Raw genomic sequence first — 57671 nt, 5'->3', positions numbered from 1 at the left:
GGTTGCGCCGGCCGGCGCCGGCGCGCGCCGCTATTATATCCAGGCCTCGCCGCACCATCTCGACAGCCCCGACCGGATTCGCGCGAAGCTGCGCGCCGAAGACGCGCGACTGATCTGCCTGGTGCATGACTTGATCCCTATCGAGTTTCCCGAATATGCCCGGCCCGATGGCGCCGCCACCCACGAGCGGCGGATCAGGGCGATGGCCGAACTCGCCGCCGGCCTGATCGCCAACAGCCAGGCGACGGCGCATTCGATGCAGCGCTTCCTGAATCGCAGCGGCACCGCTCCCGCCATCAGCATCGCCCATCTGGGCAGCGACCCGCTGCCCGCCGCAGACGATAGCCCGCCGCCCATCCTCCAGCCTTATTTCGTGGTGCTGAGCACGATCGAGCCGCGCAAGAACCACCTGCTGCTGCTCAACATCTGGCGGCGGATGGTCGAAACGCTCGGCCCCGAGCGGACGCCGCATCTGGCGATCGTCGGGCGACGTGGATGGGAGAATGAGAATGTGGTCGACATGCTCGACCGCTGCACCGCGATCCAGGGCCACATCCACGAATATTCCGGCCTTTCCGACCGCTCGGTGAGCACGCTCTTGCGGCACGCCCGCGCGCTGCTATGCCCTTCCTTCGCGGAGGGATTCGGAATGCCGGTGACTGAGGCACTGCTCTGCGGAACGCCGGTGATCTGCAGTGATCTGCCGGCGTTGCGCGAAGCCGGCGGCGTGGTTCCCGACTTCCTAGACCCCCTCGACGGGCCGGAGTGGATCAGGACGATCATGAACTATAGCGCGGATCGAGGCGACGCACGCACCGCCCAGCTGACGCGGCTCCACGGCTGGAGCCCGCCGAGCTGGCGCGCACATATCGAGGTGCTGCTCGGGCTGGTGGGTGAGATCGACGCGCGCGCAGAGGTGCGGGCATGACGGCCGCCCGGTCGAGCTTCTACGACGAGCTGACCCTGCAGCTCAACGTGATCGGGGCGCTGGTGCTGCGCGAGTTGCATACCCGTTTCGGTCGCAACAATATCGGCTATCTCTGGCTGATCGGCGAGCCGCTGATGCTGGCGACGGTGATCGGCGCACTGCACGCCTTCCAGCCCGGACACCTCGGCACGAACATGCCGCCGGTCGCGATGTCGCTGATCGGCTACTGCGTCTTCATCATCTTCCGCGGTATCTTCAACCGCGCGGAGAGCATCCTCGAGAGCAGCTTGCCGCTGATGTATCACCGGATGATTTCGGTGCTGAATCTCTCGATCGCACGCGTGGTGATCGAGGCGGCGGGCTGCTTCTGCACGCTGGTTATCCTGATCGGGCTCGCGATTCCACTCGGCTATGCCGATCCGCCCGCGCGGCCGCTCTACCTGCTGGCCGGGATCGGCTGGATGATCTGGCTGTCCTTCGCGCTGGGCCTGAACGTCACCGCGATCACCTTCGACAAGCCGACGCTGCAGCGCCTGGTCCACCCGATCTCCTATTTCATGATGCCGCTGTCGGGAGCGTTCGTCGCGACCGAATGGCTACCTTATAATCTGCAGCAGATCATGGACTGGAACCCGATGGCCGACCTGTTCGAATATGCCCGCTACGGCATGTTCGAAGGCGCATCGGACAAGCATCTGTTCGCCGGCTATATCACGGCCTGCTGCACCGCTTTGACCTATAGCGGCCTGATCGGCATAAGGCGGGTTCGCAGCCGCGTTCACCTACAGTAATAGACCCCAGCCCGACTTTATTTGGACGATCGATGCACGGAATCATCAAGCCGCAATCTTCCCACGACAGCGTCGGCCAGCCGGATCGGCTCGCTGCCGCGTCGGACTGGGCGCGCCGCAACAAATGGTTTCTCATCATCGTGATGCTGCCGACGCTGCTGGTAGCTATCTATTATTATTTGATAGCCGCCGATCAGTATCAGTCCGAAGCGCATTTCGTGGTCAAGACCTCGGACAGCTCGCCCCTCCCGTCGAGCGGCCTCGGGCAGTTCCTCGGGCTTTCGGCGGGGCTCTCGCAGGCGAGGGCCGATGCGATCAGCGTCAACGATTATCTGGATTCGCAACAGGCGGCACTGCGGCTCAACGCGGCCGTCGGACTGGTCGACCGCTTCCGCAGGCCGGAAGCCGATATCGCTACCCGGCTGTGGTTCTCCGATCCGACGCCAGAGATGCTGCTGCGCTATTACCGCAAGCAGGTGAACGTGAAGTTCAACCAGGAAACCGGGATCACCACGCTGCAGGTGCGCTCCTTCCGTCCCACCGATTCCTACGCGATCATCGATCAGCTGCTGCAGATGGGCGAGCAGCGGGTCAACCTGATCAACCGCCGCAGCCAGAATGACTCGCTGTCCACCGCCCGGCGCCAGCTTGCCGAGGCCGAGGATGCGCTCGCGGCGGTACAATCCCACCTCACCGTCTTCCGCCAGCAGCGCGGCGACCTCGATCCGGAAGGTTCGGGCAAGGCGCAGCTCACCCTCGTCACCACGCTGCAGGGCCAGCTGACCACATCGCGGGCGCAGCTCAATGCGATGCGCGGCATCATCTCGCCCAACAGCCCACAATATGTCGCCACCGCCGCGCGCGTCCGTGCACTCGAGGCGCAGGTGGCGGGCCAGACCGGCAAGCTCACCGGCGGCGGCGGCGCGATCGCAGCGCGGCTGGGCAACTACCAGGATCTCCAGGTCCGCCAGGACTTCGCGATGAAACGCTACGAGGTTGCCGCCGCGAACCTGGAGAAGGCGCGCGACGCGGCGATGAAGCAGCAGCTCTACATCGTCCGGGTCGTCGATCCCAACATGCCGGTAAAATCGGAATTCCCGGAGCGCGGCAAGATCGTGCTCACCGTCTTCCTGTCGCTGATGATCGCCTATGGCATCGGCTGGCTGCTGGTGGCGGGCGTCCGCGAGCATTCGCTGTAGGGCGGCCAGACCTTGGTCGAGCTAACGATCCTCCAGACGTCGGACGCGTTCAAATATAGCCGGATGCTGCGCGCGACATCGCGCACCGCGATCGAATATTGCCGCCGCCATGGCTTCGCCTATGAAAGCTTCATCGGCATCAAGCGCGGTTTCCACGGCGCCCAGGCAGCGTTCAACCGCATCTTCCTGCTCGAAGAGCTGGCTCACCGGGGATATCAAGGCTGGGCGCTGTACATGGATGCAGACGCCTATATCTACGATCTCGATTTCGATCTGCGCGCCTACCTTGCCGACAAGCAAGACCGCTCCGCCATCATGGCCACCATCCCCGGCGAAACCATTCCCTGGCACATCAATTCAGGGGTCCTGTTCTTCAACCTTGGCCATCCACAATCGCTCGCGCTGATCGCCGAGTGGAAGCGACGTTTCATGGCCTTGCCTGAAGAAAGGCTCCGCAATCTGCTGTCGGTGTGGGATCATGAGAATGATCAAACCATGCTGTACGAGGCGCTGGACCAGTATCCAACGCTGCGCGAGCCCGTCGCCTTCGTTGACGCGCTGCTGTTCAACCACAATCTGGGGCAGTTCATTCGGCAATTTCTGAACTCGTTAGACGGAAATATCGATAGTCGCACTGCGACGATCGAGGGCGCCGTTGCCGAGGTTCTGCAAGGTATCTCGAGCGCCGAGGAAGACGTGGAAGAACGGCTTGTCGGCGACTTCTACAGGATCGTATTCGGCAGGGACCCCGACCCGGCAAGCAAAGGTTATGTGGACCTAATCCGAACCGAAGGCTTGATCCGGGCCACACCCGTGATCATCAGTTCGCTGCTTAACAGTGAGGAATATCGTCGCAAGATCGGCGGCTGATCATCGGCGCGCGGCCTTACCTTCGCAGATCAACCAATGCATCTGACTCCCACGGCGCTCCCAGACAGAACGCCACCGATCCCAATCGTTCAGTTCGGCCAGGAACGGAAATACGTTGGGATTACGGCCGCACGCAAGCGCCTCGCTAATATCGTGTGTCTCGGAAAGTGCGTTGCGGATCGTTGGAGTAATCTCGGCGTCCCAGAGATCGTGGCATTCAATGATGATGTCCGATGACGCCAAGGAAGAGTTAGTCAGCGAATTCGAGAAGAGCGTCTTCTCGTAGCCTTCGCAATCCACGACGATCAGTGATCGGGGATATCGCTCCACAACGCTGCGCAGTGTGTCGGGATCGCAAAATTCTCCAGCGATGATCTGCTGCGCGCAACCATTCTCATTGGCAAATGCACGAAGGATATCGAGCGCTCCCTTGTCGACATCGTACGCCAGCACCGGTGTACCAGGAAACATGAGAGCTGCTCCCACGCTATAATAACCCTCGGCACAGCCTACGTCGACAACGGCATCATAGCGCCGATCACGAAAGCGCTCGAACCATGGGTGGAGCTCTGCCTCATATGTTCCGAGCAACTTTGGTGCGATATCGCCGTCACCCCGCGTCGAAAGATCAACCATCCGCATTCCCGCGAACGGACCGGATTGTACGACCAGCCCGGTACTCCGAATAACGAGATCATTGATGTTTTTCCGTTCTTCGACTGCACGTGAGGACCTGCCCTGCCAAAACTCGGCGCTGGAAAGGAGGATGTCGCGCAAGCCCCCGCTGTCGATCTCGCCGGTTTTTATCAGCCGAACATAGTCTGCCAATCCATGCTCATCGGGGTCCCGGCCTAAGATCCAACGATATGCGGCTCTGACATCACTCTCAATCATATCCATTGGAAAGCCCTAACAACAAAGTGTTGATCTGCATCGCCGTAGACCGAACGCCTTAGCTAACGCGCTGAACCGCGAAGGTATGGCTCAGCCCTATGTCGCCGGCCGCGCCGTCTTCGCGTACCTCAAGAGGACGGCAACCCATCTGCTCTATGATCTCGAAAATTAGCTTCTGCGGAATGGCGTTCATCTCCATCGAAGGTTGCTCCATAGCTAGATAGCGATCTGTAGAGAACGATTGCCCGCTGAGAAAAGTCGGAATCTGTACCACTGCAACGCCGCCTGGCGCCAATGCTTGCAATAGGCTGCGGTAAAGGGCGGCCATCACCGGCGGCGGATTATGCTGCAAGACGATCCTGCTAATGATGAAATCGAAGTCCCGATGGGAGCCGAGCTCATTGACGGAGTTGATCACCTCAAATTCGACGTTTGAGATAGACTGCTCGCCTGCCCGTTCCGCGGCCAGCCTGAGATGTGGAGGCGAAATATCGATTCCCAGCACATGTTGAGCATGAGGAGCGAGCGCAAGTGTCAAACGGCCCACGCCACAGCCGAAGTCCAGCGCCCTTTTGAAGGATACGGGCAGTCCCGCCCTGCGAAGAAAATTCAGATGAACCTTGATGTCTCCGTGCCCGCTCGCATAGAAACGATCGATGTTAGCCGAGAGGTTTTCCTGCCGATAGTCATCGCTTACCAAAACCGACCAGTGCGGCTCTGTCTCGCCGAAGGATCGCCAAGCCTTGGCGATACGGTCGAACATCTCCTGCAGCTGCTCTTTATTACACTGAATGTCTACATTGATGTGATCAACTTCGAAAAGGCGTCCGACTGCTAGCGGACGTCCAGCGCTTCTCTCATATTTTGTCACGAACTCGGGACTGCCCATGAATGCTGCCCGCAGATGCCCAATATCGTTCGCCAGCATAGCTTGCTCGATCACGAACTCACTTTCAGGCTCTCGACCCAAAATGAGACGATAGGCGGAGACAACATCTTCGCGAGTGACGGCCATAAGATTTCCCTGTCTAGATAGAGTTAGACGCCATCGAAACTGTGAGGCCGCCCGCTCATCGCTCCTTGAATGGAGCGAGCTTCGCTCGTCACATAATGCTCCTCGGCATAGCCAGCGCGTAGCCAGTGACGATTCCGTGCAACAAGCCGATAGCCGCCCGCCGCCCGCATCAGTTCGGCGACGGATGGCTGGTCGGTCAGCCCCGCCTCCTGGTTGATGCTCAGGATATGCTGCACGCCGATCCGCCGCGCATCTGCGAGATAGCCCAGCGCCGCGCCGCGCTCGATCTCCGGCAGCGAGTCCGCGTTGAAGAGGATGTCGATCGAGCCCGGCTCGGCGGTGGCAAAGGCGCTGCCGGGGAGGATTGCCACTGGCTTAGGCGGCTCGCCCGCCAGCGAGACGTCATGCCCTGCCCCCGCCAGCACATAGGCCTGGACGGCGTTCATCGTCGGCAGATCGAACAGGTGCCAGCTCTTCTGCCCCAGTTTCAGCGCGTAATAAGCGGTGAGCGCTGCCCCCGGGCCGATCTCGGCGATACGCGCCTCCACGCCGAACCCCAGCGCGTCCGCGAGCTGGCGCAGCCGCCAGGCGGCGTGGATCGAATCGAGCATCCGCATGTGCAGCACCACGCCATTGTCGACCGCAATGCCGAGGTGGCCGCCGATATGCGGCGGCGGCGAGAGATCGACGCCGAGCGCGGCCTGGATGTCGCGGAAGAGCTCGGCCGGCTCGATCATCGCATTGACGGCCCATCGGCCATTTTCGGGATTTTCCAGCGGCAGAACGCCCGTCGCCTCGGCCAGCGACACCAGCTTGTCATAGGTCCACAGCGCGAGACGATCCGCGAATTGCTGGCTGCGCGCCCGTTCGTGCTGGCGCGTGCCGCCCAGAAAGCCTTGTGCCACAGGCGACCGGCCAATGCCCGCGAGCTCCTGCGCAAGCACGGCAACATCGCCTCGGCTCAGGGTCGCCGCGAAATGCTGCTGGAACGCCGGCACTGCTCCGGCGCCGCTCGTCGCCACAGCCTTGCGCCAAGCGGCGATGATCGGTGGCAACAGGTCCGGCCGGGGCGCGGGCACCGGTGCTTCGACCAATATGGGCTGCACCCCGACCGGATGCGCGAGCCGGGCGTACCAGCGATCGTCGCCGGCGCGGGCCTCCGCAGGAGCTGCGAGGCCGCTAGCGCGCGACACGCCCTCGACCGCCGCGGCAAGCGCCCGGAGCCGGGCTTCGAACGTGGGCGAGAGCGTGCGGAGATGCTGGCGAATGAAGCTGGCGTGCGGGCCATTGAGGAAAGCCATCTGCTCGACCAGCACGGCATCCGCGATGGCGCGATCGTGCCGCAGGATTCCCTGCAGGATGTCCTGGTCGTTGCCTGCGCCGAACCATTCGCTGCCGGCGCGCAGGTCTTCGTCACTGTGCGCCGCGAAGCCGGCGGCCCATTGCTCGATCAGCGCGCGGCCGAGCGGGTGACCGAGGTTGACCAGCGCGACGCCGGCATTGACGTCCCAATGCTCGCCGGTGACGCCCGAGGTCGCGAAGATCGCCGCCCGGTCCTGCTTGTCGGCCAGATAGGTGGCCAGGTCGAAGTCGAGATCCTGGATATAGGCGTCGGCGTCGAGATAGAGTGCCCAGCCGGCGAAGCCGCGCGCCAGCAGTTCGGCGAGCATCGGAATGCGATTGAAGGTCGCCTGCCACGGGTGGAAGCCGCGCTTGACGCCCATAAAGCTCTCATAGCCCAGCGCATGGCGGCGGCAATATTCGCGGACATTGGTCGCGGTGATTGCCAGCATCCGCGCATAGCGCTCCGCGTCCGCGGTCTGCAGCACGATGATGTCGTCGCCATCGGGCTTATCGCGCGCCCGATCGCGCGCCGCAGCGCAGAGCCGGAGGACCGCGCAGAACTCGTTACGGCCATGCGCGGTGTCGTAGACCTCCGCCACCTCCAGCCCGGTCAGGCCGATCGCGCCCAGCGTCTCGATGATATTGCGAAAGCTGTCCGGCGTGAAATACCAGGCATGGACATCGATATAGCCGCCGGCGCTCATGTCATGCGCTTCCGCCGCGCGCTGCAGCCGGGCCGGTTGATCGGACGGGATGGCGGGGCCGTGATCGCCGGCCCAGTGCCGTGCCGGATCATTGTGGGTGGTGAGGGCGATATGCTCGATCACGCTCGCAACGCTATGGACGCGGCGTTGCTCGCGATGCGCCTGCATCACGCCGGCGATCGTGCTTTCGGCGATATAATGATCGAAGCAGTAGCGCTTGTCGGGAATGATCAGGCAGAACAGGCCGTCGGGCTCAAGGATCCGTTCGATCTGCTCGAGGTGGCGAACCAGATCGGGCTGATGCTCGATCGCATGGCTGCTGACGATCGCGTCGAAGCGGCGGCGGACCTGTTCGATGCCGCCGACATAGTCGATCCAGTCGGGACAGCCCGCCGGGTTCACCCCGATCTTGACGGCGCGGGCGCGCAGCTGCTCGGCGTCGAGGACGTCGAGATAGGCGATGTTGGGCCCGCGCAGCAGCGGCCGGCAGAAGGGCCCGATCTCGAGCACCGAGCGGCCGTCGTCGATCAGCCCGATCAGATTTTCGCGCAACGCCAGCGGCGATGCGACCCGGCCCTGGGCGCGGCCGATGCGGACATAATGATCGGCAGCCTCATGCGGCGCGAGATCGAGATCGGGGTTGGCGGCGAGATAATGCGCGGCGTCGAAGGCCGCGGGCAGCGCCTGGCCGCGCGCGATGGTCATGCCGGTCATGGCGTCTCCGGTAGCGGCTTGCTTCCTTCGAGCCTAGCCTAAACTAGCGCCATATCGGCTAGCGATACCAGGCGCCGCCATCATCGGCAGGCATCACCTCGAAGCAGTCGTGGCGCAGGCCGGGATGCCAAGAGGGATCGTTGTCGAGCCACTGCGCCCAGCGCTGATGGAACAGCGCATATTGATCGCCCGCGACCGGGGTCTCGCCCCGCGACGCCTTTTCCGCATGGACCATCTCGGCCGCCGGTGTGCAGATGATGCGATAGCCCAGCGCGCGCAGCCGCAGGCACAGATCGACATCGTTATATTCCAGGCTGAACTGCTCGTCGAAGCCGGCGACTTCCTCCATCAGCGACCGCCGCGTCGCGAACAGGGCGCCGGTCACCATCGACCACTCGCGCTGGACCAGCGCCCAATCCTGGTAGGTGCCGCCGACCTTCGCCCGCGCGGCCCAGGCATGGGCGATGGCGCCGAATTGCGGCACGATGCCGGCATGCTGCAGTCGGCCGTCGGCATAAAGCAGCCGCGCCCCGACCCCACCGACGCTCTCGTCCATCGCGAAGCCGACCAGCGCCTTCAGCCAGCCGGGCGTGACCGGCTGAAGGTCGTCGTTCATCAGCACGATCTGCTCGGTCTCGGCGGCGCGCCACAGTCGATTCATCTTGGCGGCATAGTTGAAGGGCTCGTTGTCGCCGCGCAGCGTCTCGATCCGGCGGAGCTCGAACGGCCAGGCCTTCGTCGCCCAGCCCGGCTCTCCGGCGATGTCGTCACCGACGATCACCGTCAGCCGCTCCATCGGCCAGTCGGCCCGGGCGATCCCCTTCAGCAGACGCTCGACATAGGTGGAGCGGCCGCCGGCGATGCGACTCCGGCGAGTAGGGATGATCAGCGATACTTCGGGAACGGCGCGCGCGAAATCGCGCTGCTGCTCCAGGCTGTCCGGCACCCGTCCCGGCTTGAAATCAAAGCCGGTGAATTGCGGCTGCTGCGCGAGCATATTGCGGCGCACCGCCGGATCGGCGATCGGACGAGCGCCGCGATAGGCCAGCAGGACCGCCGGGATGCGCTCAATCGAGGCGCCAGCGCGATGCGCGCGGAAGAGCAGGTCGTCGAGCACCGCCGAGCGCATTCCGGCGCGCAGGCCGAGCGCCGCGAACAGCGAGGCGCGAACGATCAGCGGCGCGCCGATATAGTCCTGCGCAGCGAGAAGGGTCAGGTCGAAGGCCGGCTTCAGCCGCAGCTGATCGATTCCACGAACCTCCCCCGCGGCAAAGTCGTCGCCATAGAAGATGCCGACATCGGGCCGCGCTGCCGCCGCCTCGCGCCACGCCCGCTCGAACAGCGGCGAAAGCAGCGCGTCGCGCGGCACCAGCACGATCCACTGATCCCGGTCCGTGGGGAGATCCGCAGGCAGCGGCGCATCAATCGCGCCGTCGGGCGCCAGCGCCACAATGTGCAAGGCCGGGCCCAGCGCGGCCATCTCGACCGGAATGCCCATCGACAAGTTGGACGGCACGTGCGCGCCGCCCTCGTTGCCCGGCGCCGCCACGACCGCAGCGAAGCTGGTCGCGATCTTCTCCGCAACAGCTTCGTAAGACAGCAGCGCACCGATGCGTACGCGCGCCGCGACAGCCTTGTCGTCCTCTCCGGCTTCGATCCGCGCGGCGGCTTCTAGCAGCGTGGCGGTCAGCGCGGGCTCATCGATCCGCGCCCATTGCCCGCCCTCGGTATAATGGCCGAAATCCTGCTCGAGCTGCCATGGATGAGACTTGACCGGCCAGCCGCTGTCGGTGTCGAGGAAGTCCCTGCTGCCGCCGAAATCTGTCGCGATCACGGGCTTGCCCATCGCCATGGCCTCGGCGATCGTCAGCCCGAACCCCTCCGAGCAATGCGGTGATGCATAGATGTCAGCGAGCGCCATGAGCTCGTGGAGTTCGTCGGCCGCCATCGAGCGGTCGATGAGCAGCACGCCGTCGGTGCTCTCGGCGAGCAGGCGCAGTGCTTCGCCATCCTCCGGCCGATCGTGCAGATGCTTGGTCTTGAGCAGCAGCGACCAGCCGCGCGCCGCCAGGCCTGATGCGGAAAAGGCGCGGACCAGCGCGGCGGGGTTCTTGCGGACGAGATAGCTAGAACCGTCGAACACATAGAGGATCGTGCGGCGATCGGCGGGGAGGCCGAGCCGGCCGAGCGCCGCCTCGCGGTCGAGCACAGGCGGTTCGGCGAGCGGAACGACATGCGGGATAACGTCCACCGGCGCGCCCTGCGCAGCGAAAACCTCGGCGCAATAGCGACTCGGGGCCCAGATCCTGTCGACTGACGCGAAATTACCGCGCCACGCCGGCGGGATATGCCCCATCTCCCACACCCAGTAGCCGATCCGGCGTTGCGCTTGAGCGATCGCGCCGCGCTGCTGCTCGGTCAGGAGATGCCAGCTGTCCGGGTTCAGGTGCACCAGCGCAATTTCGGCCGGTCCTTCGAAGTCGACGATGTCGGTGGCCGGCACCAGCGGCTTGTGGATGTGGAACGGCAGCTTGATCGGATGGAGGTTGACGAGCGCGCCGGTCCGCCGCATCGCAGCGATGATGCCGCGGCTCGCTTGGCCAAGGCCGTTATCGTAGTTCCAGGGTCCATAGAAGGCGACGCGTAGCGGCCCGCGACCGAGCTTCTCGCGCGGCAACCGCCGGGCGAGAAGGCGGCCGCCATCGTCGACCGGCCCGCTCTCCGCGCCCGCCGCTATCGCCGCTTCCGCCAGCGCCACGTCGAAGCCCGCCTGCGCCAGCTCCTCGCGCCATCCGGAGATGTCGGCCGCCTCGAACTCGCCACGCAGGAGGAGAAGCTTCACCAACGGCATGCCGTCGGCGATCAGCTGGCGCCAGCCGAATAGCGTCGGATTGATCGCCGTGGCGCTGGGGAAAAGGATCTCGACCTCATGGCCGCTCTGCTCGGCCAGTTCACCCAGCCGGACCTCATAGGCGCGGATCACATGATCCTTGCGCGTGAGCAGGCGGATATCGTCCATGAAGCTATGAAACGTCCGCGAGGACAACAGTCGTGCCTTGATCGCCAGCAAGTAGCTCTGGACATGCCAGCGCCACTCATGGCTCTCGGTCAACCCGACCAAATCGGCGTTGCTCTGTCGCACGCGATCCACGATTGCACCGATCCGCCCGTCACCGGTGGCCGGGAACACGCTGTCATTGGCGAGATAAAGCGTCGCGGCGCCGTAGAGCCGCGGATAGAGCTTGAGCGCGTGGCTCCACGCTCCGAAGTCATAGCCGGCGTTGCGGCGGACCATCACCGCATCGGCGAGGTCGATCAGCTCCGGTGGAAGGTCGACGGGTCGATCCACCGCCGCGATCAGGAAGATGCCGAGCTTCTGTGCTTTGAGCGATCGCAGATAGGGCAGGACATGAGGCTTGATCTTGCCCGAGCGAGAATGCGTGACGAACAGGACGATCTCGCTGTCGATCGGCAGCGACAGCGGCTTGACCACATCGCTCGGCACCGACCAGGCAACGGGATGTCCCTCGGGGTGGCGCGATGGCGGGAACAGCACGACCGGCGACTGCTCGAGTTCGGCGCCATCGGGCATGCGCCGCACGACGACTTCGACGCCCTCGCCATTCTCACCGAGATCTATGTCCAATATCGCTCGGAAGCTAAGCGTGCCATCGTCGCTCCACTGGGGAACCGCCTGCCCCACCAACTGCTCGCCGGCGTAGAACTCGACCCAGGGCTTGGAGTGCTCCGTCTCGAACAGCACCCCCGAGACGGAACGCTCAAACCATCCCTCGAGAATACCGCCGCGCGGCGCTGACATCTCCGGCACAGGCACAGGCTCAGGCTCAGGCTCAGGCTCAGGCTCAGGTGGCATGAGTTCAGCCAACGCATTGCCCGCGTGCCCATTGCCGTCGAGCGCTAGGCTCTCGCGATAATATCCAATCGCCAGATCGATGTTTCGGGTGCGGCGGGCAAGATGTCCCCGGCACAGGGCGAGATCGGCGTCGTGCGGATTGAGACCATAGGCGATCCGATAAGCCCGGTCGGCCTGCTCCGGATCGTTGCTCTCGGCGAGCATATGGCCGAGTTGCACCCAGATCGCGAAGTCGCCGGGGCGGTAGGCTAGATAGCGGCGATAATGCTCCGCGGCACCGGCCCAATCGCCTGCGTCGCGCGCCGCCGTCGCCACACGGAAGGCGCGTTCGACCGCCCGCTTTCGCCAGAACCCCCTCGTCATATGTTGCTGGCTATCATGGGATCGACGGTTACGAAACAGGCAACGAGCATCCGGATGTCCAGCAGTTGCGGGTCGTTCGGCTCCGCACAAGGAAGTGGCCTCTTAGGAAGAACAGCGGTTTCAGCGCAAGTCTTTCAAGCTGTTAAGGCTGTGGCAAGGACAGTATCGCAATTGACAGCCCCGCAGGGCAGGCTATGGGGGCGCCCCGGCGTTAACGACATGGCCGGTTGGACCCGCCGGTGTTTGGGCGGTGAATTGGATGATCTTCGACATCGTTTCGATTGACAATAAACTAGGCCGACAGGGGCATCCGTTCGCGTTGATGTTCGGCGCGGCCTTTTTGCTGCATGCCGCTGTTCCGGCGTCCGCCGAGACGCTGATGGATGCGGTCGAAGCGGCCTATGGCAACAACCCTACCCTCGTTGCGCAGCGCTATCGGCAGAAGAGCACCAACGAAAACTATGTCCAGACGCGGGCCCAATATGGGCCAACCGTGTCGCTCCAGGCGGCTGGCACCTATGATTATGAGAAACTTTATAGGCGGCCCTCGGCCGATGGGTATATAGGCGACCTCACGCTGAACGTCCGCCAGCCGATCTATAGCGGCGGCCGCCAGCGCGGCGCTCTCGCCCAGGCGCGGGCTAACGTCCGTAGCAGTGAAGAGGGGCTCCGCCGCATCGAGGGTGAGGTGATCGACGATGTCATCAATGCCTATGCGGCGGTGCTGCGCGATCAGCAGCGGCTCGAAGTCGCCCGACAGAATGTGGCTGTCCTCAACCAGCAGCTCGAGGAGCGCCGCGCCAAACGCCGGGTCCGCGACGTTACGGTCACCGATGTTGCGCAAGCCGACTCGCGGCTCGCCGCCGGCGAGGCACAGCTCGCCAATCTCGAAGCGCAGCTCGCGGTCAGCCGCGGCGAGTATCTTCGCATCGTCGGCCATGAGCCGGGAGAGCTCCAGCCGCTACCCGAACTTCCTGGGCTTCCCGAGTCGATCGATGAGGCGTTCGCGATTGCGGAAGGCGAGAACGCCGAACTCACGTCGGCCCGTTTCGCCGAGGAAGCCGCCCGCGCCAATGTCGCCACGCAGCGCGGCGGCCAGCGGCCGACCGCCTCGATCACCGCGGATGCGGGGAAGGTCCGCGGCGTGCTGTCGCCATTCGACCGCCATAGTTTCCGCACGCAGGTGACCGCGCAGGTCACCATCACCCAGCCGCTCTTTCAGGGCGGCGCGATCCGCTCGCGCATTCGCCAGGCGCAGGATCAGAACAACGTAGCCCAGGCTGTAGTCGACGGCACGCGCCGGCAGGCTTTCCAGGACGTGGTACTGGCCTGGAACCAGCTGGCCTCGACGCGCGTAGGGGTCACCGCGGGCAGCCGACAGGTCCAGGCGGCGCAGATCGCCTTTGCCGGCATGGAGCGCGAGGAGCGCTATGGGCTGCGCAGCACGATCGAGACGCTCAATGCCGAGCAGGAGCTCGCTTCGGCCCAGCTAGGCCTGCTGTCGAACCGCTATCAGGAATATGTCGCGCGTGCCTCTCTGCTGCTCGCGATGGGCCGGCTGGACGCACGAACAGTCAATTCGGCGATACCGGCCAGGGATCCCGAGGCCGAGTTCAAGAAGGTGCGCTGGCGCGGCATTTCGCCGACCGAGCCGGTCGCGATGCTGCTCGATCATGTCGGCTCGGCGAGCCCCTATGCCAAGCCGAAACCCGATCTACGCGGCAGCAAGCAGCCCAAGCCGACCGGATCGCCGGCGATGCCCGCGACACTCGACAAGAGCTACACGCAAAAGCCGCTGGTACCGATCACGCAGAGCCCTCTGGTGCCGGCCGACCAGCTTCCGTCGATCGTCGGCGACTATGGCACTTCCCCGCAGACCGATGATCGGCGATGAAATTCTTTCGCTGCCCGTCGGCCATGATGCTAAGAGGCGCGCGTCCCGGGCCTAACCCGAAGATGCCCCATTCAGGAATAAGTCGGCCCCGATGACGTCACCCCTGTTCCATAAGAACATCCTTACCGACGCCTTGAAGCAGGGTAAGAGGTCGTTCCTTTTTGCTGCGCTGTTCAGCCTCGCGAGCAACCTGCTCTACCTGACGCTGCCGATCTATACCAACCAGATCTATTCGCGCGTGCTGTACAGCCATAGCGGATCAACGCTGGCGGTGCTGACCGGCGGCGCCCTGTTCGTCTTCCTGATTTCGGGGGCGCTCGATCATTATCGCGCCGAAGTGCTGCAGAATTTCTCGATCGCCTTCGATCGCTACCTCGCCAGCTCCACCTTCGCGGCGCTGTTCGACCTCGTCGTCCGCCGCATGGGCGGCGCACATGCCCAGGCGCTGCGCGACCTGGACACCGTGCGCTATGCGCTGGCCGGCCAGGCCGTCGGGGTGCTGTTCGATCTGCCGTGGATGCCGCTGTTCCTGATCATCCTGTTCATCATCGATCCCTGGATCGGGGCACTGACGCTGGTCGGCGGCATCGTGCTGCTGATATTGGCGATCCTGCAGGACCGCGCCACGCATGGCGCGCTGAAGGAAGCCAGCAACGCCGCGATCAAGAGCTATTCGTTTACCGACGCGGCACTGCGTAATGCCGAGGTGGTCCGGGCGCTCGGCATGCTGCCGACGCTGGGCGCGGCATGGGCCCATTTCCGCCATACCTCGCTCAACATGGGCCAGGTCGCCAGCCAGCGCGGCAGCTTCTACGCGAATGCGATCAAGTTCGTCCGCATGGTCATCCAGATCGCGACGATCGGCCTGGGTGCCTGGCTCGTCATCGAAGGCAGCATATCCTCGGCGATCCTGTTCGCGAACATGATCCTGGCGAGCCGCGCGCTCGCCCCGCTGGACCGGGTGGTCGGGTCGTGGAAAGGGCTGTTCGAAGCGGGGCAGGCCTATCGACGCCTCGAAAAGGTGCTGGGCGACTATGAAGCGCCGGTGCCCGCAACGCAGCTGCCGACACCGAAGGGCCGGATCAACTTCGAAGGCGTCAGCTTCGCACCGACAGGCGCGCCAGCGCTGATCCTGTCCGGCGTCACCTGCACGATCTTGCCGGGCGACATGGTCGGCGTGATCGGACCGTCGGGCGCGGGAAAATCCACCCTGCTGCGGCTGATGGTCGGCATCTGGAAGCCGACGACCGGTACTGTCCGGCTCGACGGCGCCGATGTCTATAGCTGGGAACGTGGCGACTTCGGGCAGCAGGTGGCCTACCAGCCGCAGGATACCGAACTGTTCGCCGGAACGGTCAGGAACAACATCTGCCGCTTCCAGGTCGACGCCAAGGACGAGGACGTCGTCAGGGCGGCGCAGGCCGCGGGTGCGCACGACCTGATCCTGCGGCTGGCCAAGGGATATGACACGCAACTCGGCGAAGGCGGCTCCGTGCTGTCGGCCGGCCAGCGCCAGCGGGTCGGCCTCGCGCGGACGCTCTATGGCGATCCGAAGGTGATCGTCCTCGACGAGCCCAATGCCAATCTGGACGCGGACGGCGAGACGGCGCTCGCGGAAGCGATCAGGGGCTTGAAAGCGCGTGGCGCGACGATCGTGATGGTGTCGCACAAGCCGACCGTGCTGGCGCAGGCCGACAAGCTGATGCTGATCAGGAACGGACGGATCGAGATGCTCGGACCGCGCGAGGAAGTGCTGCGCGCCATGGCGCCGCCAGCAGCGGCTCCTGCCCAGCGCCCTGCCCTGCAGGAGGCCAAGCCATGAGTCTGCTCCCCGACCTGCGCAAGATGCTTGTCCGCGCCGAACCGCTACCCGACGACGAGGACTCCGCGCGGGCCTATGCGTCCGGCACCATGTCCAGCGACGCGGATGTCCGCCGGCAGATCCAGCGTCCGATCCTGATCGGCGGACTGATCACGCTGTTCCTCGTCGTGGGCCTGCTGATCTGGGCCGCGATCTTCTCGATCTCCGGCGCGGTGCTCGCGCCCGGCGTCGTAAGGGTCGAGAACAACAGCAAGGACGTGCGCCGGCTCGAGGGCGGCGTCGTTCGCCGGATCTTCGTCCGCGAAGGCCAGAAGGTCGCCAAGGGGCAGGTGCTGATCCGCTTCGACAACACGCAGGCCCAGGCATCGGTGGACATCTACCAGAGCGTGGTGGACACCGCGCAGGCGCAGATCGCCCGTTTCCAGGCGGAATCGGTCGGCGCATCCAGCATCGACTTCCCGCCCGAGCTGCTCGCCCGCGCGGCCGATCCGCGCGTTGCCGGATTGCTCGAAAGCCAGCGGGCGCTGTTCCAGACCCGCATGATGCTCTATCGCAGCCAGGCCATGGTGCTGAACTCGCAGGCGCAGCAGCTCGAAACCCAGATCAGCGGCATGCGACTGCAGGCGCAGTCGGTCGACGACCAGGCCAAGCTGGTCAAGGAAGAGCTCGATGGCGTACGCGAGCTCAGCCGCCAAGGCTATGCTCCCAATAGCCGGCTGCTCGCGCTCGAGCGGAGTGCTGTGCAGGTCAAGGGCCAGAAGGGCGCCGCACTCGCCGAGATGGCCCGCGCGCGGCAGGCGATCGGCGAAATCCGCCTCCAGATCGCCCAGCTCGAGGATCGTCACCAGACCGAGGTGGCCGATGGAATTCGTACCGCACAGGATCGCCTGGCGGAAAACGCCCCGAAGCTTCGCGCGACGATGGACCAGCAGCAGCAGACCGAAATCCGGGCGCCTGTTGCGGGCTATGTGTTCAACCTGACCCAGTTCACCGAAGGCAGCGCCGCCGGTGCAGGGCAGCTGCTGATGCAGATCGTTCCCTCGGGCGGACGCATGATCATCTCCGCCGACGTTTCGCCGCGCGACATCAACGATGTCCGGGTTGGCATGCCCGCGCGTGTTACCCTGATGGGCTATAATCCGCGCACGGTATCGCCAGTCGAGGGCACCGTCAGCCTGGTTTCCGCCGATGCGAGGACGTCCGAGAAGACCGGTGCCAGCTTCTTCGTCGTCGAGGTCACCGTGCCCGCCGCCAATCTTGCCAAGGCCGGTCCCAACGTCCATCTGGCGCCGGGCATGCAGGCCAGCATCGCGGTCGTCACCGGGCAGCGCACGATCCTGCAATATCTGCTCGAACCGTTCACGGACTCCATGCGGACGGCGTTGAAGGAGAAATGAGCGCCTCGCCGAAGGTGGCGTTCCTCGTCGCCGGCGTGCAGAAGGGCGGCACGAGCGCGCTGTTCGAATATCTCCGCGACATGCCGGGGCTGCAGCTCCCGGCGGTCAAGGAGGCGCACTTCTTCGACGACGAGACGATCGACTGGGCCCGGCCCGACCATGCCGCCTATCACCAGCTGTTCGAGGATGACGGCCGGCTCCGCGGCGAAGCGACGCCGATCTACCTCTACTGGCCCAACGCGCTCGAGCGCGTTGCCGCCTATAATCCGGCGATGAAGCTGATCCTGCTGTTCCGCGATCCGATCGAACGGGCCTGGTCGCACTGGAAGATGGAATATGCCAAGGGCAAGGAACGCGAGCCCTTCGCATGGTGCATCCGCGAAGGAAGGACCCGGCTGGACGATGGCGATCCGGCCGCTCCAGGCTTCCACCGGGTCTTCAGCTATGTCGAACGCGGATTTTATGGCCGGCAGGTCGAGCGGCTGCTCAGGCTGTTCCCGCGCGAACAGTGCCTGTTCCTGCTGTCCGAGCAGCTGCGCGACGACGCGCCCGGCGTTCTGGCGGCGGTCTGCGCGTTTCTCGGCCAGTCGCCGCCGGCCGATATCGCGCCGCGGATCGTTCATCCTGCGAGGACGCAGCAATATCCGTCCGAACTCCTGACGTCCGACATCGACCTTCTCCGCGAACTCTATACTCCTGATATGAAGCAGTTTTCGCAGCTAACACAGATCGATCCTTCGACCTGGACGCGCAACTGGAGCGGCCATAATAAGGGCCAGCCCCAGGCCTTGGACGCGGACCAACACCGGCAGGAATAGCCGGTTATCCGCGACCGTTCTTCTTCAGCACTGGCGAGACAGCGCACAAACTATTAAGAAAATCGTAACCAATGGAGCGATATTTCGACGTTTCGTGATGACTCTGCTCGTCGCATCGCCTATCACGAAAACGCAACACAAGCATCAAATCGGACTATATCGGATCTGCGCTTCGCTTTTTGCCTGTTGCGCGGTTGAGAAAGCTTGGCTAAGCAACGTTCTGGGCTTGCTCGATGAACCATGCCACGGGGGATCGGTTCACGAGCGGCAAGGGGCGCTTCCCGCTCGTGTAAACGGGAGGTGGCACGCTGCTTGCCCGGGTAAAGGTTCTACTGGAGGACTCTAATGGCTACTTACGTTTTCGAAAATCTCACGCAGGCTCAGGCCAACGCGATCACCGGCGCTGACATCATCGCCTTCTCGACCGCTACGGCGAACGCAGGCAACGTCACCGTCGCGATTTCGGCTGTCACCGACACGATCCAGAACACGACCCTCACCGTTGGTGGCAAGTCGCTGTTCTTCGATGCTGCGTCGCTCAGCACCATTTCGCAGGCTGGCAACCTGGTGTTCAACGACGGCTCGTCGCTGATCGTCGGTGTCAACACCGGCGACACGCTGACCGGCACCGCTGCTGGCGACACTGTCTATCTCTTCGCTGGTAACGACACCTTCACCGGTGGCGCTGGCTCGTCGAACATCTTCGCTGGCCTCGGCAACGACACCGTCACTGCCGGTGCGGGTTCGAGCAACCTGTTTGGCGCCGAAGGCAATGACAGCCTTCTCGGCGGCGCTGGCAATGACCATCTTTATGGCCAGAGCGCATCGGGTGGCACTGACGGCACCGACACGATCACCGGCGGCGCTGGTGGCGACTACATCAACGGCAACGCCGGCAACGACATCATCGATGGCGGCGCCGATTCGGATCGCATTTTCGGCGGCAACGGTATCGACACGATCCTGGGCAGCGCTGGTAACGACACGATCAACGGCAACCTCGGCAACGATCAGATTGACGGCGGCGCCGACAATGACTCGATCCGCGGCGGCCAGGGCAATGACTCGCTTTCGGGCGGTGCCGACTCCGACAACATCCAGGGTGACCTGGGCACCGACACCATCGCGGGCGGCACCGGCGTCGACTTCGTGACCGGCGGCGCTGGCATTGACCAGTTCAACTTCGCTGCTGGCGAAGCCGGCACTGGCGTGACGGTTGCAGGCAACACGTCGTACGACACGGTCAACGACTATGCCGATGGCGAGGATCTGTTCCGGCTTGCAGCTGGCACGGTTGGCACGACTGCAGGCGATGTTCTGCTGCAGGCTGCTGGCGCGAGCTTCACTACGGTTTCGGCCGCCACCGTTTATGCTCAGCAGCTGCTCGACGCCCACGCTGGCACGACCGATCTCGCCGTCGTTAAGGTCGGTGGCGACAGCTATCTGTTCTATAACGACGCAGCTGGTGCGACCATCAACGCGATCATCAAGGTGCAGGGCGTCACTGACGTCTCGCTCTTCACCGTCGCTGATTTCGCCGGCGCATAACCGGACACACTTTCGGGTGAATAAAGAGGGGCCGGTCGCGAGACCGGCCCCTTTTTTGTTTGTTGCTCGGGATGTAAGCCTTGCCTTCCATCCGTCCCAGGGAGAGCCGCGACGGTGGGAAATGTCGTAGCCAAGCCGCTGGACGACAGCTATGCGCGGCCAACCTACATATGTTGAGAAGCAACAATGGATCTCAGGCTCACCGCCGCCGATGCAGCGATCGCGCAAGGTCGAAGGGCGGAAGCGGTCGATCTCATGATCGCAGTGCTGGAGGAAGGCACGGAACGATCTGCGGATGTTTATCGCGCGCTGCTTCGTAATCTCCTCACGCTTGCACGCTTCCGAGACGGTGTTGCCTGGGCGACGAAGGCTCTCGAATTTCAACCTAAAAACTACGAGTTCCTCAACTTCCTAGGCATCTTCCTGCGCAGGTCGGGCCGCCATCGCGAGGCGCTTGAAGTGCTCGATCGTGCAATAAGGCTGCAGCCCAACGATTCCATCGCGCAGGTCAACAAAGGGAACATTCTGAACGATATCGAGGATGGCCTCGGTGCCGAGGCGGTTTTCGCCAAGCTCGTTCGCAAGGCGCCCAAGTCAGCCGAATATCAGCGCTCGCTCGCTAAAGCGCTAATAGCTCAAAAAAAATACGGCCCGGCGGCGATGCGGCTCCGCCAAGCGCTCCTGCTGAAGAAGGATTATATCGACGCCTGGCTCGATCTGGCCGGCCTAGCAAGCTATCGCGCCGATAAGGACGAGGCTGTAGCTATACTCGACCGAGCGCTGAAAGCCGCACCAGATCACGAGCGCCTGTTGCAGGCGAAGGCGGCGACCATGCGCCAGTTCGGTGAGCCCCGCGCAGCGGAAGCCTATTTGTGCTCGCTGCAACCGCGCTTCGCCAGTGCCGCCTGGTTCCATCATCAGATGGCACGATCCATTGCAGATTACGACCGCGCCCGAGCGAATGTTCATCATCGTAAGGCCGTTGAACTCGCCCCCAACAACTTCGAATATCGGATGGCACTGGCCGAGAGTTTGGAGCGCACCCGCGGCTCTGATGAGGGCGCGAACATCGACGAAGGCTATAGCGTGCTGCGCGGCAGCAGCTTCCCTGATCGGGTGGGCAGCGGCGAAGCCAAGATCGCGACCGAAATATTCACGCGTGTTGCCGATTATGACGCCGTAGCGCAACTCGGCACCTTCGCCGAACTCGGCCGAACCTGGGCATCAACGCATCGGCACACCGCCCTTCTCAGCCAGATGTCGAGGATCAAGACACATGCAGATCGTGTCGAACTGCTCAACCAACACCGTATATGGGGCGAGAAGGCTTTGGGACCGGCCAAACTCGCACCGATTACGCGCCCGCCCTCATCGAAGCCGACGTCCAAAATCCGGATTGGTTTCATGTCGTCCGATCTGCGCGATCACCCCGTCGCTTACTTCTCGCTACCCCTTTTCGAGAATGTCGATCGCTCGCGGTTCGAACTATATTGCTACTCCTTTTATCAGGGCGACCCTGGCGGTGCCGTCCAAAAGAAGCTGACTGGATTGGTCGATGCCTTTCGCTGGCATCCCGCCATCAGCGATAGAGACGCCGCCCAGATGATCGCTAACGACCAGCTCGACATTCTGTTCGAGCTCGGCGGCGCGACGCATATGAACAAGATCGATGTCATGGCCTGGAAGCCGGCTCCTTTGACGGCGAGCTGGCTCGGCTATCCTCACTCGATCGGCCTGAGCACGATCGATTATCTCCTGGTCGATCCGCATCTCTGTCCGCCGGATCGGAGCCTGTTGATCGAGCAGCCGCTGATCATGCCGCGCTCGTGGATCGCGATGAGCGAATATGCCTTCCCCGAAGGCCATGCGATCAATCCGGTTGCTCCGGTGCGGCGCAACGGGTTCGTTACCTTCGGCACGGCGAACAACCCTTATAAATATGGGCCGGAGATGCTGCGGACCTGGGCCAGAATTGTGGCTGACGTTCCCGGCTCGCACTTTTTGTTCGTGCGCCCTGAAGGCGGCTCGCAGGCTTTTGTGCGCAACATACGCTCCCGCTTCGAGGCAGAGGGCGTGTCCGCGGAGCGCGTGCTATTCTGTGCCGTGCGTGGCGCGCACATGCCGCATTACAACGATATCGACATCGCGCTCGACACCTTCCCCCAGACCGGAGGGACTACGACATGCGAGGCCGCCTGGATGGGCGTGCCCACCGTCACCCTCGTCGGCGAAGCGTTGTTCGAGCGGCTCAGCTACTCGATCCTCCAGAACGCAGGTTTGGGCGACCTTTGCGCGGCGACCCAGGAGGGCTTTCGTGAGATCGCCGTGCGCCTTGCCGCCGACCATGATCGCATCCAGGCTCTTCGCACGGGCCTGCGCGCGCAAATCAAGGCGGGGCCGCTCGGCCAGACCGAGCAGTTCGCCAGAGACTTTTACGATCTCGTCGCCAGCACCGTCGAGAGCCACCAGGGAGCGGCACTCAAGTCATGAACCTTCAACATGTCACAAGCCTGTTCTTCGGCGTCAAGAATTGGCAGGAGTTTATCCGGTCGATCAACGGCGCGATCGGCGCCCTGAACAACAAGGCCGGGCTGTTCACGGGCGACAACCTCATTACGTACAGCAAAAATCTCAGCTTTCTCACCGATGCCGAGTTCATGAAAGCGTTCAATGCCCATGCCACGACCAACATCGAGAAGGGCATAATCTGGCGTATCGCGACGGTTGCCTGGGCCGCGCGCAACGGCATGCGGCTGGAAGGCGATTTCGTCGAATGCGCCTGCTACAAGGGGATCACCGCGCGGATTGTATGCGACTATGTCGACTTCGGATCGCAGCCTGATCGGCATTATTATCTCTACGACCTGTTCGAGCATGACGCGTCGATGCCGCACCATCATATGCCCGAACATAGCCAAAGCTTGTTCGACGAGGTGAAGCAGCGCTTCTCGCATCTGCCTAATGTAACCGTCACGCAGGGCCGAGTACCGGAATCGTTGGCCCAGGCTGCGCCCGAGAAGATCGCGTTCCTCCATCTCGATCTCAACAACGCGAACGCCGAAATGGGCGCGCTCGAGGTCCTGTTCGATCGCATGGTGCCCGGCGCCATTATGGTCCTCGACGACTATGGCTGGCTGGCATATCGGGCGCAGAAGCTCGCAGAAGATCCTTGGCTGGAAAAACGCGGCTACCGCGTGATGGAACTGCCGACAGGCCAAGGCTTGCTGATTAAATAAGCCCCGCCAGATACGCATCGATCAACGGCAGCACCGGCCGCGCTGGCGCTCCCAGCGCCGCAAGCCGGGTAACGTCCAGCGCCTTTGCCGGTGCCGTGTCGTCGGCGCGGGTGAACTCGACCGTTCGGCCGTGCCGGGCGAACAGTTCGGCGATGCGGGCATTGTCGATCGTCTCGCCGCGGGCGACGTTGACGATCTCGTTCAGAGAGCTGTCGAGCAGCGCGTGGAGCGCGGCCGAGACGTCGGCCACATGGATATAGTCGCGGGCGCTACCCGGGCTGGAGTCGATCCGCAGGCTGCGGCTCATTGCGGCCGAGCGTAGCCACTGCGATAGGAAGCCTTCGGCGCGCGCATCCCATCCGAACACATAGGACAGGCGCGCGACAACACCGCGGCCCTGTGACTGGTGCAGCGCCAGATTTTCGCCGAGCAGCTTCGACAGCTCATAGAGATGGGCAGGATCGGCGGCATCGATCGATATCGGGCGGTTCTCGTGGCCAAGATCGCCGGCCTGGCTGTCATATAGCCGCGTCGACGACAGATAGACGACCCGCTCGAACCGGGCGCGCTCGACCAGCCGGGCGAATAGGCCGACATGCGCCTCGACCGCCGCGAAGGGGCGGGTGCGATAATCACCGGTGAGGCCGGCGCAGTAAAATAGCCGGCCGAGATCGCGATGCCACAGCGACGGGTCGTCGCGCGCCGGCAGGAAAGGCTCGTGCCCCAGCGCCCGCAGATGCGCCACGACCTGCGATCCGACGAAGCCGCCCCCGCCGATGACGGTATAGACGGTCATGCCGGCCGACGCGTGCCGCGCCTGGCTGCCGGTGCGCCGGCATAGAGCCCGTAGGGCTCGATCGACCCGCGCACCACCGATCCAGCAGCGATCACCGCGCCCTCGCCCACCACGGCGCCGTCGAGCACGACTACATTGGCACCGAGCCACACATCGTCGCCGATCACGATCCCGCCGCGGCTCGGCTGGAAGCCCTGGTCGCGGATGCGGCGATCGGGATCGGCAAAGGCGTGGTTGGTCGGCGCAAGCGTGCAATTGGCCGCGATCAATACGGCGTTGCCGATGCTGATGCCGTTGCCGCTGTACATCACTGTCCCGGAATTGATCGCACAGTCCTCGCCTATGATCACGTCGCCGGTTCCGCCTGCGGGTTTTATCTTCACGAACGCGTCGATCATGGTGCGCGCGCCGATCACGATCTTCGATCCGCGCACCGACGGTTCGATGTCGGCGAGCTGCGATATACGGGCGGTGGGATCGATCGTCAGCATGGCGTCATCGCTCCGCATCGAAATCAGGAAGGCCGGCGTCCTGCTCCGATATCACGTCCGGCACGGCAGGCCAGTCGATCGCGAAGGCGGGATCGTTCCAGCGGACGCCGCGGCCATGGCCCGGTTCGAACATCCGGTCGATCTGGTAGAAGATATCGGTCGCCGGCTCGAGCGTCAGGAAGCCGTGGGCGACGCCTTCGGGGATCAGCAGCGCGCGGCCGTTGTCCGCCGACAGTTCAGCCGCGGTCCAGCGCAGATAGCTGCTGCTGCCGAGGCGAAGATCGAGCGCGACATCGAAGATCCGTCCCCGCACCACCCGCACCAGCTTCGCCTCGCCGAACGGCGCCGGCTGATAGTGGAGGCCGCGCAGCGTTCGCGCCGCGAAATTGTGCGACAGGCTCGACTGGACCGGCGTGAAGTCATAGCCGGCCGCTGCGAATTCGGCCGGGCAGAAGCTGCGGGCGAAATAGCCGCGCTCGTCGGCGATCGGCTCGAGATCGACGATGGCGACGCCGTCGATATCGGTCGCCGTGAAGCGCATCAGTCGAGGATCTCGACATGCGGGGTCGCAATGACGAACTTGCCGCCCCAGCCGCGGATCACCGCCATCTGCTCCATGATCTCGCCCTTCAGGTTCCAGGGCAGGATAATCAGATAATCGGGCCTGATCCGCGCAACCTCGGACGGGGCCAGGATCGGGACATGACTGCCCGGCAGATAGCGCCCCTGCTTGTGCGGGCTGGCGTCGAACACCGCCTTGATCCGATCCGATGTCACGCCGGCATAGTTGAGGAAGGTGTTGCCCTTCGCCGCGGCGCCATAAGCGGCCACGGATTTGTCCTGGCGTTCCGCCTCGTCGAGGAACCGAAGGAAGCCGTCGCGCACCCCTGCGGCTCTTGTCGCGAATTGCTCATAGGGTACCCTGCTGGCCAGTCCCGCCTCTTCCTCTCGCGCCCGCAGGTCGAACAGCGCCAGCGTTTCCCGATGCGCCGATCCGGCATGTGCGCAGAACAGCCGCAGCGAACCGCCATGGGTGGAGAGCAGCCCGACATCGAACACCTTGAGGCCATTGGCCGCGAGCACCTTCTCGACCGACAGCAGCGAGAGATAGGAGAAATGCTCATGATAGATGGTGTCGAACTGGATCAGTTCGATCTGGGTGAGCAGTTGGGGAAATTCGAAAGTGAGCACGCCCTCGTCCTTAAGGACGATCGGGAAGCCGGCGACGAAGTCGGCAATGTCGGGAACATGCGCCAGCACATTGTTGGCCGCGATCAAATCCGCCGTGATGCCTCGCGCGGCAAGGTCCGCCGCCGTCGCAGCGTTGAAGAAGGATATCTCGGTAGGCACGCCCCGCTCGACCGCGACCGCAGCAGTGTTCGCCGTCGGCTCGATACCGAGGACCGGGATGCCCTTCGCGGCGAAATGCTGCAGCAGATAGCCGTCATTGCTGGCGATCTCCATCACGAGCGAGTTCGAGTCGAGGCCGAGCCAGGGAACCATCGAATCGGCATAGCGCTTTGCATGCGCCACCCAGCTCGCCGAATAGGATGAAAAATAGGCATATTGATCGTCGAAGATCACGTCGAATGCCACCGGATCGTCGACCTGGACCAGGAAGCACGCTTCGCAGACGCGCGCATGCAGCGGATAATGGCCTTCGGTGCCTGCATCGAGCGTGGCTTGGCTGAGATAGGAGTTCGCCAGCGGCTGATCGCCGAGATCAAGGAAATCAAGCGTCAATGGCGACCGGCAGAAGCGGCAGGCGGGTTGGGTCATTGAAGCTCTTCGTAATTGGAGATCTGTTCGTCGCACAATGTGCCGGCGGCGGTACCCTGAGCCTGCCGCCGGTACCAGTCGATTGTCCAGTCGACGGCGGCTGGAGCATCCAGCCGGCTTTCAAAACCAAGGCTATGCCGCGCCAGACTGGTATCGATTCCAAGTGTCCGCGCCTCGATCGAGTGGACATCCGGCTCGTGCTCCCATGCCTTCGCCCCCATGGCGGTGGTTGCGCGCGTGGCAAGTTCGCCGACGGTCATTGCGGGCCCCTCGGGACGGGGGCCGAAGTTCATTGCCTTGGGCAGCGCCGGATCGGTGGCAAGCCCCTCCGCATAGACGAGGTAGCCGGCGACGCAGTCGAGCACATGCTGCCAGGGCCGCGTTGCCTCCGGATGGCGCAGGACGGTGACTTCGCCGGTGCGCGCGGCGCGGATGATGTCGGCCATTATGCGATCGCGTGAATAGTCGCCGCCGCCGATCACATTGCCGCCGCGTGCGGTGGCCAGCGGCACGCCCGCCTGCTCGAAATAGCTGCGTGCGAAGCTGGCGGTGACGATCTCCGCCGCCGCCTTGGAGGCCGAATAGGGATCCTTGCCGCCGAGCGCATCGCCCTCGACGAAGGCCCGCCCGGTCTCTGCATTGGCATAGACCTTGTCAGACGTGATCACGAGGATCGCCTCGGAAGCGGGCCCGTTTCGCAGCGCATCGAGCAGATGGGCCGTGCCCATGATGTTGGCGGCGAAAGTTGCGACCGGATCCCCGATCGACGCGCGCACCAGAGCCTGTGCCGCCATGTGGAGAACGATGTCGAATTTCTCGCCCGCGATTGCGGTCCTGACGGCATCGTAATCGCGCAGGTCGGCGACACGGTGATCGACCAGATCCGCCACGCCGGCCAGCTCGAACAGGTTCGGCCTCTCCTCCGGCGCCAGCGCGAGGCCCGTGACCCTCGCGCCCATCCGCGCCAGCCAGATCGCTGCCCACGCCCCCTTGAAGCCGGTGTGCCCGGTCAGCAGCACGCTTTTGCCGGACCAGAAGCCCGGCGTCGGCCGCGTCATTTCCAGAGCCGCCACGGCGCGCTGCCGCCGGCCCAGAGCGCTTCGAGGTCGTTCTTGTCGCGTAGCGTGTCCATCGCCTTCCAGAAACCCGGATGGTGATAGGCCATGAGCTGGCCTTCTCGCGCGAGGCCTTCGAGCGGTTCGGCTTCGAAGGGCATGTCGTCGCCGGCGACGCGGCCGATCACATCAGGCTGCAGCACGAAGAAGCCGCCGTTGATCAGCGCATTGTCACCCGGCGGTTTTTCGACAAATCGATCGACTTGGTCGCCCGTCATCGCGAGCGCGCCATAACGGCCCGGAGGCGCCACCGCCGTCACCGTCGCCTGCCTGCCATGGTCCTTGTGAAACGCCGCGAGCGCCTGCAGATCGACGTCGGCGACGCCGTCGCCATAAGTGAAGAAGAAGGGTTCGCCCGGATCCAGATATCGGGCCACCCGCTTGAGCCGGCCGCCGGTCATGGTCTCCGCGCCGGTATCGACGAGCGTTACCCGCCAAGGTTCGTGGTTGGTGGCGTGATATTCGATCGATCCGGCACCAAGATCGACGGTCAGATCGGCATTGTGCAGCACATAGTTGGAGAAATACTCCTTGATGACATAGCCCTTGTAGCCGAGGCAGACGATGAAGTCGTTGAAGCCATGCTGCGAAAACAGCTTCATGATGTGCCAGAGGATCGGCCTCCCCCCGATCTCGATCATCGGCTTGGGCTTGAGGTGGCTCTCCTCCGAGATGCGCGTGCCCAGCCCGCCAGCCAATATCACTGTCTTCATGGTCAGTCCCCCTATTGGCTGTCAGGCGATACGCTTGACGAAAGCGTCGGGCCAATAGGTGACGCGATGGGTGACGGCGCCCTCGTTGAACGGGAAGGCCGGCTCCTCGATGACGAAGCGCGGATCCTCCGCGACGAAGGCATGCGCTGCCTGTTTGGGATTGTTCCAGTTCCAGTCGGCTTCGGTGCGAGGGCCACCCGCGACCTGTTCCATGATGCCGTCGGTCGCGACGATGTAGCTGCCGACCCCGACCAGCGGCGCATAGGCGCGCAGTTCGTCGAGCACATGGCCCTTGCTGTGGTTCGAATCGAGCACCACCAGCACCGTTTCGCCGGGCTTCACCAGTGCAGCGGCCTGGGCAACGATCTCGGGCGCGGTCGACGATCCTTCCAGCAGTTCGATGCGCTTCTTCATCGGATGGGCTTCGATAGCCTCCCGATTATGCGGGCGGATCTCGATATCGATACCGACCACGCGCCCCTTGCCCATCGCCTCGAAGAGCGACGCGTAGAAGATGAGCGAGCCGCCATGCGCGACGCCGGTCTCGATCAGCACATCGGGCTTGAGCGCCCAGATCACCTCCTGCAGGCGAATCATGTCTTCGGGCAGCTGGATGATCGGCCGGCCCATCCACGCGAAGCTGTAGACATATTTGGAATCCCAGGTGGCTCGCACCCAAGCCCGCGACGCGGCATCGAAGCCCTCGGCGGTCGCAAGGCTGTGGCGAACCTCGCTATCGCCGTTGCGCACGATCACGATCCCCTGTTCCTCGTCGATGGTGGTGATCAAGCCTCGGTCCTTCCAGATATCGTCATGGCCACCCCATTATCCGCACTTGCCGCTTTGATGAAGCCGTAAGCGTACAGGATGCCGATCACCGGGATGCCGCCCGGTCTATCACCGCCATCCAGGCAGGCAGTCCGACGCTGCGGCTGTCGAACCGGGCGACCACCGTTTCTCGCGCCGCCTTGCGCATCGCGAGAAACGACGCCGGCTCGCGCACCGCGCGCACCATCGCCGCGGTCAGCCTCTCGACATCGAAGAAGTCGTTGAGCACGCCATCGACGCCGTGCGTCACCGCATCACGCACCGGCGCGACATCGGAACCCAGGATCAGGCATTCGCACGCCATTGCCTCGAGCAGCGACCAGGACATGATGAACGGATAGGTATAATAGACATGGCCCCAGGAGATCGACAGCGCGTCGATCATTCGGCTGTGCTCGACATGGCCGAGGAAATGCACTCGGCCATGATCGAGCCTGTCGCCGACTTCGGCGAGCATCCGATCCTTCCATTCCTGGCCATCGGGCAGGGCCTGGCCATAGGAAACACCCTTCTCCTCACCGATCAGGACGACGTGCGCGTCGGGACAGGCGGCGAGAAAATCCGGCAGCGCGCGCATGAAGACATGGAAACCGCGCAGCCGCTCGAAGCGGCGGTTGATGAAGGTGATGACAGGTTTCGATCCATCCAGACGATCGCCATTGGGCAGGTCGAGAACCGTGCCAGGGCGGCGGCGCGCGCGCTGCGTGTCGACCCCTTCGTGGATGATGTCGATCATTGGCTGGAATACGGCCGGGAAGCTGTTCGCCTGGAACGGCGTAGGGCAGACGATGCGATCGCCGGTGGAGAAGGCCAGCGCCTGGGTCGCGTTCTTCGCGTGGATGCGCAGATCTTCCCCGAAATTCGGCGCGTCGAACTCGGGATCGAAGTCAGTATCGAGGCCCTTTGCCTGATAATAAAGCTCGCCGAACAGGATCTGCGGCGCATCGGGAAAGACGCTGCGCAGATGCAGCGTCTCGCCCCACTGCGGATGCGCGATGACCAGATCGGGAACGAAGCCGCGCCGCTTCAGCTCGGCGGCGGCGCGCACGGCCGCAGTGCCACGGATCATGTCGGCTTCCGCACGGACTGCTTGATAGAATATGCCTTGTGTCGACCCGCGGCCCGCCTCCCAGCGCGCCAGCGGCACCCCCTCCATCTGCTTCGCCGTGGGCCCGCCTATCGCGACCACCCTGTCTCCGCGCTCGATCAGCGCCTGGGCGATGTGGACGAACTGACCGGGAAAGTTCTGGTGAATGATCAGGATGTTGCGGCTCGGCATGGACAGCCCGTTCCTCCCCCATGTCCTCAGCGCGGTCGATGGCCTTTGGTTAGCGATGCACGGGCCACTTGGCTAGGCCAGGGCCTGCGTCAAAGCTGCAACGCGAACCGCTGCTCGATCACCGTCTTGCCGGCGCGCTTTACCACATAAAGGGCGGCGTAGCGCCCGGCGGGCCAGCCTGCCGCCGGCCGCTTCTTGCCGGCGAAGATCAGCCATTGCGCCTTGTTGCGGTCGAGCGGCTGGGCGCGGTTTTCCGACAACATGGTGCCGTCGGGTGCGGCGAGGCTGAGGGTCTGGACGTCGCCGCCTTCCAGGCCGATCGCGCGGACGAAGGCGACGATCGCGGGCGCATCCCGGGTCGGCCGCGGCTGCTGGTCTGCGCCGCTTTCGTCGACGGCGACCATCGTGACAGGCCCTGTCGCAAACCCCGAGTTGAGCACCTCCCCCGCGCGATACGGATCGGCCAGCCCGGCCGACGGCGCCCACAGGTTGCGTCCGCCCCCGCCGCACGCACCGGGCTTCGCGCCATAAGCGAAGGGATCGATCGGCTTGCCCGCCTGGCGGACGATGAAATGCAGGTGCGGGAATTCGGCGTCGCCGGACATACCGACCTTGCCCAGCGGCGTCCCAACCTTGACCGCCTGTCCCGGCTTCACCACGAGGCTGCTCCGCAGCATATGGCAATATTGGGTTTGAATGCCCGATCCATGGTCGATCACCACGCCGTTGCCGCACTCCCGACCGGCGACCGAGGCCAAGCCGGCAATCTTCACCGATATGTCGGGCATGCCATCCCTCAGGCTGAGCACCGTGCCGTCCGCCGCGGCCAGCACGGCGACGCCTCGTCGGGCATCGGCCATGCTCTTGATCCGAAAATCGATGCCGTCATGCTTGTCATAGGTGCGGGCGCCGCAATGATAGTCCCGCGCGCCGGGCGTCGGATCGATGTCGACATAATGCTGGATCGCGCAGCTTTGGCCGATCTTGCAGGCGATCGGCAGCCCCAGCTGCGGCAGGTCGCCATCAGCTGCAAGCACGAAGGGCAGCGCCGCGAGCGGAAGAAACGCGCGTTTCACAAACATGGAGCGTCAGCTCCGCAGCGCCTCGAGCCGGTCGACCAAGGTCGAAGCGACCGACGCGACGTTACGCTTTTCCCAGACATGGGCCTGCGCGGCGACCGCGCGGCGCGCGGCTTCCTCGCGATCGTCCAGTACGGCGCGCAGTGCGTCGGGCCAGCCATCCGCACCCGCAAACAGTGCGTGCCGGCCGAGCAGCGGATCGGCGCGATAGGCGGGGCCGTCACTGAGCAGCGGGAGGATGGCGAGCGCAGCATAATCCAGAGCCTTAATGTCCGACTTGCAGCGATTGAACGCATTGTCGGCGAGCGGAGCCAGACCCAGGTCGAACGGCCCTTGCCCGCGCAGCCAGCGCACGAAGCGGGGATAGCTTACTGCCTCCGCCGGCGGCGCCAGCCGGTGCAGCCAGGGCGCGGGCGCAAGATCGGGATCGATGCCGATGACGGTCAGGTCGAAGGCGTCGCCACGCTCGGCATGGAGCGCGTCGAGCGCCGGACGGATCGCGGCGAAATCCGGGCCATGGGTGTGCGTGCCCATATAGACCATGCGGACTTTCTGTCCCGAGAAGGGCGCGGGCCGCTGATGCCGCCAGTCACGCCATAGCCGGGGATCGAGGGCATTGGCGACGATCGCGCTGCGCGGCGTCAGCCGCGCATAGGCCTCGGCAAGCTCGAGCGTGGAGAACCAGGTTTCCGCCGACGCCGCGATGACGCGATCAAGCGCGGCATTGAGCGGGCGGTACAGGCTGTGCTCGGGATGATCCGCACCGATCAACGTAAAGGCGTCGTCAACATCGGCGACAAGCGCCGCGCCGAGTTCGCCCAGCCGCCGCACCAGAGCGTCGACCGCGGCGACGGACGGCAATGCGGTACGCTGGACGATGCAGACATCGCAGTCGGGCACCGGATCCTCGGGTGCGCCCAGGGTCAGGCGCACGCGCCGCGCCACGCTCTCGTCGGTGAGCGGCGCGACCAGGCGGATATAGGCCGAGCTCTGCGGGCCGATCGCGCTGTGCCGGGCGATGACATGGACCCGGAGCCGATCGTCGAAGTCAGGCGCGGGCGGCGGAAAGGGCGACGGCAAGCCGAGGATCGCGAAGGCATCGCCGATGAAGCTGCGGGCGCGTGCATCGAAGCCATGTTCTTCATGGACATAGTCGGCAGCGAGCCGCGCCGCCTGTGCATTGCGCGGTCGGGCGAGCATGTCGTCGACCGCAGCCGCCAGTTCGGCCGGGCCGGAGACTTGCGCCACCGCATCCCCGAACACCGATACCATCGACGGCACCGGATCGGACACCACCCTGCCACCGCTGCCGACAGCATCGAACAGCCGGTTCGACAGCAGCCCGAAGGCCCGCATCGACGGCCAATGATCGTTCAGCACCACGCCCGCCGATGCGTAGAGCGCGCCGAGATCGCGGTTGTCGATATTCTTCGCCTGGACCAGTTCGGGGGGCACACGCCCTTCCCAGCCATCGCCGAAAATAACCGGCGGCCGGTCCGCCTCGATCGCCCAGCGGACGATCTCGCGATCGACCCCGCGCGAATTGCCGACGAACACGACATCCGACGAGCGCGCGCCATCGCGGGGATGGAAGCGCTCCGGATCGGTCGCCTGCAGCATCGCCGCGACCGGCGGCCGGACGATATGGGCGAGCAGTGCGGCGTGCGACTCCGACGCGGCATAGACCCGGCTGTAGCGGTCATATTCGTCGAAGCCGACCTGATCGGGATGGCTGATGTTCCACAGGAAAGCCATCTGCCCGGGCCGGGGTTCATAGCCGATCAGCCCGCGCAGCACGATCACCAGATCCTCACTGGCGATCGAATGACCATGCCAGGCGCCGCGGAAATCGATCCTGACCCGATGGCCGAGCCGCTCGATCGCCGCGGCCAGGCTCTCCGCGAAATGATAGTCGCCCCAGGCAGCCTTCTCGTCCTCGGGCGCGGCGATCTTGATGGCGACATTGAGCTTCAGTTGCGCCGCCAGCGCGTGCGCGTCGTGCCCCGTCGGGAGCCCCAGCGTGTGCTTGGCGCGGACCAGCGCCTGGAAGGCGGCCGGCTCGCTGACCGTGATCCGTCCCCGGTCGCTCTTGGCGTCGTGATATTCGCAGCCGACGAACGGGGCATAGCCGACCGGCCGGCCTTTGCCGAAGCGCAGGATCAGGTCCCAATCGACCATCCGCCGCAGGTTGCGGTCGAACATGCCCAACTGGTCGACCAGCGCCCTGCGGTGGCAGAAGGCGTTGAGGTCGACATAATTCTCCGCGAGGCAGGCTTCCCAGTCGAAGTCGTCGCCGCGATAACCGGTGAGCTGGTTGAGTTCGTCGCGCAGCGCGATTCCCGAATAGGCGGCATCGAGCCGCTGCGACGTCATGAACAGAGCCATGACGTCGAGGAACCAGCTCTTCCAGCTATTGTCGCTATCGAGATAGGCGACGATATCGCCGACCGCGGCTTCAAAGCCGAGGTTGCGTGCGGCGCTGACCCCGCCGTGCGGGCCCTTGATGACGCGCACGCGCGGATCGCTGGTGAAGGCGGCGGCGATCTCGGCGGTGCCGTCGGTCGATCCGTCGTCTACCACCAGCAGTTCGAAATACCGGTGGCTTTGCGCCAGCACGGAGCGGATGGCCGCGGCGATGCGATCGGCCCGGTTATAGGCAGGCATAACGACGCTGATCAGCCTTTCGTCGGCCTCGCGCCGCACCGCTTCGGGCAGGTTGGCCATCCCGCGCAGAAAGGCTTCTTCGCGGGCGATGTCGAAATGCCGGTAGAAGCGCCGCGGCCGCTCATCGGATGTCTCGTAGCGCGGACGGCTGACCGGGATCGCCACCCTGCCCTCGGCCGCGCCGACCTCCAGGAAATGCTGCAGGGGATCGCCTGCAACATCATCATAGCTCTTGCGATAGAAGACGCCGTCGAACAGCGGCCCGGTCGAGCGCCCCTCGGCCGCGCCATGATGGATATAATGGTGGAGCGGATGCATGCCCGCCGCATGCACGTCGGCGTGGATGCTGTTGTACCAGCTGCTGGAAAAATAGAGGTTGGGATCGAGCGCATCGGTCTCGCGGCCATGGCGGATATAGTCGATCAGCGGATTGTGCGTCGCGATCAGCGCCGACAGTTCGGCATCGGGCGGTCCGACGCCCAGCCCCGCCGCATCGACGAGGGTCTGGATCACCGGCTCGTGCGACGGCAGGCCCGGTGCCTGGATCAGTTCGATGTGGCCATTCTCGACCAGCCCGACCTTGCCCCCTAACGCGAGCGGCGCAAGTCCGAACAGTCGCTCGACCGCATGGCCGAGCGCGCCGTCCCGCTCCTGGCTCATCGTCCCTGCCTCGCCGAAATCGGCCAGACCCGCGACCTTTTCGAGCAGCGGGCGGCGTGCCCAGAAGAAGGTGCCGGCGAAGAACCCCCAGTCGGCGGGCGGATAGGCCGGTGCGAGCAGGCGCGGCGCCAGATCCGACAACAGTTCGGCGTTGCGAAACAGGTGGCTCGCCACCGACTTGTAGAGCGGCTTAGGCCCGAGCAGCGACAGATCGGGATGCTGAGCGAAGGTGGTGACGATGTGGTCGACCAGCGCCGACGACGCAATCATGCCGTCATAGGCGAGCTGGCGCCACTCGGGGGCATAGCCCGAGCCGCCCTTCTTAGTGTGCAGCTTGCCGATCAGGTCATAGCCGCGTGCGGCCAGCATCGGCAGCAATTCGAACAGCGGACCGATGTCCCAGCCGCGGTTGGCGACCGCCACCAGCTCCGGCTTGCGCGGCAGCCGGTCGAGCGCGGCCAGCACGCTCTCGTCCAGGACGACGCTATGGGTGACGAAGACATCGACCGCTGCGCCGAGCGTCGCGACGCGATCGATCAGCTCGACCGCGACCTCCGGGTAGAACAGGTGCAGGACCAGCGCCGTCTTCACAGTCCGCCTCCCGCGCCGAGCCGGCGGGCCATCTGCCGCGCGTAAAAGCCGGTGTCGAACAGCGGATGCGGATTATAGCCCCTGGGGGCGCCGGTCGTCAGATAATGCTCGATCGGGTCGAGGCCACTGCTCGCGGCATCGGGATAGCTGGCGAGATACCAGGCCTCGTCGAACAGGCCGCTACCTCGGATCATCGCCACCGCCTCTGCATGCGGCGGCGGCGGCGCGGGCATCGACTGCTGCGGCGGCACGACTGTCTGCGGCTCGGCAGGCGCGGCGGGGCTCTCCACTGTGCCGAGCCGGCGGTGGCGCAGCTCGTCATGGATAATGTCATCGGCAAGCCAGGGAACCGCATCCAGCCGGGCATAGGCCGCGTCGAGCGTCGCTCGGGCCGCGTCATCGTCATGGTCGAGCAGCGCATCAAGCCCTTGCCGCGCCGCCTCGATGATTCCGGCAAGGGGCTGTTCCAGGCTAGCCGTCGCGTCGCCATGATGGCGCAGCGCCGGATCGAGGAAGCCATTGATCGCCTCCGCCGTTTCGCCTTCCGGCATGTCTCCGCCTGTCAGCGGCAGTAGCCGGCGGGCGGCGTCGCGCCAGTCGCCGAGCATCGCGTCGAACTCTATCACCGCGCGCATGAGCCCGCGGCTGGCCCGTTCGGCCTCCATCATGTGCCGCAGCCACAGCAGGTGGGCGAAAGCCGAGGTGGTGCCGTCGCGGCTGGCGATCGACCGGGCTACCGCATGTGGGCTGCGCAGCATCAAGACCGTACGCGCGGCGACACCATGCTCGGCCAGCGTCTCGACCATGGTCGGCACGAACCGGCACTGGCGCGGATCCTTGATCGCCATCAGCGGCGCATCGCCGAATGCGGCCGTCACCGCCTCCCAGATCCGGTCCTTGCGAGAGCGCAGCGCCGAAGCATCAAGCCGCGACAGATCGAGCGCACGCGGATCGAACCAGCTCGACCGCGCGACCCGCAGGAGCTGATCGTCGGCCTTCACCATGGCCTCCGATTCCCAATAGCCGCGTGCATTGTCGGCATGCGCATCGATTGCATCGGCAGGCAGCGCGGCGCCCAGATAGCCGATCAGCCGGGCGAGTGCCGAAGTTCCGCTGCGATGCATGCCGAGCACCAGGATCGCCGTGCGCGCTTGGCTGTTGTCGGGCCGCCCCAATCTCGTCTCCGTTGCCGTCGCGGCGACGGTTAGCGGCTATGGCCGGACCGGGGAAGACTATTCGTCAGGTGCGTCGAGCATCGCTTCATCGCACATGACCTCGACCCAACGCCTGGCTGCAGAAATAGTCAGATCCGGCGTTTCTTCGCGCGCAGCCGCCGGTGCCGGTCCCTCAATCCCCGCCGCGTGGCGCAGGAATACCGACATCACATGCGCCACGCCTTCCTCGGTCACGTTGCGCAGGTCCTCGGCGAAATAGCGGGCGCCCGCCGGCGCGCTGGTGATGATCTCGTATGACGGAAAATAGAAGACGTTCGGATGATCCTCGGCGATCTCCTGGGCCGCCGCGCGGAGCACCGACTTGGAGTAGGTGGTTGCCGCAAGCACATGATTGCCGCTGGCGGTCGCCGCGAGCGGCACCGGCGAGACGGTGAGGATGACGCGTGCGCCCGGATTGACGCCGCGCAACCGCGAGAGGAAGGCGCCGAGGTCGGCGACGACTTCGCTGGTCCGGAAATTGTGGAAGCGGTGCAGGCTGGCGTCGAACACCCCGCCCGAGACGCCCGGGCACAACGGGAACACGGCGCCGTCGATCGTCGACACCCAGCCTTCGGTCAGGCCTAGTGTGAACACGAAGATGTCGAGCGTCTCGAACATTTCCCGGACGCGGGACAGATGATGGGCGCGGTCGGCGCGCAACTCGGCTTCGCTCGCAAAACCGCCCGGCTCGATGTTCGGGCGGAACGGGTCGACGACGCCTCTGCCCCCTGGAGCAGGCCAGATGTCCTCGGCGGGGGTGAAGACGCCATAAGCCCGGTCGAACAGCTGGAGCAGTTGCCGCGCGGTGTAGATATTGCCGTAGCGCGCGCTGTACAGGCCATATCCGTGGCGCTCCCCGACATGCGGCGGCACGATCGGATGCGCGCTCTCGGTGACGAGGAAATCGAAGCCGCTCCGCTTCAAATGGCGGGCGATGTTCTGCGCGAAGCAGCTTCCCGCGGTGGCGACCTTGTCCTCGCGGGCGAGGCTGAGGAAGGCGCCGGCGACGGGATCCATCGCCGGGCCCTTGCCGGCCACCGAGCGGCGCCAGAACGCGGTCGCCGGCATGTCGCGATAGGGATGGGTCGTCACATTGCCTCCAATGCGCGGATCACGGCTTCGCCATAGGCGGCATTGCCATGGGTCGCATCGCCGGCAAGATGCGGCAGCAGGAAGCCGTTGTCGTCCTGGGTCTCGATCGGCACCGGCAGGAAGCCCAGCCCCAGTTCGGCGCAATAGCCGGCAATGATGCGGGAATGGAGCCGCCAGATCTTGTAGCGCAGTTGCGGCGAAGCGACGCCCAGCGCCGCGATGCCGTTATCCCTGAAATAGGCATCGGCCTGCGCGGCGATGATGGCGTTGTCCGCCAGCGGCGGGGGCGATTCAAGCTGGATCGCGGCGCCGGCAATCCGCCTTATCTGGCGCAGCCGGGCGCGATCACGGCTAAGCCCGTTTTCCAGGGCAGCGCGGAGTAGCGCCTCGGAGAGCGGCTCGGCGTCGGGATCGAGCGGCGGTCCCTCCTCGCCCGACAGCAGAAAGTCATAGGGCCGGGGATGACGGATAAGCGCGAAGCCATTGTGGACGTTGCCGCCGCTGGCGGATGCGACCAAGGGATTGTGCCGGGCGATCTGATCGCCGATCGCCTCCACCAGCGCGGGAACGAAAATGGCCGCGTCGCCTTCTCCCAACAGTTCGGGGGCATATTGCGGTTCCATCGTATGAATCACGCGGGTCCGCAGCCGATCGGGATCCGCCTCGCGCCGCGCTTTCGCCGCCGCTCTTATTGCCGCGATATGGCTCTGGCCGATGACGAGGATGGCCCGGTTCATGGCGCTACGGTGGCCCGGCCGATGACCTGATCGCTATCGAACGGCATGATCGCGATCTCGACCGCCGACGCACCGGCGGCGGCTGCACGTAGCCTTTCGCGCGGCACCGCCAGCGAGAATCCATGCCGCCCGTCACCGAAACCGTGCGGCACCAGATCGGGCCGATCATGATCGGCGACCGTTACGCCGAGCGATTCCTTCCCCAGCCGCGCCTCGATCGCGAGCTGAGCTGCGGGAAAGGCGCGGGCATGCGCCCAGCCGTCGAAGATCACGGCCTCGCCTTCGGTGCGCACCCCATCGAGGCAGCCATCAACCGCCGGCCGCGGAAACGTCGATATTCGAGGCGCGACGACCGGACCGCCGACCTTCACCGGCTCGACCATCGCGCTCTCCTGGAATATCGCCACCACCAGGCCAAGCATGCTGATCCCGTCGAAATAGTCCAGCCGCCGATTGCGCAGCCGGTCGAGCACGGCGTCGCGATCGATCGATCGCCATAGCGCCAGATCGTCTTGCGCCTCGATCGTCGCGGCAAGTGCGGCACGGATTGCCGGATTGTGGTTGAGCGAGAATTGCCAGTTGCCGAACACCGGCGGCGAGCCGGCAGCCGGCAGGACGGGATCGGTCTGCGGCGCTTGCGGGCCCAGCCGCGGATCCCAGCGCTGCAGCGCAAAGGGCAGTGCCAGCAATTCCGGGGCGCAACGCTCGATGATCCGGTAATGGAGCAACTCGATCTTGCGTTCCTCCGGCGTCAGCCGGAAGGCGAGCCGCAGCAGTGCCGGCGCGCCGAGCGGCACCACCGGCTGGCGTTCGAACGATTTGATCGCCCGGATCGCGCCGAGCCAGTTCGGTATGCGATTGCGATAGTAGAACAGGTCGGGAAGATCCCCCTCCCGCGCGCCGGCGCCAAGCGCCTGATCCATCTGCACCGCAAGCTGCGCGGTAAGCGCCTCGCAAGCCTCTGGCCGCAGTACACCCATCGGATCGAACGGCGCCTGAAGCCGCACCATCGCGAGCGGATCGAGCCCTGCCGCCGGCAGCGATTTTTTTGAATAGGCCTTGAGCACTTCGCCCATATGGCCGGTGATCAGCGTCTCGGCGGCGATCCGCTCGCCAAGGATCAGGTCCCAGCCGCCGACCATGCCATCGGTCTGCCAGGTCTGCGCCATCAGCTTGTGGAAGAAGCGCTCGACCGTCCAGTGTGCTGGCTCGTCGCTGCCATGCGGCGGCTCGCGCCGATGGGGAAGGCCTAGCGCCGCGGCGATGCCGGCGCCGGCAATCACGTCGGGGTGCCCCGCATAGCCGCGGGTGAACAGCCGCAACCGATCCTTGAGACCCGCCGCCAGGCACAGGCCGAGGATGACGCGGCTGTCCTTGCCGCCCGTAATCGGCAGATCGATCGGCCCGTCGGTAGCGATGCCGAGCTGGATCGCCGCCTTGGCTTGACCGATCCCCTCGGCGAGCAGGGCGTCGAGCGCCGGTGACCAGCCTCGCTCGGCCTCGAAGTCGACAATCGAAGTCGCAAACGGCCGGCTGGCCATACCGTCCGGGCCAAAGCTCAGCACATGCTCCTGCGCGAGCTGCGTCACCGCACGATAGGCGGTGGCGGTGCCGACGCGATAGCCGATGGCGGCGAGCCATGTCAGGCTCGACGGATCGACCGTTCGGTCGCCGAGCACGACCGCCGCCAGCCCGGCGCGATTGGCCAGCACCGGCCTTTCGGCCGGGCCATGGAATAGCTGATGAAGGCCCGCCTGATCGGAAAATGCGGTGAGCGTCCCGTCCGCATGCAGCCGTGCGACGACATATTCGCCGGCAAGGTCGTCAGGCCATGGCGCAGCGGGATGATCGAGCAGCTGCGCCACCGCCGCGGCGTCGAGCAGGACCGGGCGTCCCGAAACGATACGCCAGATCAAGCCATGGATGACGCACATGCCGTGGCCGGGCTGCTGCCATAACTGCTGAGCGGCCGAGTAGAAGTGCGTGCGGGTGGCGAAGGCTGCGAAATCCCAGCAGCCGGAAGCTGTTTCGACCCTGCCCCGGACAGTCGATTCGGGAACGATATGAACTTCGCGCAACAGCAGCGGATGAAGATCATCGGCGGTACGCTCGCTCGCCACCGGTTCCCGCCAGAAGACAAATGAGGCCATCGCCAATGCCTTAGCAGCGGGGTTGCAGCCAGGCGAGCGGCGACCCGCAAATTCGCCTGTTCCCAGAATCGAATAACCCGGCTGTTAGGCCGGGTTATTCTCTGGAGGATTCTGACTAATGACCTTCTTGGTTTAGCCCTTCGCCCCGACAAAGCAAGCCGAAAGCGCAGAAGGCGACAAACTTTCGTCACGCCGCGAAAAGTTGCCGGGCCGGTTTTATCCGATCCGGATGAATACTGACGTCGACCGCGCGAACTGAACGACGATGCTAGGCGTCCATGACAAAAGGTGTCACGATTCTATGGAAATACAATGCGTTACATATGGCGGCGGCGTTGCTGGCGACAGTCAGCGGGTCTTGACCATCATCTGATATTCGTAAAATCGGGTTTGCGCCTGGCGAGGAAGGCCGCGACGCCCTCGCGGCCTTCGGGACCGGCGATATTGGCCGCGATGCCGCGCGCCTCGAACTCCATCTGGGCTTCCAGACCATTGTCGAATGCGGCAAGCAGCAGCGCGCGCGACGTACCGATCGAGCGGGTGGCCGATCGTGCGAGGCTGGCGGCGACGCCCGCCCCCTCCTCGGCCAGCGCCTGATCGTCGACGACGCGGGTGATCATGCCGATGGCCTCGGCTTCTTCGGCGTCGATCCGGCGATTGGAGATGATGATTTCCTGCGCCTTGCGCAGCCCTACCAGGCGCGGGAGCAGCCAGGTCAGCCCGCCGTCGGGGCTGACCCCAAGCGCCCCATAAGCTGCCGAGAACTTTGCAGATCGCGCCGCAAGGACGATGTCACCACATAGCGACAGTCCGAGGCCACCGCCGGCGGCGGGCCCGTTGACCAGCACGACCAGAGGCTTGTTCATCCGGGCGAAGCGCGACATCGCCATGTGCAGCGTGCCCGCCAATTCGCTGATCACGGCGCTGACCTTGTCGCCCGACGACGCCATCACCGAGATATCGCCTCCGGCGCAGAACATGCGGCCCGCGCCCGTGAGGACGACACAACGGATCGCGGCATCGCTATCGCACTGGATAGCAGCCTCGAGCAGCGCGCGGCCGAGCGGGAGGTCGATCGCATTGCCGGCATCGGGCCGGTTCAGCGTGACCTTCGCGATCGCGCCGTCGCGCTCGAACAGGATGGGGCTGTCGCTCATCGCGGCGCCATCCGGATCGCGCCGTCCAGCCGGATCACGTCGCCGTTGAGCATCGGATTGCGGAGGATGCTTTCGACGAGCTGAGCATATTCGGCCGGATTGCCAAGCCGGCTCGGATGCGGCACCTGCTGACCGAGCGAGTCCTGCGCCGCTTGCGGAAGGCCCTTCATCATCGGGGTCATGAAGATGCCCGGTGCGATCGTCATCACGCGGATGCGATGCTGGGCGAGGTCTCGCGCGGCGCACAGCGTGAGGCCCACGACCCCGGCCTTGGAGGCGGCATAGGCGGCCTGGCCGATCTGGCCGTCAAAGGCGGCAACCGAAGCGGTGTTGACGATCACGCCACGCTCCTCACCGATCGGTTCGGCCGCGATCAGCCGCGCCGCGAACTTCGACAAGACGTTGAACGTGCCGATGAGGTTGATGTCCACGACCTTGCGGAAATGGTCGAGCGCGTGGGGAGTCCCGTCCTTGCCGACGATGCGCGCCGGCGGCGCGATTCCAGCGCAATTGACGAGGATGCGGGCGACGCCATGTTCTTGTTCGGCTTCGGCCAACCCAGCGGCGACGCTGTCGTCGTCAGCCACGTCGACCGATACATAGAGCCCGCCGATCTCGGCAGCGGTCTCCGCACCGACCTGCGCGTTGACATCGAAGATCGCGACCTTCGCGCCATTGGCTGCGAGCAGGCGCGCAGTCTCTCCGCCGAGTCCCGATGCGCCGCCGGTAACGACGGCGGCGATTCCGTTGAGATCCATATCCTCTGCCCCTCAGACGATTTCGACTGCGAAGGCGGTAGCCTCGCCGCCGCCTATGCACAGGCTTGCAACGCCGCGCTTGAGTCCCCGATTTTCGAGCGCGCCCAGTAAGGTGGCAATCACCCGCGCGCCGCTCGCGCCGATCGGATGACCGAGCGCGCAGGCCCCTCCATTGACGTTCAGCTTCTCGGCTGGGATGCCAAGATCCCTGGCGGCGATCATTGCCACCACTGCGAACGCCTCGTTCACCTCGAACAGGTCGACATCGCCGACATCCCAGCCGGCCTTCGCGAGCACCTTGCGGATCGCGGGGACCGGGGCGGTGGTGAACAACCCCGGCTCATGCGCATGCGCCGCATGGGATACGACCCTCGCCACAACGGGCAGGCCCAGCCTTTCGGCCACGCTCGCGCGGGTCATCACCAGCGCGGCGGCACCATCGGAGATCGACGAGGCATTGGCGGCGGTGATCGTGCCGTCCTTGGCAAAGGCGGGCTTCAGCGTCGGGATCTTGTCGGGACGGGCCTTGCCGGGCTGCTCGTCGCGCTCGACCGTGACGGTGCCGCCGCGCGTCTCCATGGTCACGGGCACGATCTCGCGGTCGAAGGCGCCGCTGTCGATCGCCGCGTTGGCGCGGCTCAGTGACCGGATCGCATAGTCGTCCTGTGCCTCGCGGGTGAGCTGGTACTCGCGCGCCGAATCCTCGGCGAAGTTGCCCATCAGCTTGCCCGGCGTGTAGGCGTCCTCGAGCCCGTCCAGATACATCGAGTCCTTGACGACATCATGGCCGATGCGCGCGCCGCCACGATGCTTGGCGAGCAGGTAGGGCGCGTTGGACATGCTCTCCATGCCGCCCGCGACGATGATGTCGGCGCTGCCGGCGGCGAGCGCGTCATGCGCCATGATCGCAGCCTGCATGCCCGATCCGCACATCTTGTTGACGGTGGTGGCCTCGACCGCGGTCGGCAGGCCCGCGCCGATCGCCGCCTGCCGGGCGGGCGCCTGGCCGAGGCCGGCCGGCAAGACGCAGCCCATGTAGATCTGCTCGATCTGGCTGGTGTCGACACCGGCGCGCTCGACCGCGGCCTTCACGGCTGTCGCGCCAAGCTGGGTTGCCGAGGCGCCCGCAAGTGCGCCCTGGAAGCCGCCCATCGGGGTCCGGGCATAAGAGGCGATGACGACGGGATCGTTATTCATGATGTTTATCCTCGAAGCGCGCGGGCGATCACCATCCGCTGGATGTCGGATGTGCCCTCGTAGATTTGGCAAACGCGGACGTCGCGGTAGATCTTGGCCAGGCCATATTCTTCCAGATAGCCATAGCCGCCGAGCGTTTGAATGGCGCCTGAAACGATGGCTTCGGCCGCCTCCGACGCGAACAGCTTGGCCATCGACGCTTCCGTCAGGCAAGGAAGCTCGGCATCCTTGCAGCTGGCGGCATGCAGGACGAGTTGGCGCGCCGCCTCCAAGCGGGTGGCGAGGTCAGCCAGGCGAAAGCCAACCGCCTGATGCTCGATAATGGGCTTGCCGAAACTCTTGCGGTCGCGGGCGTAGTCGATTGCGATTTCCATCGCCGCCTGCGCCATGCCCACGGATTGCGCAGCGATGCCGATCCGCCCCGCCTCGAGATTGGCAAGCGCGATGTTGAGCCCGCGTCCCTCCGGGCCGAACAGCAGCGCATCCTCGACGAACAGATCGTCGAAGCGGATTGCGCAGGTGTCCGAGGCGGCCTGGCCCAGCTTGTGTTCTATCTTGTCGATCGAAAAGCCTGGTCTGTCGGTGGGCACAAGGAAGGCGGAGATGCCCTTCTTGCCCGCGTCCGGATTGGTCACTGCGAACACCATGACCAGCCCGGCAATGCTCCCGGAGCTGATGAACTGCTTGGCGCCGTTAAGCTTCCAGCCGCCGTCCGTGCGCGTGGCCCGGGTTCGCAAGGCGGCGGCGTCCGATCCCGCATCGGTCTCGGTCAGGGCGAAGGCGCCAATCATCCGGCCAGCGATGAGATCGGGGAGGAAGCGGGCCTGCTGATCCTCGGTCCCTTCCTTGAGCAGCCCGCCGACCAGCAGGCTGTTCTGGATCGATATGATCGTGGAGAGCGCGCCGTCGGCGGCGGCCACCTCGATCAGCGAAAGCGCATAGGAGACATAGTCGGCGCCGGCACCGCCAACCGATTCGGGAGCGACCATGCCCATCAGACCCAGGCCCGCGATCTCCTCGAACAGCCCGTCCGGATAGCCCTTGGCCGCCTCGAACGCCTGACTGCGCGGACGAATCTGCTCCTGCGCGAAATCGCGCACAACCTCCCGGATCGCAGACTGGGTCTCGGTGAGAATCATAAAACCTGACGGAATGTTATTTACTCGTGAGTATATTGATTGCCGATGGGTTTTATGTCAATCCTCGCCGTACAATGGACGAGACCGATCAGCGTGAAGTTTCGGCGTCGCCCTTCCGGACGCGCGAGCAGAAGGCCGAGCAGCGCGAGGTAAAGAAGCTCGCGCTGCTCGTCGCCGCAGTGCGCATGTTCAACGAGCGCGGCTTCCACGCCACGCTACTGGACGACGTGGCAACCAGCCTCGGCATCACCAAGCCCACTATCTACCATTATCTGGGCAACAAGGAGCAGGTGCTACTCGAATGCATCGCGTTGGGCATCGAGCAGTTCAACGAGGCGATCACCGAAGCGCGCACCCTGCCTGGTACCGGACTCGACAGACTGCGCCATTTCCTGCGCGCCTATGCGCGGATCAACATGGATGATTTCGGCCGTTGCGTGATCCGCACCGGCGTCGAGCCGCTCTCACCCGCTGGCGCCAGGAGCTTACGCGACCGTAAGCACTATATCGACGCCGCGCTGCGCGGTTTCATCGAGGAGGGGATGGCCGATGGCTCGATCGCGCTGAGCGATCCCAAGCTGCTGGCCTTCACGCTGGCGGGTGCACTTAACTGGCCGGCGCGCTGGCATAGCCCCGGCGGCGACCTGAGTGCCGAGGATATTGCGAGGCAAATGGTGGATATATTGACGGCGGGCTTGGCGCCGCGCTGACAATAGCTGTCGATTTGGATCAATCGCGCGTCCTCCAAGGGAAGTTGGCGTTGCACCTGCTGCCGGCTGACCTATCCTGTAGGTGGTAATATGGAGGGCGGGAATGAGGGGATTGGGCACTGCGCTTTTGGCCGTGATGGTGGCGGTTGGCATCAGCCAGTCACTGGCGGCCCAAACGGTGATGCCGACTCCCTTGGCCAGCGGCGAAGTCCTGCTTCAGATAGTGGCGCATGGCTCCAACCGTAGTCCGGCAGACTTCGTCCTGATGACTGTCCCTATTTGGGTATCGGCCGACGATGCGACGGCGGCACGGATGTCCAATCAAGCCAAGATTGATCGTCTCAAAAAACTTTTGGTGGCGAGTGGCGTCGACGCTGCCGACCTGACGTTGGTAAAGCCTGGTGCGGCTCGAATGGGTTTCATCGGCAACGAGCAACTCGCGGGCGGCGAGGGTGCACCGCTGTCCATGGTGCAACGACTCCAGCAGAAAACTGCCTATTCGGCTCTGCAAATCAAGTTGTCAGATGTCTCGAAGCTCTCGCGCGTAACCGATATCCTTGATGCGGAAAATGAAGCGATGGTCGCAGATCCTGTTCTTCGCCTTAAGGATGATCGGGGGGCCAAGAGAGCCGCCATCGCGGACGCGGCGACTCGCGCACGTTTCGACGCAGACAATTATGCGGCGGCGTTCGGCCTTCGCGTCATCCGGATCGCCAGGATCAGCGACCAAGCCAGTAACGTTCCCGAAACGAACTATGCGGCGATGATGCAAATGATGACTGATGCACGGCCCCCCCCCGACCTCATCAGAAGTGGTGACCGACGCTGATATATCGGTTGATTTCGTGCTCGGCTCGCGCTGATCGATTACCGGCATACAGTGGGTCAGCCCACCAGCCCAACCAACCAGTAGAACATCGCTGCAATCGCGGCTGCGGCAGGGAGAGTGATTACCCAGGCGATCACGATGCTGCCGGCGACGTTCCACCGCACCGCCGACAGCCGCCGCGAGGCGCCGACGCCGACGATGGCGCCGGTGATGGTGTGGGTGGTCGACACCGGTACGCCGAGCCATGTCGCGGCGAATAGCGTGATCGCGCCGCCGGTTTCGGCGCAGAAGCCCTGTGCCGGGGTCAGCCGGGTGATCTTCGATCCCATGGTGTGGACGATCCGCCAGCCGCCGAGCAGCGTGCCCAGGCCCATCGCTGACTGGCAGGTGATCACCACCCAGAAGGGCACGTGGAATTCCCCGCCGAGCATGTGCTGCGAATAGAGCAGGACGGCGATGATCCCCATCGTCTTCTGCGCGTCATTGCCGCCATGCCCCAGCGAGTAGAGCGATGCCGACACCAGCTGCATCCGGCGAAAGCGCTTGTCCGCGGTGGTGGGGGTGACTCGGACGAACGCCCAACTGGTGATCAGCACCAGCAGCAGGGCGAGAAGCAGGCCGATGGTCGGCGACAGGATGATCGCGAAGCTGGTCTTGAGCGCACCGGACCAGACCACCGCCGACAGGCCGGCCTTCGCGGTTCCTGCGCCGATCAGGCCACCGATCAGGGCGTGGCTCGACGAGGAGGGAATGCCGAGCAGCCATGTGATCACATTCCAGCTGATTGCGCCCATCAAGGCGCCGAAGATCACCTGCGCATCGACGATGTCAGCGTTGACGATGCCCTTGCCTACGGTCTCGGCGACGTGAAGCCCGAAGAAGAGGAAGGCGATGAAATTGAAGAAAGCGGCCCAGGCAACCGCATAATGCGGTTTGAGCACACGCGTCGACACGACCGTCGCGATCGAGTTGGCGGCATCGTGCAGACCGTTGAGGAAGTCGAACGCCAGCGCGATGCCGATCAGCCCGACCAGCAGCGGGAAGGAGAGGAGAGCGCCTTCCATCGTCAGGCGTGATCGAGCACGAGGCCCTGGATCTCGTTGGCGACATCCTCGAACCGGTCGGTGATCTTCTCGAGGTGGCTATAGACCTCGCGGCCGATGATGAACGCCATCGGGGATGTGTCGCCCGTGGCCTTGAACAGCGTCTTGAGACCCGAATCGTGGATCTCGTCGGCGTGGCCCTCGAGCTTAACGATCCGTTCGGTAAGGCTGTGGAGCCGCGCCGCGTTGCGGCCGACGTCGCGCAGCAGCGGCATTGCGTCCGCGGTGATCCGCGCCGCCTCGACGATGATCCCCGCCATGTCGCGCATCTGCGGCTCGAACGTCTTGAGTTCGTACAGGGTGATGGCCTTGGCCGTCTGGTTCATCTGGTCGATCGCGTCGTCCATCGCGCCGATGAGGCTGGTGATCGCGGTGCGGTCGAACGGCGTGATCAGCGTCTTGCGGACATCGACCAGAACGTCGCGGATGATGTCGTCGGCATCGTTTTCGCGATCGAAGATCTCCTGGCAGTGGAGCGGCATGTCGGCGCCGCCCTGCAGCAGCCGGCCGAGCGCGTCCGCAGCGGTGACGGTCAGCGCTGCATGCGCCTCGAACTGTTCGAAGAAGCTGCCTTGCTTGGGCAGCAATGCCTGGAACCAGCGCACTATGGTGAACCTCTCTGCTGTGTGACGGCGGGTCGCCGTTACAAATCTCTCGGCGAGCCCGGGATTCCACACCGGCGGGTGGAAGGTCGACAATATTTCCTTCAGCTCGGGCTCGTCGACGGCGGCAGCGGCGTCGGCCGGCGCCAACCAACGCAGCTCGCGCTCGTCCTGCTCCGGCCACTCGTCGAGCTGGGTCGTCACCGAAAATGGAAAAATGTCGACGGTTGCCGGTCGGGACGTACCGTTCTTGCGGGTCTTGCCATAAGTGTAGGTGCCGATCGCGAAGGGACAGGCGATGCCTACCAGGCCGGCCTCTTCATAGGCTTCGTGGCTCGCCGCCTCATGGCTTTTGAGGCCCTTGATCCGGTTACCCTTGGGCAGCACCCAGCGTCGCGTGTCCCGCGACGTGATCAGCAGCACCTCGATCTGGCCTGCTGGGTTGGTGCGGTAGGGCAAGACGGCAATCTGGCGAATGATCTGATCCCCGGTTCGATCGCTTCACCTACAAATGTGACGATCCTGTTGCAATCGCCTTGGACGATTCGAAATTTCCTGTCCTCCACTGGCATGTGGCTGGTCGTTCCCGTCGTTCGTCGACTTCCGCGATGCGTTTGTCGGCGCCGATGCGCCTTGGTGGAGGCTTTGGCGCGGTCGGTCGAAGCGCGAATGCGCGGCGGGGCTGCCCGGCCTATCCCACTTTCAACGGCAGACCACCCGATTGCCGGACCGCCGCCACACAGATCCACCGGATGAAGGTCGCCACCCAGATCCGGAACGCAACAGGAGACATGACATGACCCGTTCGACCGCCTTTTTCGCCGCCCTCGCCGCCGCGACCGCTGCCATCACCTCTTTCCCGGCCCAGGCTGCGGAAATGATCAATACCAACGCCGAAGTCCGCTATGGCGATCTCGATCTCGCCAGCCCGGCCGGCGCTCAGGCCCTCAGGGCCCGCGTTGTCCGCGCCGCCAAGCGGGTCTGCTCGATCGATGGCGACAGGTCGCTCAAGGCGCTGTCCCGGTCCCAGAGCTGCACCAGGGTCGCAATCGCCCGCGCTATGCCCCAGGTGGAGCTGGCGCTGGCTAACGCCGGCACCCAAATTGCCGAGAACAGCCGCATGAACGTCGCGGCGCACTGATCGTCCCCCGCCTCCCGGGGTCCCCCCAAGCCCTATCCCCGGGAGGCACCCACCCTTGGAGATACACGCGGCCGGACTGGCAATTTCCTCCGCGTGGGACGCACCCCCGGGTTCCCTTGCCCGGGGGTGCTTTCGTTTTTTTGTCGCTGCCCTCGCGCATCTCTCGAACGCTCCGAACGTGCGTCGGCGACTTTTACGGAGCATGCGCCGACGGAACAGAACAACGGCTCCACGCGTCCTCTGCCAGGCTTGACCCCGGATTCCCGCGGAAGAGCTGTGCTATGAGCTGACTCCGTCCTTCACCGCCGCGAGGAAATTGCATGTCGACCCGGCCCAGCCAACCGGTGCTCGCGCCCCCGCCGGGGATACAGCCTGCGAGCCACAGCCTGTTCGTAGATTTCGATGGAACGCTGGTGCCGCTTGTCGACCGGCCGGACCTGGTCCGCGCCGACTCCGAGTTGATCGAGCTGCTGGAGGCGCTCCACCGGCGTTTCCCGGGCCGGCTGGCGCTGATCAGCGGTCGCTCACTTGAGCAGCTCGACCGGATGATCGGGCCGATCACCCAGACCATCGCCGTCGCCGGTAGCCACGGCGCGGAGGTGCGTCACGATGGCCGGTTGGTCCAGCCGCCGCGGCCCGCCGGTCTCGACGCCGCCATTGCCGAGGTGCGATCCTATGGCGCCGGCCATCCCGAGATGATCATCGAGGAAAAGAGCCATGGCGTCGCGATGCACTATCGGGTTGCCCCGATCCTCGAGGAGCCGATCAAGCGGGTGGCTTATAAGATCGCGGAGCGAACCGGCCTCGAGGTCCAGCCGGGCAAGATGATGGTCGAGCTGCGCGGCCCCGGCTGGGACAAGGGCGGGGCCGTCGATGCGCTGCTGGCCGGATCACCGATGGCCGGAACGCTGCCGGTGGTGATTGGCGACGACCTTACCGACGAACCCGCGATGCGCGTCGCCGGCGAAAAGGGCGGTTTCGGCGTTCTTGTCGGCGCCAGGCGGGAAACCGCCGCCCTTTATGGCCTCGGCGATGTCGGCGCGGTCCGCCACTGGCTGTGGGACATGGCGGCATGACCGCGACGCTCGACCTCTGGCCGATCGGCAATTGCCAAGTGTCGGCGCTGGTCGACCGGGCCGGCCGCTTCGTCTGGGCGTGCGTTCCCCGCGTCGATGGCGACCCAGCCTTCTGCTCGTTGCTCGACGACAATCCGCCATCGGCCGAAGGCGCGCGCGGCTTCTGGGAGATCGACCTGGAGGACTGCGCGGAAACCCGGCAGGAATATCTGCGCAACACCGCGGTTCTCGTCACCCGCCACAGCGACGCCGCCGGCAATGCGATCGAGGTGACCGATTTCTGCCCGCGCAACTTTCGTCATGGCCGCATGTATCGCCCGGTCGCCTTCGCTCGAATCGTGCGGCCAATCGCGGGCAGCCCGCGTATCCGCGTGCGGCTGCGACCTGCCCATCATTGGGGTGCCGCCGATCCGGTGACGACGCAGGGATCGAATCACATCCGCTACGAACTGAGCGACACGACCCTGCGGCTGACAACCTCGGCCCCGCTGGGATGGATGGCGACCGAGCGGCTGTTCAGGGTGGAACGCCCGCTGCACTTCTTCCTCGGCCCGGACGAAAGCTTCATCGGCGATATCGGCGACACCCTCGACACGATGCTCGAACATACCGCTGCGGAGTGGCGCAGATGGGTCCGCGCGCTGGCGACACCGGTCGAGTGGCAGGAAGCGGTTATCCGGTCAGCGATCACCCTGAAGCTGTGCCAGCATGAGGAGACCGGCGCGATCGTCGCCGCGCTCACCACCTCAATTCCCGAGCATGCGGGGTCCGAACGGAATTGGGACTATCGCTACTGCTGGATCCGCGACGCCTATTACACGGTGCAGGCACTCAATCGGCTCGGCGCGCTCGACGTGCTCGAATCCTATCTCGAATATCTGCGTAACATCGTCGACAACGCCAAGGGCGGCCATATCCAGCCGCTGTACGGCGTGGGCGGCGAGGCGATACTGACCGAGCGCACCGCGCCGGAACTCGCCGGCTATCGCGGCATGGGGCCGGTGCGGGTCGGCAACCAGGCCTATGAGCAGGTCCAGCATGACGCCTATGGCCAGATCATCCTGTCCAACGCGCAAGCCTTCTTCGACCGGAGGCTCTATCGCATGGCGGGGACGGAGGATTTCCGCGCGCTCGAACGGGTCGGCGAACATGCCTGGAAGGTGCATGACAAGCCGGATGCCGGCCTGTGGGAGCTGCGCACCAAAAGCCATGTCCACACCTATTCGGTCGCGATGTGCTGGGCAGCGTGCGACCGGTTGGCCAACGCCGCCGCCGCCTTGGGCCTTTCCGAACGCGAGCTCTTCTGGCGGGACCGCGCCGACCATATCCGCGCGCGGATCGAAAGCGCCGCGTGGCGCGAGGACACGCAGCGCATCTCGGCGACCTTCGGCGGCGACGATCTCGACGCCAGCCTGATCCAGCTGCTCGACCTGAGATTTGTGAAACCCGGCGACGAACGCTTCCAGGGCACACTGCGGGCAGTGGAGGATGGACTGCGGCGCGGATCGCATATGCTGCGCTATGCGACTGAAGACGACTTCGGTCTGCCGCATACCGCTTTCAATGTCTGCACCTTCTGGCTGATCGAGGCATTGTGGCTGACAGGCCGAACCGATGATGCACGCGAGTTGTTCGAAGAGATGCTGTCGCGGCGGACCCCGGCGGGGCTGCTGTCGGAGGACATCGACCCTGCTACGGGCGAACTATGGGGTAATTATCCGCAAACCTATTCTCTGGTCGGCATGATCAACTGCGCGACCCTGCTCAGCAAACCGTGGAGTTCGGTGCGATGAGCAGGCTGATCATCGTTTCCAACCGCGTCCAGCCGCCGAGCGGCGAAGGGGGCGGCAACCAGGGCGGCCTCGCCGTCGCCCTGTCGGCGGCGTTGCGCGAATCGAGCGGGATCTGGTTCGGCTGGTCAGGCGACATCACCGAACAGTTCACCGGCCATATCAATCTGCAGCGCAACTACGGCGTCACCACCGCGACGATCGACCTCGAGGAGCAGGATGTCGACGAATATTATAACGGCTATGCCAACCGCACGCTGTGGCCGCTGTTCCACTACCGGATGGATCTGGCCGAGTTCGAGAGCGGGTTCGCCGAGGGCTATGAGCGGGTCAACCAGCGCTTCGCCGAGACGCTCGAACCCCTGATCGAGCGCGACGACCTCGTCTGGATTCATGACTACCACATGTTCCCGCTCGGCCAATATCTGCGCGATCGCGGCATTGCGAACCGGATCGGCTTCTTTCTGCACATCCCGTGGCCGCCCTATCGGCTGCTGCTGTCGCTGCCCAATCACCGCCAGCTGGTCGAGACGTTGTTCGCCTATGACGTGGTGGGGTTCCAGACCCAGGATTCGCTGACCAGTTTCCACGACTATGTGACCCAGGAGATGGGCGGCACTATCGCCGGGGACGGCCGGGTGACGGTGGACGACCGATCGATACTGGCGATCGCCTGCCCGATCGGAATCGACACCGAGAACTTCGTCGGGGCGTCGCAGTCCGCCCCCGCCCGCTACGCCTATTACCGGATGCGCCAGAGCAGTTCGGGCCGCGACATGATCATCGGCGTCGACCGGTTGGACTATTCCAAGGGCCTGGAAGAGCGCTTCCTCGGATATGAGCGGCTGTTGCAGGGCGAGGAAAAGCTGCACGGCGAGGTATTCCTGCTCCAGATCGCCCCGCCGTCGCGCGGCGACGTGCAGAGCTATCGGGAAATCCGCGCCTCGCTCGACGCGCTGTCGGGCCGGATCAACGGCGCCTATGCCGATGTCGAGTGGGTGCCGATCCGCTACGTCAACCGCGGCTATCCGCGCGATCGGCTCGCGGGCATCTACCGCGCCGCCAAGGTCGGGCTGGTGACGCCGCTGCGCGACGGCATGAACCTGGTGGCCAAGGAATATATCGCCGCGCAGGATCCGGAAGATCCCGGCGTGCTGATCCTGTCCCGCTTCGCCGGCGCGGCCGAGCAGCTCACCGAGGCGCTGCTGATCAATCCCTATAGCCCCGAGGAGATCGCCGACGCGATCAAGCTGGCGCTCGACATGCCGCTCGAAGAACGCAAGGCGCGATGGCGCGCCTGCATGGACAATATCGAGGCTGAAGACGTGATCTGGTGGCGTCGGCGCTTCACCGATGCACTGGAGTCGGTGAAGCAGTCGGTGGCGTGAGGGGCGGCTAATCGCCTTGGGATATTTAGGTAATGCCCACTTTGTGCAACAAAATTACAGAGCAAGCAAGAGCATCGCACTGCCGAAGATGATCCAGAAAATCCCGACAAACCAGAACCATCCACTGCTCTCATCTCTCTTGATGATCCTACCGCGCGTGGGCATTTTCCCGGTAGAAAACCCCCAGGCGGCAATTCCCCAAAAAGACAGTCCGAACACGATCATCAATAGCAACACTTTAGAAAATCCCCGTTCCGAAATCCCCGTTTTTTCGTCTACTCCGCCGCCTTCCCCACCTGAAGCTGCCGGCGCCGCGGCAAGGCTTCGGGCATTTCGTCCGCAATGAAGGCTATCAGCGCCTCTCTGACATCGCAGCGCAGATCGAAGGCGAGCGAGGCGTCGCGTGCGGTGACCAGCACACGCAGTTCGATCGTCTCTTCCTTCATGTCGGTGACCTGGAGATTCCAGAAGCGCCGGTCCCAGCGCGGGTTGGCGGCGACGGCCTCCCCGGCCTTGGCGCGGATGCGCGGCACGTCTGCGGCGGGATCGAGATAGAGGAAGATCGAGCCCGTCAGCTCGGAGTTGCTGCGCGTCCAGTTCTGGAAGCTCTGCTCGAGGAATTTGGTAACCGGCACGATCAGGCGCCGGTCGTCCCATATCCGCACCACGACATAGGTGAGGCGGATCTCCTCGATCCGACCCCACTCGCCCTCCATGATAATGACATCATCGATGCGGATCGGCTCGCTGAACGCCAGCTGGATTCCGGCAATCAGGTTCTTCAGCGCCGGCTGCGCGGCGGCGCCCACGGCCAGCCCAGCGAGGCCGGCCGATGCGATCAGCGTCACCCCCACGCTGCGCACCCCCGGGATGCTGAGCAGCATCATGCAGGCGGTCAGGAATATCACCGTGAACACCGCAATCCGCGTCAGGATCGCAACCCGCGTCCGCCGCCGCCGCGCGCGTAGATTGTCGGCGATGCTGATGTCGTGACGGATCGCGACCACGTCGCCGAGCGCCTGGATCAAGGCGATCGCCAGCCAGCCGATCATGCCGGGCACGACGAACCCTGCCACCTGCCGCCACAGCAGCCGCGCCCAGGGCGCAAGGGTCAGCCCGCGCTGGATCATCGCCAGCGCGATGGCGACGAGGATCCAGCGCATCGGACCGGCGACCCGTGCAATGACCACATCGTCGCTCCTGCTCCGCGTCCGCGCCGACAGGCGATGGAGCAGGCCCAGCGCAACCCGGTGGATCGCCAGCGCCGCCACGATGGCGAGCAGGACGGTGGCGCTAGCCTGGGCCGCATCGGCAAGCGCCGGCGGAAGCCGGAGGACATCGACCAGAAATGAGCGCATGCCCCCGCAACGTGAGCGGGTGGGAGGGGGTTCCCGTCGTGGCTGCGGTGAGCCGCGAGCGGAGCGGCAGGGCGGCAGCGGGGGCGGACCGGCGGTTGGCGTCAGCTGCTCTCGGCGGCCTTCACGGAGGGATCAGCTTACCGCCGCACGCCGCCGATAGCTCAGCGCCTCGGCGATGTGGACGCGCCCGACGCCCTCAGCACCGGCCAGATCCGCGATCGTCCGGCTCACCCGCAACACTCGGTGATAGCCGCGCCGACAGCCGCATCGCCTCCGCCGCCTGGGCGAGCAGCTTGCGGCCGGGCTCGTCAGGGGTCGCGACGGTGTCGAGCAGTTCGCCGTCCGCCTCGGCGTTGGTGCGGGCGCCATGGCCGGTGAAGCGCGCCGTCTGGATTGCGCGGGCGGCGGCGACGCGGGCGGCGACTTCGGCCGAGCCTTCGGCGGGCGGCGGCAGCACGAGACCGGCGGCGCTCACCGCGGCGACCTCGACGTGCAGGTCGATGCGATCGAGCAGCGGACCGGACAGCTTCGCCTGGTAATCGGTTGCGCAGCGCGGCGCGCGCGAGCAGGCTAGCGCGGCGTCGCCGAGATGGCCGCAGCGGCAGGGATTCATCGCCGCGATCAGCTGGACGCGGGCGGGAAAGGTGACATGGGCGTTGGCCCGGGCAACCGACACCTTGCCGGTCTCGAGCGGCTGGCGCAGCGAATCGAGCACCGCGCGCTGGAATTCCGGCATCTCGTCGAGGAACAGCACGCCGAGGTGCGCAAGGCTTACCTCGCCGGGACGAACGCGCAGACCGCCGCCGATCAGCGCGGCCATCGACGCCGAATGATGCGGGCTGCGAAACGGACGGGCGCGGATCAGTCGCCCGTCCTGCAGTTCGCCTGCGACCGAAGCGACCATCGACACTTCCAGCGCTTCGGCGGGGGTGAGTTCCGGCAATATGCCGGGGAGGCACGCCGCCATCAGCGACTTGCCCGCACCGGGAGGTCCGCTCATCAGCAGATTATGACCTATTACAACCAACGCCCGCTCACCTCGCTGCGCAAGTCCCGACCTGCTGCTTCGGTGAAGTGGCCCGTCGTCGATTGCAATCTGATGGCAGAGGTCGCTCCAACGCCGTAATGTTCGCAAGGGGGGCCGATGGCCCGCATTTTTTGAGGCGCGATTTATGCTCGGTCTGGAGATGCCAGAGAGAGGGGACATCCTCAAAGGTGATCTGCTCATTAACGGTGAATGGCTTGTTGCCAACATTGAGACCGGGGGCATCAGTTGGCCCGTTAAGGTGGAGAAGCTGGAATATCGCGGGGTTGTGTTCTGGGTCTTGCCGGTGACGCGTGAGACCTTTCCGGCCATCGCGCTCCGGCTTGAGGGGCTGTCGCGGGAGGATGGGCAAAGGCTGCTCATGCGGCTTTTAAGTGCAATCTCGTGGGTGAAGCGCGGCGGTATAATGATTGATGGTATCACGGGCGGCAATCTCCCCCGCCCGATGGGCCGCGACAAATCAAGGGGCTTCATCATCGCCGCAGAGTTGGAAGTGCCCTACCTACCAGAGCCTGATGATGAGCGCGCGCTGCTAGCTTTGGCGCTCTTGAGGGAGGCCCGTGGCCTCAATCATCCGGCATATTCGTTCCTCTCATATTACCGAGTGATCGAGGTTGCAGTGCCGCCGAAGAGCCGGAAAGCATGGATAGCAGCTCACTTGGGCAAAATCGGCGACAGTTGGGGTAAACAGGCGGTCGAAAGACTGCGCGCCACCGGAATATCAGACATTGGCGACCACATCTACAAATCGCGCAGGCAAGCCATTGCCCACGCGACTAGCCAGCCGATCATTGATCCCGATGACTATTCTGTCAGTCGCCAACTTGCCGCCGAGCTGCCCATCATGCTTGGGCTGGCTGAACTCGCGATTGAATATGAGCTCGGCGTTCAGAGTGGGCGTACAGTGTGGAAAGAACATCTTTATGAATTGGCCGGGTTTCGCTCGATCTTGGGCAAGGAGGTGATTGAAGCCATTGTTAATGACCTGCCCCCACGCGAGGGAATTACCGTTGATGTTCCACGGGTAGATGTAGAGCTGAAAGGCCGAGAGCCCTATGCCCCATTGATCGGCATGCGCCCTGTGGAGATTGGACAGGCTGAGGGGAGCTGCGTCATCGCTTTTCAGTCGGCCGATGGTCTCGTGCAGATTGCGTTCGAGTTGGACTTTAGGGAAGAGCGGCTGCGCTTTGATTGGCAAGGGATCGCGGTCGCGGACGATAAATCTCCCAAAGCTGCTGGTAATGCGGCCGAGATGAACCGCTTCCTCAACGACTATTTGGGCAACGGACGACTATACATTTATGATGCCGAGACCCGCATTCTCATTTCGAGAGTGGACGGCTTCCTTCCTAATTTCAGGCCCAACCCAGATGCATTCAATGCCCAGATTGACCATTGGATGGAGGAGGCTCAGAAGCGAGGGGCTAGCGGTGGGCATGCTGCGAGCGGGGAGAGGCAGGCCGCACCCGACCCGGAGCATTGAACGGCTTTGGACCGAATGAGCGCGCTGCTTTCGCTCGTCGCGACATTGCAACCCCGACGTTGAACGCATCGTACTTGGTGGGCTTGGCAGGAAAGCCAACCACAATCGGCAGAGCCCAGAAAACAAGGCCTTTATAAAGTCACAGGAACCGGGTTCAGTACCAGTCTCAGTACCATTTCCGGTCAGAAACTAATAGAACCGGAATGACCGAGATGGGGTGGATTGTGTTGAAGAAGTCGGCTCGTGGCAGGATCGGACGTTGCTCGCGGATCAGGCGATCGGGTCGCTGCCGGCTC

General features: G+C 64.5%; 43 protein-coding genes and 1 pseudogene (1 of these 44 running past the window's edge). 18 read left to right on the top strand and 26 right to left on the bottom strand.

The genetic code is table 11. The annotated features are described in order from the left end of the window. The 4 genes in view from AAC645_RS13590 to AAC645_RS13575 are tightly spaced (at most 32 nt apart) and all read left to right on the top strand, a layout consistent with a single transcriptional unit that may run on beyond the window. Window positions 1–928: the 3' portion of a glycosyltransferase family 4 protein gene (locus AAC645_RS13590; RefSeq protein WP_340316759.1), read on the top strand. It extends 383 nt beyond the left edge of the window; 928 of the gene's 1311 nt are visible here — the last part of the coding sequence; its start codon lies off the left edge, out of view; the stop codon is at window positions 926–928. Then, window positions 925–1719, top strand: coding sequence for an ABC transporter permease (locus tag AAC645_RS13585; protein ID WP_340316758.1), 795 nt, complete (start codon window positions 925–927; stop codon window positions 1717–1719). The genes AAC645_RS13590 and AAC645_RS13585 overlap by 4 nt, the downstream gene beginning before the upstream one ends. A gap of 32 nt (window positions 1720–1751) precedes the next feature. Next, a complete protein-coding gene (locus tag AAC645_RS13580) occupies window positions 1752–2918 on the top strand; it encodes a lipopolysaccharide biosynthesis protein (protein ID WP_340316757.1) in 1167 nt (388 codons plus the stop codon). Between the two features lie 12 nt (window positions 2919–2930). Further along, the gene (locus tag AAC645_RS13575; RefSeq protein WP_340316756.1) at window positions 2931–3788 is read left to right on the top strand and encodes a glycosyltransferase family protein; all 858 of its coding nucleotides are present in this window, start codon (window positions 2931–2933) and stop codon (window positions 3786–3788) included. Here AAC645_RS13575 and AAC645_RS13570 read toward each other — a convergent pair whose 3' ends face one another. The 4 genes from AAC645_RS13570 to AAC645_RS13555 are packed head-to-tail and all read right to left on the bottom strand — an operon-like array spanning window position 3789 to window position 12696. Further along, window positions 3789–4688, bottom strand: a complete 900-nt coding sequence (locus AAC645_RS13570; RefSeq protein WP_340316755.1) for a hypothetical protein — start codon at window positions 4686–4688, stop codon at window positions 3789–3791. A gap of 52 nt (window positions 4689–4740) precedes the next feature. Further along, a complete protein-coding gene (locus AAC645_RS13565) occupies window positions 4741–5697 on the bottom strand; it encodes a class I SAM-dependent methyltransferase (protein WP_340316754.1) in 957 nt (318 codons plus the stop codon). A gap of 23 nt (window positions 5698–5720) precedes the next feature. Further along, on the bottom strand, window positions 5721–8459 hold the full coding sequence (locus AAC645_RS13560; RefSeq protein WP_340316753.1) for a methyltransferase domain-containing protein: 2739 nt from the start codon (window positions 8457–8459) through the stop codon (window positions 5721–5723). 58 nt (window positions 8460–8517) lie between these two features. Next, window positions 8518–12696 (bottom strand): glycosyltransferase, encoded by a 4179-nt coding sequence (locus AAC645_RS13555; RefSeq protein ID WP_340316752.1) that lies wholly within the window; start codon window positions 12694–12696, stop codon window positions 8518–8520. A 259-nt stretch (window positions 12697–12955) separates the two neighbouring features. Between AAC645_RS13555 and AAC645_RS13550 the strand changes: the two genes are divergently transcribed. The 7 genes from AAC645_RS13550 (at window position 12956) to AAC645_RS13520 (ending at window position 23411) form a co-directional block, all read left to right on the top strand. Further along, window positions 12956–14590, top strand: a complete 1635-nt coding sequence (locus tag AAC645_RS13550; protein ID WP_340316750.1) for a TolC family outer membrane protein — start codon at window positions 12956–12958, stop codon at window positions 14588–14590. 91 nt (window positions 14591–14681) lie between these two features. After that, the gene (locus tag AAC645_RS13545) at window positions 14682–16412 is read left to right on the top strand and encodes a type I secretion system permease/ATPase (protein ID WP_340316749.1); all 1731 of its coding nucleotides are present in this window, start codon (window positions 14682–14684) and stop codon (window positions 16410–16412) included. Next, window positions 16409–17809 (top strand): HlyD family type I secretion periplasmic adaptor subunit, encoded by a 1401-nt coding sequence (locus AAC645_RS13540; RefSeq protein ID WP_340316748.1) that lies wholly within the window; start codon window positions 16409–16411, stop codon window positions 17807–17809. The genes AAC645_RS13545 and AAC645_RS13540 overlap by 4 nt, the downstream gene beginning before the upstream one ends. Next, the gene (locus tag AAC645_RS13535; protein ID WP_340316747.1) at window positions 17806–18627 is read left to right on the top strand and encodes a sulfotransferase domain-containing protein; all 822 of its coding nucleotides are present in this window, start codon (window positions 17806–17808) and stop codon (window positions 18625–18627) included. The genes AAC645_RS13540 and AAC645_RS13535 overlap by 4 nt, the downstream gene beginning before the upstream one ends. Before the next feature lie 345 nt (window positions 18628–18972). Then, the gene (locus tag AAC645_RS13530) at window positions 18973–20175 is read left to right on the top strand and encodes a calcium-binding protein (RefSeq protein ID WP_340316745.1); all 1203 of its coding nucleotides are present in this window, start codon (window positions 18973–18975) and stop codon (window positions 20173–20175) included. A 186-nt stretch (window positions 20176–20361) separates the two neighbouring features. Continuing rightward, complete coding sequence (locus AAC645_RS13525; protein WP_340316743.1) at window positions 20362–22665, top strand: tetratricopeptide repeat protein; 2304 nt, start codon at window positions 20362–20364, stop codon at window positions 22663–22665. Then, window positions 22662–23411, top strand: a complete 750-nt coding sequence (locus AAC645_RS13520; RefSeq protein ID WP_340316741.1) for a TylF/MycF/NovP-related O-methyltransferase — start codon at window positions 22662–22664, stop codon at window positions 23409–23411. The genes AAC645_RS13525 and AAC645_RS13520 overlap by 4 nt, the downstream gene beginning before the upstream one ends. Here AAC645_RS13520 and AAC645_RS13515 read toward each other — a convergent pair. The 18 genes from AAC645_RS13515 to AAC645_RS13430 form a co-directional block, all read right to left on the bottom strand. Next, on the bottom strand, window positions 23404–24207 hold the full coding sequence (locus AAC645_RS13515; RefSeq protein ID WP_340316739.1) for an NAD-dependent epimerase/dehydratase family protein: 804 nt from the start codon (window positions 24205–24207) through the stop codon (window positions 23404–23406). The two genes, AAC645_RS13520 and AAC645_RS13515, sit on opposite strands and share 8 nt — an antisense overlap. Next, the gene (locus AAC645_RS13510) at window positions 24204–24698 is read right to left on the bottom strand and encodes an acyltransferase (RefSeq protein WP_340316737.1); all 495 of its coding nucleotides are present in this window, start codon (window positions 24696–24698) and stop codon (window positions 24204–24206) included. Before AAC645_RS13510 ends, AAC645_RS13515 begins: the two co-directional genes overlap by 4 nt. Before the next feature lie 4 nt (window positions 24699–24702). Next, entirely contained in the window at window positions 24703–25239 is a 537-nt protein-coding gene (rfbC, locus tag AAC645_RS13505; RefSeq protein ID WP_340316735.1) for a dTDP-4-dehydrorhamnose 3,5-epimerase, read from the bottom strand. After that, on the bottom strand, window positions 25239–26477 hold the full coding sequence (locus tag AAC645_RS13500) for a class I SAM-dependent methyltransferase (RefSeq protein WP_340316733.1): 1239 nt from the start codon (window positions 26475–26477) through the stop codon (window positions 25239–25241). The genes rfbC and AAC645_RS13500 overlap by 1 nt, the downstream gene beginning before the upstream one ends. Then, on the bottom strand, window positions 26474–27535 hold the full coding sequence (gene rfbG, locus AAC645_RS13495) for a CDP-glucose 4,6-dehydratase (protein ID WP_340316731.1): 1062 nt from the start codon (window positions 27533–27535) through the stop codon (window positions 26474–26476). Before rfbG ends, AAC645_RS13500 begins: the two co-directional genes overlap by 4 nt. Further along, entirely contained in the window at window positions 27532–28305 is a 774-nt protein-coding gene (gene rfbF, locus AAC645_RS13490) for a glucose-1-phosphate cytidylyltransferase (RefSeq protein ID WP_340316729.1), read from the bottom strand. Before rfbF ends, rfbG begins: the two co-directional genes overlap by 4 nt. Before the next feature lie 21 nt (window positions 28306–28326). Further along, window positions 28327–29094 carry a cephalosporin hydroxylase family protein gene (locus AAC645_RS13485; protein WP_340316727.1) on the bottom strand — a complete coding sequence of 256 codons (768 nt, stop codon included), beginning with the start codon at window positions 29092–29094 and terminating at the stop codon, window positions 28327–28329. Window positions 29095–29179: 85 nt separating this feature from the next. Beyond that, complete coding sequence (locus AAC645_RS13480) at window positions 29180–30412, bottom strand: glycosyltransferase (RefSeq protein ID WP_340316726.1); 1233 nt, start codon at window positions 30410–30412, stop codon at window positions 29180–29182. An 89-nt stretch (window positions 30413–30501) separates the two neighbouring features. Then, on the bottom strand, window positions 30502–31494 hold the full coding sequence (locus AAC645_RS13475) for a M23 family metallopeptidase (RefSeq protein ID WP_340316724.1): 993 nt from the start codon (window positions 31492–31494) through the stop codon (window positions 30502–30504). A 6-nt stretch (window positions 31495–31500) separates the two neighbouring features. Beyond that, window positions 31501–35406 carry a glycosyltransferase gene (locus AAC645_RS13470; RefSeq protein WP_340316722.1) on the bottom strand — a complete coding sequence of 1302 codons (3906 nt, stop codon included), beginning with the start codon at window positions 35404–35406 and terminating at the stop codon, window positions 31501–31503. Continuing rightward, entirely contained in the window at window positions 35403–36581 is a 1179-nt protein-coding gene (locus AAC645_RS13465; RefSeq protein WP_340316720.1) for a sulfotransferase family protein, read from the bottom strand. Before AAC645_RS13465 ends, AAC645_RS13470 begins: the two co-directional genes overlap by 4 nt. 57 nt (window positions 36582–36638) lie before the next feature. After that, complete coding sequence (locus AAC645_RS13460; RefSeq protein ID WP_340316718.1) at window positions 36639–37712, bottom strand: GSCFA domain-containing protein; 1074 nt, start codon at window positions 37710–37712, stop codon at window positions 36639–36641. Further along, window positions 37709–38449 (bottom strand): hypothetical protein, encoded by a 741-nt coding sequence (locus AAC645_RS13455; RefSeq protein WP_340316716.1) that lies wholly within the window; start codon window positions 38447–38449, stop codon window positions 37709–37711. Before AAC645_RS13455 ends, AAC645_RS13460 begins: the two co-directional genes overlap by 4 nt. Continuing rightward, window positions 38446–40599 (bottom strand): hypothetical protein, encoded by a 2154-nt coding sequence (locus tag AAC645_RS13450; protein ID WP_340316714.1) that lies wholly within the window; start codon window positions 40597–40599, stop codon window positions 38446–38448. Before AAC645_RS13450 ends, AAC645_RS13455 begins: the two co-directional genes overlap by 4 nt. 365 nt (window positions 40600–40964) lie before the next feature. Next, the gene (locus AAC645_RS13445; protein WP_340316712.1) at window positions 40965–41756 is read right to left on the bottom strand and encodes an enoyl-CoA hydratase/isomerase family protein; all 792 of its coding nucleotides are present in this window, start codon (window positions 41754–41756) and stop codon (window positions 40965–40967) included. After that, window positions 41753–42514, bottom strand: a complete 762-nt coding sequence (locus AAC645_RS13440) for an SDR family NAD(P)-dependent oxidoreductase (protein WP_340316710.1) — start codon at window positions 42512–42514, stop codon at window positions 41753–41755. Before AAC645_RS13440 ends, AAC645_RS13445 begins: the two co-directional genes overlap by 4 nt. A 12-nt stretch (window positions 42515–42526) precedes the next feature. Next, on the bottom strand, window positions 42527–43711 hold the full coding sequence (locus AAC645_RS13435; RefSeq protein WP_340316708.1) for an acetyl-CoA C-acyltransferase: 1185 nt from the start codon (window positions 43709–43711) through the stop codon (window positions 42527–42529). A gap of 5 nt (window positions 43712–43716) precedes the next feature. Next, window positions 43717–44850: an acyl-CoA dehydrogenase family protein gene (locus tag AAC645_RS13430; protein ID WP_340316706.1), complete on the bottom strand. Its 1134-nt coding sequence runs from the start codon at window positions 44848–44850 to the stop codon at window positions 43717–43719. A gap of 74 nt (window positions 44851–44924) precedes the next feature. Here AAC645_RS13430 and AAC645_RS13425 point away from each other — a divergent pair, with 74 nt between their 5' ends. Both AAC645_RS13425 and AAC645_RS13420 read left to right on the top strand, forming a co-directional pair. Continuing rightward, window positions 44925–45560, top strand: a complete 636-nt coding sequence (locus tag AAC645_RS13425) for a TetR/AcrR family transcriptional regulator (protein ID WP_340316804.1) — start codon at window positions 44925–44927, stop codon at window positions 45558–45560. A gap of 103 nt (window positions 45561–45663) precedes the next feature. Next, the gene (locus AAC645_RS13420) at window positions 45664–46389 is read left to right on the top strand and encodes an SIMPL domain-containing protein (RefSeq protein WP_340316705.1); all 726 of its coding nucleotides are present in this window, start codon (window positions 45664–45666) and stop codon (window positions 46387–46389) included. A 56-nt stretch (window positions 46390–46445) separates the two neighbouring features. Here the strand turns inward: AAC645_RS13420 and AAC645_RS13415 are convergent, their stop codons facing one another. Both AAC645_RS13415 and AAC645_RS13410 read right to left on the bottom strand, forming a co-directional pair. Further along, complete coding sequence (locus tag AAC645_RS13415; protein WP_340316704.1) at window positions 46446–47453, bottom strand: inorganic phosphate transporter; 1008 nt, start codon at window positions 47451–47453, stop codon at window positions 46446–46448. Between the two features lie 2 nt (window positions 47454–47455). Then, window positions 47456–48571, bottom strand: a complete 1116-nt coding sequence (locus AAC645_RS13410; protein ID WP_340316803.1) for a DUF47 family protein — start codon at window positions 48569–48571, stop codon at window positions 47456–47458. 319 nt (window positions 48572–48890) lie between these two features. Between AAC645_RS13410 and AAC645_RS13405 the strand changes: the two genes are divergently transcribed. The 4 genes from AAC645_RS13405 (at window position 48891) to AAC645_RS13390 (ending at window position 53489) form a co-directional block, all read left to right on the top strand. After that, entirely contained in the window at window positions 48891–49235 is a 345-nt protein-coding gene (locus tag AAC645_RS13405) for a UrcA family protein (RefSeq protein WP_340316703.1), read from the top strand. 320 nt (window positions 49236–49555) lie between these two features. After that, entirely contained in the window at window positions 49556–50311 is a 756-nt protein-coding gene (otsB, locus tag AAC645_RS13400; RefSeq protein WP_340316701.1) for a trehalose-phosphatase, read from the top strand. Continuing rightward, window positions 50308–52104, top strand: coding sequence for a glycoside hydrolase family 15 protein (locus AAC645_RS13395; protein ID WP_340316700.1), 1797 nt, complete (start codon window positions 50308–50310; stop codon window positions 52102–52104). Before otsB ends, AAC645_RS13395 begins: the two co-directional genes overlap by 4 nt. Beyond that, a complete protein-coding gene (locus AAC645_RS13390; RefSeq protein ID WP_340316698.1) occupies window positions 52101–53489 on the top strand; it encodes an alpha,alpha-trehalose-phosphate synthase (UDP-forming) in 1389 nt (462 codons plus the stop codon). The genes AAC645_RS13395 and AAC645_RS13390 overlap by 4 nt, the downstream gene beginning before the upstream one ends. A 275-nt stretch (window positions 53490–53764) precedes the next feature. Here the strand turns inward: AAC645_RS13390 and AAC645_RS13385 are convergent, their stop codons facing one another. Together AAC645_RS13385 and AAC645_RS13380 are read right to left on the bottom strand one after the other, a co-directional pair. Beyond that, on the bottom strand, window positions 53765–54847 hold the full coding sequence (locus tag AAC645_RS13385) for a mechanosensitive ion channel family protein (protein ID WP_340316696.1): 1083 nt from the start codon (window positions 54845–54847) through the stop codon (window positions 53765–53767). A gap of 132 nt (window positions 54848–54979) precedes the next feature. Beyond that, window positions 54980–55892, bottom strand: a pseudogene (locus AAC645_RS13380) (YifB family Mg chelatase-like AAA ATPase); the annotation flags it as partial. A 127-nt stretch (window positions 55893–56019) separates the two neighbouring features. On the opposite strand from AAC645_RS13380, the gene mauJ reads away from it, so the two are divergent. Next, a complete protein-coding gene (gene mauJ, locus AAC645_RS13375) occupies window positions 56020–57375 on the top strand; it encodes a methylamine utilization protein MauJ (protein ID WP_340316695.1) in 1356 nt (451 codons plus the stop codon). Window positions 57376–57671 lie beyond the last annotated feature (296 nt).

The organism is Rhizorhabdus argentea, from assembly GCF_037861105.1.
GTDB lineage: Bacteria > Pseudomonadota > Alphaproteobacteria > Sphingomonadales > Sphingomonadaceae > Rhizorhabdus > Rhizorhabdus argentea.
The sequence above is the reverse complement of the archived record's forward strand: the minus strand, read 5'-3'. Positions and strand labels throughout refer to the sequence as shown.

Bases quoted from the DNA above. Each gene is read 5' to 3' on its own strand.
- AAC645_RS13585 (WP_340316758.1), top strand. From the start codon at position 925: ATGACGGCCGCCCGGTCGAGCTTCTACGACGAGCTGACCCTGCAGCTC.
- AAC645_RS13580 (WP_340316757.1), top strand. From the start codon at position 1,752: ATGCACGGAATCATCAAGCCGCAATCTTCCCACGACAGCGTCGGCCAG.
- AAC645_RS13570 (WP_340316755.1), bottom strand. From the start codon at position 4,688: ATGGATATGATTGAGAGTGATGTCAGAGCCGCATATCGTTGGATCTTA.
- AAC645_RS13565 (WP_340316754.1), bottom strand. From the start codon at position 5,697: ATGGCCGTCACTCGCGAAGATGTTGTCTCCGCCTATCGTCTCATTTTG.
- AAC645_RS13560 (WP_340316753.1), bottom strand. From the start codon at position 8,459: ATGACCGGCATGACCATCGCGCGCGGCCAGGCGCTGCCCGCGGCCTTC.
- AAC645_RS13555 (WP_340316752.1), bottom strand. From the start codon at position 12,696: ATGACGAGGGGGTTCTGGCGAAAGCGGGCGGTCGAACGCGCCTTCCGT.
- AAC645_RS13550 (WP_340316750.1), top strand. From the start codon at position 12,956: ATGATCTTCGACATCGTTTCGATTGACAATAAACTAGGCCGACAGGGG.
- AAC645_RS13545 (WP_340316749.1), top strand. From the start codon at position 14,682: ATGACGTCACCCCTGTTCCATAAGAACATCCTTACCGACGCCTTGAAG.
- AAC645_RS13540 (WP_340316748.1), top strand. From the start codon at position 16,409: ATGAGTCTGCTCCCCGACCTGCGCAAGATGCTTGTCCGCGCCGAACCG.
- AAC645_RS13535 (WP_340316747.1), top strand. From the start codon at position 17,806: ATGAGCGCCTCGCCGAAGGTGGCGTTCCTCGTCGCCGGCGTGCAGAAG.
- AAC645_RS13530 (WP_340316745.1), top strand. From the start codon at position 18,973: ATGGCTACTTACGTTTTCGAAAATCTCACGCAGGCTCAGGCCAACGCG.
- AAC645_RS13525 (WP_340316743.1), top strand. From the start codon at position 20,362: ATGGATCTCAGGCTCACCGCCGCCGATGCAGCGATCGCGCAAGGTCGA.
- AAC645_RS13520 (WP_340316741.1), top strand. From the start codon at position 22,662: ATGAACCTTCAACATGTCACAAGCCTGTTCTTCGGCGTCAAGAATTGG.
- AAC645_RS13515 (WP_340316739.1), bottom strand. From the start codon at position 24,207: ATGACCGTCTATACCGTCATCGGCGGGGGCGGCTTCGTCGGATCGCAG.
- AAC645_RS13510 (WP_340316737.1), bottom strand. From the start codon at position 24,698: ATGCTGACGATCGATCCCACCGCCCGTATATCGCAGCTCGCCGACATC.
- rfbC (WP_340316735.1), bottom strand. From the start codon at position 25,239: ATGCGCTTCACGGCGACCGATATCGACGGCGTCGCCATCGTCGATCTC.
- AAC645_RS13500 (WP_340316733.1), bottom strand. From the start codon at position 26,477: ATGACCCAACCCGCCTGCCGCTTCTGCCGGTCGCCATTGACGCTTGAT.
- rfbG (WP_340316731.1), bottom strand. From the start codon at position 27,535: ATGACGCGGCCGACGCCGGGCTTCTGGTCCGGCAAAAGCGTGCTGCTG.
- rfbF (WP_340316729.1), bottom strand. From the start codon at position 28,305: ATGAAGACAGTGATATTGGCTGGCGGGCTGGGCACGCGCATCTCGGAG.
- AAC645_RS13480 (WP_340316726.1), bottom strand. From the start codon at position 30,412: ATGCCGAGCCGCAACATCCTGATCATTCACCAGAACTTTCCCGGTCAG.
- AAC645_RS13475 (WP_340316724.1), bottom strand. From the start codon at position 31,494: ATGTTTGTGAAACGCGCGTTTCTTCCGCTCGCGGCGCTGCCCTTCGTG.
- AAC645_RS13455 (WP_340316716.1), bottom strand. From the start codon at position 38,449: ATGAACCGGGCCATCCTCGTCATCGGCCAGAGCCATATCGCGGCAATA.
- AAC645_RS13450 (WP_340316714.1), bottom strand. From the start codon at position 40,599: ATGGCCTCATTTGTCTTCTGGCGGGAACCGGTGGCGAGCGAGCGTACC.
- AAC645_RS13445 (WP_340316712.1), bottom strand. From the start codon at position 41,756: ATGAGCGACAGCCCCATCCTGTTCGAGCGCGACGGCGCGATCGCGAAG.
- AAC645_RS13440 (WP_340316710.1), bottom strand. From the start codon at position 42,514: ATGGATCTCAACGGAATCGCCGCCGTCGTTACCGGCGGCGCATCGGGA.
- AAC645_RS13435 (WP_340316708.1), bottom strand. From the start codon at position 43,711: ATGAATAACGATCCCGTCGTCATCGCCTCTTATGCCCGGACCCCGATG.
- AAC645_RS13430 (WP_340316706.1), bottom strand. From the start codon at position 44,850: ATGATTCTCACCGAGACCCAGTCTGCGATCCGGGAGGTTGTGCGCGAT.
- AAC645_RS13425 (WP_340316804.1), top strand. From the start codon at position 44,925: ATGGACGAGACCGATCAGCGTGAAGTTTCGGCGTCGCCCTTCCGGACG.
- AAC645_RS13420 (WP_340316705.1), top strand. From the start codon at position 45,664: ATGAGGGGATTGGGCACTGCGCTTTTGGCCGTGATGGTGGCGGTTGGC.
- AAC645_RS13415 (WP_340316704.1), bottom strand. From the start codon at position 47,453: ATGGAAGGCGCTCTCCTCTCCTTCCCGCTGCTGGTCGGGCTGATCGGC.
- AAC645_RS13405 (WP_340316703.1), top strand. From the start codon at position 48,891: ATGACCCGTTCGACCGCCTTTTTCGCCGCCCTCGCCGCCGCGACCGCT.
- otsB (WP_340316701.1), top strand. From the start codon at position 49,556: ATGTCGACCCGGCCCAGCCAACCGGTGCTCGCGCCCCCGCCGGGGATA.
- AAC645_RS13395 (WP_340316700.1), top strand. From the start codon at position 50,308: ATGACCGCGACGCTCGACCTCTGGCCGATCGGCAATTGCCAAGTGTCG.
- AAC645_RS13390 (WP_340316698.1), top strand. From the start codon at position 52,101: ATGAGCAGGCTGATCATCGTTTCCAACCGCGTCCAGCCGCCGAGCGGC.
- AAC645_RS13385 (WP_340316696.1), bottom strand. From the start codon at position 54,847: ATGCGCTCATTTCTGGTCGATGTCCTCCGGCTTCCGCCGGCGCTTGCC.
- mauJ (WP_340316695.1), top strand. From the start codon at position 56,020: ATGCTCGGTCTGGAGATGCCAGAGAGAGGGGACATCCTCAAAGGTGAT.